This window comes from Paraburkholderia phytofirmans (genome assembly GCF_046028095.1).
GTDB lineage: Bacteria > Pseudomonadota > Gammaproteobacteria > Burkholderiales > Burkholderiaceae > Paraburkholderia > Paraburkholderia phytofirmans_A.
Map to the genome: position 1 here is coordinate 230,686 of NZ_JAQQDJ010000004.1, position 57,671 is coordinate 288,356.

General features: G+C 56.4%; 49 protein-coding genes and 2 pseudogenes (2 of these 51 only partly in view). 25 read left to right on the plus strand and 26 right to left on the minus strand.

Annotated elements, in window-relative coordinates:
* A protein-coding gene (locus PQR54_RS13685; RefSeq protein ID WP_408246430.1) for a hypothetical protein crosses the window boundary here: on the minus strand, positions 1–161 show its 5' portion. Its footprint begins 208 nt before the window's first position; the window shows 161 of its 369 coding nt (coding positions 1–161); the start codon lies at positions 159–161; its stop codon lies beyond the left edge, outside the window.
* Positions 162–213: 52 nt separating this feature from the next.
* Positions 214–462 carry a hypothetical protein gene (locus tag PQR54_RS13690; RefSeq protein ID WP_408246432.1) on the minus strand — a complete coding sequence of 83 codons (249 nt, stop codon included), beginning with the start codon at positions 460–462 and terminating at the stop codon, positions 214–216.
* Between the two features lie 305 nt (positions 463–767).
* Here PQR54_RS13690 and PQR54_RS13695 point away from each other — a divergent pair, with 305 nt between their 5' ends.
* The 5 genes from PQR54_RS13695 (at position 768) to PQR54_RS13715 (ending at position 5,512) form a co-directional block, all read left to right on the plus strand.
* The gene (locus PQR54_RS13695; protein WP_408246434.1) at positions 768–1,493 is read left to right on the plus strand and encodes a BAR domain-containing protein; all 726 of its coding nucleotides are present in this window, start codon (positions 768–770) and stop codon (positions 1,491–1,493) included.
* A gap of 140 nt (positions 1,494–1,633) precedes the next feature.
* The gene (locus PQR54_RS13700) at positions 1,634–2,086 is read left to right on the plus strand and encodes a helix-turn-helix domain-containing protein (protein ID WP_408246436.1); all 453 of its coding nucleotides are present in this window, start codon (positions 1,634–1,636) and stop codon (positions 2,084–2,086) included.
* Positions 2,087–2,404: 318 nt separating this feature from the next.
* Positions 2,405–2,752 carry an ATP-dependent nuclease gene (locus PQR54_RS13705; RefSeq protein WP_408246438.1) on the plus strand — a complete coding sequence of 116 codons (348 nt, stop codon included), beginning with the start codon at positions 2,405–2,407 and terminating at the stop codon, positions 2,750–2,752.
* Between the two features lie 35 nt (positions 2,753–2,787).
* Positions 2,788–4,110: an ATP-dependent nuclease gene (locus PQR54_RS13710; protein WP_408246440.1), complete on the plus strand. Its 1,323-nt coding sequence runs from the start codon at positions 2,788–2,790 to the stop codon at positions 4,108–4,110.
* The gene (locus PQR54_RS13715; RefSeq protein WP_408246442.1) at positions 4,103–5,512 is read left to right on the plus strand and encodes a UvrD-helicase domain-containing protein; all 1,410 of its coding nucleotides are present in this window, start codon (positions 4,103–4,105) and stop codon (positions 5,510–5,512) included. The genes PQR54_RS13710 and PQR54_RS13715 overlap by 8 nt, the downstream gene beginning before the upstream one ends.
* Positions 5,513–6,459: 947 nt before the next feature.
* Here PQR54_RS13715 and PQR54_RS13720 read toward each other — a convergent pair.
* Positions 6,460–6,564: pseudogene (locus PQR54_RS13720) on the minus strand (DNA/RNA non-specific endonuclease); the annotation flags it as partial.
* Positions 6,565–7,404: 840 nt separating this feature from the next.
* Positions 7,405–9,609, minus strand: a complete 2,205-nt coding sequence (locus PQR54_RS13725) for an OsmC domain/YcaO domain-containing protein (RefSeq protein WP_408247152.1) — start codon at positions 9,607–9,609, stop codon at positions 7,405–7,407.
* Between the two features lie 1,228 nt (positions 9,610–10,837).
* Between PQR54_RS13725 and PQR54_RS13730 the strand changes: the two genes are divergently transcribed.
* A complete protein-coding gene (locus tag PQR54_RS13730; RefSeq protein WP_408246443.1) occupies positions 10,838–11,380 on the plus strand; it encodes a winged helix-turn-helix domain-containing protein in 543 nt (180 codons plus the stop codon).
* A 400-nt stretch (positions 11,381–11,780) separates the two neighbouring features.
* Complete coding sequence (locus PQR54_RS13735) at positions 11,781–13,226, plus strand: IS1182 family transposase (RefSeq protein WP_408246445.1); 1,446 nt, start codon at positions 11,781–11,783, stop codon at positions 13,224–13,226.
* A 393-nt stretch (positions 13,227–13,619) separates the two neighbouring features.
* Here the strand turns inward: PQR54_RS13735 and PQR54_RS13740 are convergent, their stop codons facing one another.
* Positions 13,620–14,828 carry a hypothetical protein gene (locus PQR54_RS13740; protein WP_408246448.1) on the minus strand — a complete coding sequence of 403 codons (1,209 nt, stop codon included), beginning with the start codon at positions 14,826–14,828 and terminating at the stop codon, positions 13,620–13,622.
* Between the two features lie 171 nt (positions 14,829–14,999).
* A complete protein-coding gene (locus PQR54_RS13745) occupies positions 15,000–15,956 on the minus strand; it encodes an eCIS core domain-containing protein (protein WP_408246450.1) in 957 nt (318 codons plus the stop codon).
* A gap of 557 nt (positions 15,957–16,513) precedes the next feature.
* Between PQR54_RS13745 and PQR54_RS13750 the strand changes: the two genes are divergently transcribed.
* Positions 16,514–18,310, plus strand: a complete 1,797-nt coding sequence (locus tag PQR54_RS13750; RefSeq protein WP_408246452.1) for an alkaline phosphatase D family protein — start codon at positions 16,514–16,516, stop codon at positions 18,308–18,310.
* A gap of 1,063 nt (positions 18,311–19,373) precedes the next feature.
* Here the strand turns inward: PQR54_RS13750 and PQR54_RS13755 are convergent.
* Positions 19,374–19,706 carry a hypothetical protein gene (locus PQR54_RS13755; RefSeq protein ID WP_408246454.1) on the minus strand — a complete coding sequence of 111 codons (333 nt, stop codon included), beginning with the start codon at positions 19,704–19,706 and terminating at the stop codon, positions 19,374–19,376.
* Between the two features lie 23 nt (positions 19,707–19,729).
* The gene (locus tag PQR54_RS13760) at positions 19,730–20,185 is read right to left on the minus strand and encodes a hypothetical protein (RefSeq protein ID WP_408246456.1); all 456 of its coding nucleotides are present in this window, start codon (positions 20,183–20,185) and stop codon (positions 19,730–19,732) included.
* A gap of 600 nt (positions 20,186–20,785) precedes the next feature.
* On the opposite strand from PQR54_RS13760, the gene PQR54_RS13765 reads away from it, so the two are divergent.
* From PQR54_RS13765 to PQR54_RS13785, 5 genes are all read left to right on the plus strand, one after another.
* Positions 20,786–21,310, plus strand: coding sequence for a hypothetical protein (locus tag PQR54_RS13765; protein ID WP_408246458.1), 525 nt, complete (start codon positions 20,786–20,788; stop codon positions 21,308–21,310).
* 394 nt (positions 21,311–21,704) lie between these two features.
* Positions 21,705–22,184: an ASCH domain-containing protein gene (locus tag PQR54_RS13770; protein WP_408246460.1), complete on the plus strand. Its 480-nt coding sequence runs from the start codon at positions 21,705–21,707 to the stop codon at positions 22,182–22,184.
* 365 nt (positions 22,185–22,549) lie between these two features.
* Positions 22,550–24,727 (plus strand): hypothetical protein, encoded by a 2,178-nt coding sequence (locus PQR54_RS13775; protein WP_408246462.1) that lies wholly within the window; start codon positions 22,550–22,552, stop codon positions 24,725–24,727.
* A gap of 284 nt (positions 24,728–25,011) precedes the next feature.
* Positions 25,012–25,815 carry a hypothetical protein gene (locus PQR54_RS13780; protein WP_408246464.1) on the plus strand — a complete coding sequence of 268 codons (804 nt, stop codon included), beginning with the start codon at positions 25,012–25,014 and terminating at the stop codon, positions 25,813–25,815.
* An 853-nt stretch (positions 25,816–26,668) separates the two neighbouring features.
* On the plus strand, positions 26,669–27,469 hold the full coding sequence (locus PQR54_RS13785; RefSeq protein WP_408246466.1) for a hypothetical protein: 801 nt from the start codon (positions 26,669–26,671) through the stop codon (positions 27,467–27,469).
* A 214-nt stretch (positions 27,470–27,683) separates the two neighbouring features.
* Here the strand turns inward: PQR54_RS13785 and istB are convergent, their stop codons facing one another.
* The 15 genes and pseudogenes from istB to PQR54_RS13860 form a co-directional block, all read right to left on the minus strand.
* Positions 27,684–28,472 carry an IS21-like element helper ATPase IstB gene (gene istB, locus PQR54_RS13790; RefSeq protein WP_408246468.1) on the minus strand — a complete coding sequence of 263 codons (789 nt, stop codon included), beginning with the start codon at positions 28,470–28,472 and terminating at the stop codon, positions 27,684–27,686.
* Positions 28,473–28,474: 2 nt separating this feature from the next.
* On the minus strand, positions 28,475–30,001 hold the full coding sequence (gene istA, locus PQR54_RS13795; RefSeq protein ID WP_408247154.1) for an IS21 family transposase: 1,527 nt from the start codon (positions 29,999–30,001) through the stop codon (positions 28,475–28,477).
* A gap of 232 nt (positions 30,002–30,233) precedes the next feature.
* Entirely contained in the window at positions 30,234–31,223 is a 990-nt protein-coding gene (locus PQR54_RS13800) for a hypothetical protein (protein ID WP_408246470.1), read from the minus strand.
* A 5-nt stretch (positions 31,224–31,228) separates the two neighbouring features.
* Positions 31,229–33,247 (minus strand): ORC-CDC6 family AAA ATPase, encoded by a 2,019-nt coding sequence (locus PQR54_RS13805; RefSeq protein WP_408246472.1) that lies wholly within the window; start codon positions 33,245–33,247, stop codon positions 31,229–31,231.
* On the minus strand, positions 33,247–34,227 hold the full coding sequence (locus tag PQR54_RS13810) for a phosphoribosyltransferase-like protein (RefSeq protein ID WP_408246473.1): 981 nt from the start codon (positions 34,225–34,227) through the stop codon (positions 33,247–33,249). Before PQR54_RS13810 ends, PQR54_RS13805 begins: the two co-directional genes overlap by 1 nt.
* A gap of 34 nt (positions 34,228–34,261) precedes the next feature.
* Positions 34,262–35,452 (minus strand): DNA cytosine methyltransferase, encoded by a 1,191-nt coding sequence (locus tag PQR54_RS13815; RefSeq protein ID WP_408246475.1) that lies wholly within the window; start codon positions 35,450–35,452, stop codon positions 34,262–34,264.
* A gap of 721 nt (positions 35,453–36,173) precedes the next feature.
* A complete protein-coding gene (locus PQR54_RS13820) occupies positions 36,174–36,671 on the minus strand; it encodes a hypothetical protein (RefSeq protein ID WP_408246477.1) in 498 nt (165 codons plus the stop codon).
* Positions 36,672–36,760: 89 nt separating this feature from the next.
* Positions 36,761–37,033 carry a DUF3800 domain-containing protein gene (locus PQR54_RS13825; RefSeq protein WP_408247156.1) on the minus strand — a complete coding sequence of 91 codons (273 nt, stop codon included), beginning with the start codon at positions 37,031–37,033 and terminating at the stop codon, positions 36,761–36,763.
* Entirely contained in the window at positions 36,976–37,890 is a 915-nt protein-coding gene (locus PQR54_RS13830) for a DUF3800 domain-containing protein (protein WP_408246479.1), read from the minus strand. The genes PQR54_RS13825 and PQR54_RS13830 overlap by 58 nt, the downstream gene beginning before the upstream one ends.
* 464 nt (positions 37,891–38,354) lie before the next feature.
* Positions 38,355–39,062: a gamma-mobile-trio protein GmtX gene (gmtX, locus tag PQR54_RS13835; protein ID WP_408246481.1), complete on the minus strand. Its 708-nt coding sequence runs from the start codon at positions 39,060–39,062 to the stop codon at positions 38,355–38,357.
* A 460-nt stretch (positions 39,063–39,522) separates the two neighbouring features.
* Entirely contained in the window at positions 39,523–42,120 is a 2,598-nt protein-coding gene (gmtZ, locus tag PQR54_RS13840) for a gamma-mobile-trio integrase GmtZ (RefSeq protein WP_408246483.1), read from the minus strand.
* Complete coding sequence (gene gmtY / locus PQR54_RS13845; RefSeq protein WP_408246485.1) at positions 42,117–43,499, minus strand: gamma-mobile-trio recombinase GmtY; 1,383 nt, start codon at positions 43,497–43,499, stop codon at positions 42,117–42,119. The genes gmtZ and gmtY overlap by 4 nt, the downstream gene beginning before the upstream one ends.
* Before the next feature lie 22 nt (positions 43,500–43,521).
* Positions 43,522–44,397, minus strand: a complete 876-nt coding sequence (locus PQR54_RS13850; protein ID WP_408246487.1) for a DNA/RNA non-specific endonuclease — start codon at positions 44,395–44,397, stop codon at positions 43,522–43,524.
* Positions 44,398–44,503: 106 nt separating this feature from the next.
* Positions 44,504–44,842: pseudogene (locus PQR54_RS13855) on the minus strand (DNA/RNA non-specific endonuclease); the annotation flags it as partial.
* 380 nt (positions 44,843–45,222) lie between these two features.
* Positions 45,223–45,582, minus strand: a complete 360-nt coding sequence (locus PQR54_RS13860) for a DUF3564 domain-containing protein (RefSeq protein ID WP_408246489.1) — start codon at positions 45,580–45,582, stop codon at positions 45,223–45,225.
* Positions 45,583–45,742: 160 nt separating this feature from the next.
* Between PQR54_RS13860 and PQR54_RS13865 the strand changes: the two genes are divergently transcribed.
* On the plus strand, positions 45,743–46,429 hold the full coding sequence (locus PQR54_RS13865; RefSeq protein WP_408246491.1) for a DUF4410 domain-containing protein: 687 nt from the start codon (positions 45,743–45,745) through the stop codon (positions 46,427–46,429).
* Between the two features lie 72 nt (positions 46,430–46,501).
* Here the strand turns inward: PQR54_RS13865 and PQR54_RS13870 are convergent, their stop codons facing one another.
* A complete protein-coding gene (locus PQR54_RS13870) occupies positions 46,502–48,205 on the minus strand; it encodes an acid phosphatase (RefSeq protein WP_408246493.1) in 1,704 nt (567 codons plus the stop codon).
* A gap of 98 nt (positions 48,206–48,303) precedes the next feature.
* Entirely contained in the window at positions 48,304–48,591 is a 288-nt protein-coding gene (locus tag PQR54_RS13875; RefSeq protein ID WP_408246495.1) for a hypothetical protein, read from the minus strand.
* On the opposite strand from PQR54_RS13875, the gene PQR54_RS13880 reads away from it, so the two are divergent.
* Both PQR54_RS13880 and PQR54_RS13885 read left to right on the plus strand, forming a co-directional pair.
* Positions 48,590–48,805: a hypothetical protein gene (locus tag PQR54_RS13880; protein WP_408246497.1), complete on the plus strand. Its 216-nt coding sequence runs from the start codon at positions 48,590–48,592 to the stop codon at positions 48,803–48,805. The genes PQR54_RS13875 and PQR54_RS13880 overlap by 2 nt on opposite strands.
* A 64-nt stretch (positions 48,806–48,869) precedes the next feature.
* Positions 48,870–49,844, plus strand: a complete 975-nt coding sequence (locus tag PQR54_RS13885; RefSeq protein ID WP_408246499.1) for an IclR family transcriptional regulator — start codon at positions 48,870–48,872, stop codon at positions 49,842–49,844.
* 90 nt (positions 49,845–49,934) lie between these two features.
* Here the strand turns inward: PQR54_RS13885 and PQR54_RS13890 are convergent, their stop codons facing one another.
* The gene (locus PQR54_RS13890) at positions 49,935–51,008 is read right to left on the minus strand and encodes a porin (protein WP_408246501.1); all 1,074 of its coding nucleotides are present in this window, start codon (positions 51,006–51,008) and stop codon (positions 49,935–49,937) included.
* 441 nt (positions 51,009–51,449) lie between these two features.
* Between PQR54_RS13890 and PQR54_RS13895 the strand changes: the two genes are divergently transcribed.
* The 9 genes in view from PQR54_RS13895 to PQR54_RS13935 are tightly spaced (at most 48 nt apart) and all read left to right on the plus strand, a layout consistent with a single transcriptional unit that may run on beyond the window.
* Positions 51,450–51,764: a non-heme iron oxygenase ferredoxin subunit gene (locus PQR54_RS13895; protein WP_012428841.1), complete on the plus strand. Its 315-nt coding sequence runs from the start codon at positions 51,450–51,452 to the stop codon at positions 51,762–51,764.
* Position 51,765: 1 nt separating this feature from the next.
* Positions 51,766–52,077 (plus strand): recombinase-like helix-turn-helix domain-containing protein, encoded by a 312-nt coding sequence (locus PQR54_RS13900; RefSeq protein WP_408246503.1) that lies wholly within the window; start codon positions 51,766–51,768, stop codon positions 52,075–52,077.
* A 48-nt stretch (positions 52,078–52,125) separates the two neighbouring features.
* The gene (locus PQR54_RS13905) at positions 52,126–53,220 is read left to right on the plus strand and encodes an aromatic ring-hydroxylating dioxygenase subunit alpha (protein ID WP_408246505.1); all 1,095 of its coding nucleotides are present in this window, start codon (positions 52,126–52,128) and stop codon (positions 53,218–53,220) included.
* A complete protein-coding gene (locus PQR54_RS13910; RefSeq protein WP_408246507.1) occupies positions 53,213–53,980 on the plus strand; it encodes an SDR family oxidoreductase in 768 nt (255 codons plus the stop codon). Before PQR54_RS13905 ends, PQR54_RS13910 begins: the two co-directional genes overlap by 8 nt.
* A 26-nt stretch (positions 53,981–54,006) precedes the next feature.
* The gene (locus PQR54_RS13915; RefSeq protein WP_408177558.1) at positions 54,007–54,534 is read left to right on the plus strand and encodes a cupin domain-containing protein; all 528 of its coding nucleotides are present in this window, start codon (positions 54,007–54,009) and stop codon (positions 54,532–54,534) included.
* Positions 54,535–54,579: 45 nt separating this feature from the next.
* A complete protein-coding gene (locus PQR54_RS13920; RefSeq protein WP_408246511.1) occupies positions 54,580–55,470 on the plus strand; it encodes an alpha/beta fold hydrolase in 891 nt (296 codons plus the stop codon).
* Positions 55,471–56,355: an IclR family transcriptional regulator gene (locus PQR54_RS13925; protein WP_408246513.1), complete on the plus strand. Its 885-nt coding sequence runs from the start codon at positions 55,471–55,473 to the stop codon at positions 56,353–56,355.
* Positions 56,355–57,152: an SDR family oxidoreductase gene (locus tag PQR54_RS13930; RefSeq protein ID WP_408246515.1), complete on the plus strand. Its 798-nt coding sequence runs from the start codon at positions 56,355–56,357 to the stop codon at positions 57,150–57,152. Before PQR54_RS13925 ends, PQR54_RS13930 begins: the two co-directional genes overlap by 1 nt.
* Positions 57,145–57,671, plus strand: partial view of a thiamine pyrophosphate-binding protein gene (locus PQR54_RS13935; RefSeq protein WP_408246517.1) — the beginning only. The gene runs 1,132 nt beyond the window's last position; the window shows 527 of its 1,659 coding nt (coding positions 1–527); the start codon lies at positions 57,145–57,147; its stop codon lies beyond the right edge, outside the window. Before PQR54_RS13930 ends, PQR54_RS13935 begins: the two co-directional genes overlap by 8 nt.

Here is a 57,671-nt window from a genome sequence, read left to right on the forward strand (position 1 = left end):
AGGCGCTCACGCATCTCTCCTCGCAGGCCGAGTTCTCGCGAGACGACCTCGACGTCGTTCGCGGCGTCTGATAGCAGAAGGTCGAGCAGGTGCCTTCGGCGTAGCGCCCGGGCTGAGCTGGGCGGGTGCCCGGCATTGTCGTCGTAAGGTAGCGAGTCCATCCGCTATGTAGCCGACCGCTTTATCCGGCCGAACGAAGGCGGGATGGCGCGGCTATCTGTCTTCGGGCGGCTCGTGGCCGCCTGCTGGGGCGCCATCAGTCGACCAGTATTCCTCCGTCTGGCCTGCGAGAAAGGTCTTGTCCGCAGCCTGCTGCATTGCCTTGTATGCACGCACATCGGACTCTTTAAGCATTCCATCCGTCGCTGCCAGTGTCCGATTCTCAACAAGCTTTTCGATATGCGCGCGGGCGACTGTTAGCAGGTGGGCAGCCTCTCCAAAAGTGATGAATTGTTCCGGCATGGTGGCCAGTTCCGACGTGAAAGTGGTTCGACGAACCTGCCACAGAGTGTAGCCCCCGCCGCGACATGACGTTTCAACTGCAGCAATGAGATGCCTCAACGCCCAGCCGCGTCGGCGGCCGAGATTTAATTGACGATTTTTGAGCGCATTTTTATACTTACGAACAAATTAAAGGATGTAGACGATTTGCCGTTATGCAGACGTGTAATCCGAACGCGATTTGAGACCATTCTGCTGCACGACAGGCAATCAAGGCCCGAAAGGGGCCCCGGGGCTTTGATGCAAAGCAGATAAATACATTGAAAATGAAAAAACTGCTCTTTCCTCTTGTTTTTGCCTTTCTCGCACCTAGCGTATTCGCAGCAGGGTCGCTGGCGACTATTATCGCGGACACTCCGACGCTGATATTTATTTGCGTCAATATCGGATTGACCGTTTTTTTTGCGTTTATTCGATTCAACCGGTTTTCCGTCGTGCACGGCCCTGAGATTCTCACCACCGTGGGGATTTTTGGATGCTTTCTCGGAATCGCCACTGCGCTGCTTCATTTTGATGCTTCCAATGTGTCCGACAGCGTGCCTCATCTCCTGGAGGGTGTGAAAACTGCCTTCTGGGCCTCTGTGAGTGGCGTTGGCGGGTCGCTCGTGCTGAGGGCGCGCCACTACTTTCAGAAAGCTCCGATTCCACAAACAGAGGGTGCGCCCAAATCGGCGACGCTTGACGACGTGGTCGCAGCAACGCAAGCGCTGCAGCGCAGTCTTTCAGGTAGCGAAGAAGGCAGTCTCCTCACGCAACTGAAGTTGATGCGGCAGGAGCAGGTCGACGAACTCAAGCAGATGCGGAACTCGTTTGACACATTCGCGCAGCGCATGTCTCAGGATGGTTCCAAGGCACTCATAGAGGCGTTGAAAGAGGTCATCAAGGACTTCAATGCGCAAATTAATGAACAGTTCGGCGACAATTTCAAGCAGTTGAACTCCGCCGTTGAGAAGTTGGTGCGCCTTTTCTGCCGCTCAAATCGTCCCGTATGAACGCAAGTGTAGGCGTTTGCATTGTATATGTAAACGCCTACAAGCCAAGCGCCTACAACGCTTCTGTCTACAATGCACCCGCTGTAGACATCGGACTTGTAGACAGGAAAATAGAATTTTTATTTTTTAGGGACGGACTGATGTCGCTTCAAGAGCGCTTCGTCCAAAATTTGAGGCGCTACCGGTTGAGCCTTGGGTGTTCTCAAGAGGAGCTGGGAAATCGGCTGGGCTCGGATAGAACTGTAATCAGCCGTCTAGAGCGCACTTCGTCACGAATGACCTTGGAGCGTGCCGACGCTCTCGCGCGAGCGTTAGATATTGATGTCCGCGTCCTCTTCGACACTCCGATTGGCAACGAAATCATCCGTGTGCAGCCCGGCAAGCCCGTCTCAAGCGAGACGGTCGGCGAGAAAGTGCAGCAACTTCGCAAGGCTGAAGGGATAACTCAAAAGGACCTCGGCGACCGTACGGGCCTGGACCGCAACCGCATCTCGCAAATCGAGGCATCGAGCGGCAAAGTTGCGGCGCTACAATTATCGACGCTCGAAAAACTCGCCATAGCGTTTGGTATCAAACCGACTGAGCTGTTCTAATTCGTCGAGGTGGGGCTCTCCAAAATCCACCTAGCGACGACATCCTGTCGCCAACGGAGAAGCTCCCGGTCTCGTAGTTCGGCACGGGGTGGTAGTAGCCAGGGGCGGCGTTTAGCTCGCACGGTGATTGTGCGCGGGGAGAGGCCGAGGATGTCGGCAAGGTCGGTGGCGTCGAGATAGACTGCCGGTTGCAGGTCGGGAGCATTCATGCAACGTGTAGCGCAACGGTTTTAGCCGCTGCAGAAAACGCAAACCATCGAGCTGGCCGCGAGTCGAGCATATGAGCGCGCGAGCCCAGCTATACGCTAAGGGCAAGCCGTGCACATCGTCGCGCTACGGGTCAACAATTTCCGGGGAATACGCGAGCTATCGTGGTTTCCGAATCGAGGCGTCAACTGTTTAATTGGTCCGGGCGACAGCTGCAAAACGACGATTCTCGATGCTATCGACCTGCTGCTTGCAGAACGGCAGAACGTCACGTTTGACGACCTTGACTTCTACGACGCGAATCCGTCCAACGCAATCAGAATCGTTGCATGCATCGCCGAGTTTCCGAGAGACTACCTGCGAGAGGACCGATACGGACTGTATCTCTCCGGCTGGAATTCCGTCACGCGTTCGTGGAACTCTGAGCCCTCGGAGAAGCAAGGAATTGCCCCGTACTGACGCTCGAACTTGTAGTCGATGAAACACTCGAGCCCGTGTGGTCAATCTATGTAGGCAACGCACCCGAGAACAAATCCAAGCGAATTCGCTTCGCTGACCGCAAGGAGACGGCACCAGCGCGCCTCGTAGCCTATGCGGATAGGCACCTGTCTTGGGGGCGCGGCTCGGCTTTGCAACGCGTCGAAACGCATCCGGAGAAGCTTCCTTCGCAGCTGAACGAGCTCTTGCGCTCGGCTCGCGACACTTTTGCAATCAATAGCGCCTCGACCTTCAGTGAAGTCATTGAGGCAGTTGCGCCGGATATCACAGGGTTGGGCGTCCAGGTTCGTGACAAGCTAACCGCGAATCTTGACCACACGAGCTTCTCGATGAACGCAAGCGGGGTCGCCCTCCATGACGGCAACGTACCCTTTCGCAGCATGGGAACCGGGTCGGCGCGCCTCGCAGTTGCAGCCCTCCAGAGTGCAGAATCAGCGCAGCGCCACTTCCTGCTCATGGACGAGATTGAATACGGCCTCGAGCCCCATCGAATCTCCTTGCTCGTCAGCCATCTTCGCAAACGTGTCGAAGCGAGCGGCCAAGTGTTCTTAACCACGCACTCGACAAGCGTCTTGCGCGAAGTACGGTTCGGGGAAATCTTTGTTTGTCGACGTGACGCAACAGGGAAAGTTGAAGTTAAGCATTCGGCCGCAACTGCGACCGCGCTGCTAGATGCGAAGCGCTATGTTCGCGACCTGGGCGAGGCGTTGCTCGCAAAGACTATCCTCGTTTGCGAAGGCCAGACAGAGGTCGCCCTTCTCAAGGGATACGCTGAAGGCGCACAAAGGCAGTTCCAGAGGTTTGGTGCGACCGTCATAGATGGCGGAGGGGCCTCTGCACCAGCCATCGCAATACACTTTGCGTCACTGGGATATCGCACTGCCCTGCTCACCGACAGCGATGCCCCAATCCCACCCACCTTCTCTGCATCGCTCAAAGCCGGGAAGATTCCCCACTTCGAGTGGGGCGACGGGCGATGCACTGAAGAAGAGCTTTTTATGGGGACTCCGCAGGACTTGCGCCCAAAGATACTAGAGTTGATTGCTGACGAAATTGGAGAGCCGCGCACTCTGGGAGAACTGTCCAGCGTTGTTCACCAGAAGCTCGAAACTCTGCAGCAAGCATCCGCGTATCTATCGGACCAGGAATGGCTCCGTCGCATTGGTAGACTCGCGCATAAATCGAAGTGGATTAAGAAAGACTACGACCTGTGCTTCAGTATTGGTTCAAACCTCTTGGGAGCGCCGGGAGCGCCCAGCATCGCCCATCTGCCGTGGCAGCTCGACCAGATTTTTAGTTGGCTCTGCAGCGATGCTTGAACTGACCGTCCAGCAGATGCTCCGCGCTCGCGCCGGTGCTATTGAAGCGCCAGCAGGTACCGGCAAAACGGAGCAGATTACCCTTGTCGCCGGCAACGCTCCGGGGCGCTGGCTGATTCTCACCCACACAGTCGCGGGTGTCGACGCGATTCGACGGCGCTTGGTCAAACACCAAATTTCGGCAGAGAAAGCGCAAGTCGAGACGCTGTCGGCATGGGCGCACCGGTGGGCACGTGCGTTACCAAAGGGGTCAGGGTTGGCTTCGACCTGGTCGGCTAAAGACCGGGACTGGGATACGGTGATGGTAGCGGCCGCGAAGCTGATTGAAAGCGGTGCCGTCGAGAGCATTCTCCGCGCGTCGTATGAAGGAGTTCTCGTAGACGAGTATCAGGATTGCACCGTCGCTCATCATGGGCTTGTAAGGGCGCTTTCGCTGCATCTGCCTTGCTATGTGTTCGGCGACCCGTTGCAGGCAATTTTTGGCTGTCGCCCAGGCATGCTCGCTAACTGGCACGCGGACACCGTGGCCGCCTTCCCACAGGCAGGCGTGCTGGCTACGCCTCAAAGATGGATTCATGCAGGCAATCCTGCGCTGGGCGCGTGGCTCATCAGCCAGCGAGCAAACTTCAGCGCCGGCATTTTCGATTTCCGGGGCGCCCCGACATGCTTAACATGGCAAGCTTGCGCGCCTCGGCTCGCAGCCCAGCAGCTCGCCGGCTCCTGCTCGGTCCAGCTTCGTGATGGAGCGACCCTCGCGGTGATTCATTCTAGCGTCGACGAAGTGCGACGCGCAGACCTGGCAAAGGCCATCCACGCGACTACGGTCGAACCTACCGGCGGCAGGACCGAGCGCAACTTTTTTGAGAGCCTCAGAACGCAAACCGGGGTTGACCGGGTGAACGCTGTGCTCAACCTCATGGGAACCGCGTATCTGGGCGTAGGGGCTGCGGACAAGAGGAAGCGCGTTGAATCGTTGCTAGCAAATCCGACGCGCATCCAAACACCGGCTACGCCAGCAGAGGTCGCGTTGACCGGCATCGTGAGGAGCGATTCGCTCGCGAATGTCTTGGACGCAATTCGGTGCATTGGGAATGAAACCGGCGTAACCATCGTGCGCCCAGAACTGGTGTATTGCATCAAATCCGCGTTGCAGCTATGCGCAGAGAATCCCGCGCTACAACTGGACGACGCCGCATTTCAAGTTGCGAACGCACGTCGAGAGAGAGGACGAGTCCTGCGGAATCGCGCAGTTGGCAGCACGCTATTGATGAAAGGCCTTGAATTCGACCATGTCGTGATTACGCCGGACGCGTGTGAAAACCGCCATCACTGGTACGTGGCTCTGACGCGCGGCACGCAGTCGGTTCGGGTCTTGGCGCCAAGTGTGAGCTTCAGCGTATAGCGATACAAGATTGCAGTTGAGGCAGAGAACCTCAGCTTGCGAGAATGGATTCCCATTCAGGAAATCAGTCCGCGCGCTCCCTGTCCTGCAGCGCACTTGCGGCGTTTCGAGCAAGGTAGCAGCGTTCATACGGTCAGGACCGTGTGTCGAGCCTTCTCTCGAAGACATCTTGCCGCCAACGCAGTAACTGTCGGTCATACACGACCGCGTGGTGGCAACAGCCAAGGCCGACGCCTGAGTCGTTTGAAGACCTCTTGAACGGATATGCCAAGCAGCTCTGCAAGCTCCAAAGCATCAAGCTAAGAATCGCGCGGGGTCGATATCAGAGAGTTCATGCCTCGTGTAGCGCAACGCCTTATACGTTTCTACACGACAGCAATCCTCAACCCTCAATCACCAACTTCCAGCCTCCCTGAGCTCAGAGACTTCGTCACTGGCGAGGGCGCAACTACTCTTCTACGCGTTCTTGCCGCCAGCCCAAGAGTTGCAGGTCGTAGCTTAGAGGCGAGGTGGAGGCAGCCACGGACCATGTTCTGCTCGCAAAAGGTGGCGCACTAGTTAGACCCAAAGCCCCGGCGAGTTCATGTATGAGAAGGTGGGCCTGGCTCTAGGATGTTTCGATTGCTGTCATCCGTTGCCTTGCGCAAATCATTTCGATATTCATTGAGCGTCGACTTCACGCCCCTCCCCAGACCCGTCCCTATGTCGGTCCACACAGACAGTGCCTGTTCCCCGTGTGCACAACTCTGCTGTCCACACCACAAGGGTGTGGACAGCCGCCCGTTGGGCGGTACCAGAGTTGCACACACTCGAAGGACTGACGCGCCGGCTGCGCCGGCTTGCCCAATTGAGAAATATTCCCAGTCTAAAACTGAGACTGTGCGGTCCCGAAGGCTCGGATGAGGGGGGGCTTCATGCCACCAATGAGTATGTTCTAGGGGGGAGTTCCACAGACGCTGGTTGTTCTCGCGGTTCTGCGGCACGACGTTGGCCAGCGAGAACGATTGTGCCATCGCCTCCTGATTCCAGCGATTGCCCGCCGGGCTCATATGAAATACCCGGTACGGATTCATACTTATACGGAGGTAAGCTATTGGCGGAACGCGCATGGCGAGTAGCCAGCGCGCGACCACTGTGTCGGGCGTCACCATTAACAAAAGATGCCTCGTTGAATTCGAGGCGGTTTTTTCACAAAGAGTGACATCGCGCGACCAGCAAGTGCCAAGGAAAGTGGAATATCCGTCGCGCACTGCCGAAGTCAGTGAAAAAAACGGTCGATCGGCGACGGGCAAGGACCGGCCACAAGCAGTCAGTCGATGCCGCGCCACGGATCGTGGACAATCCGCCTTCAATCCGACCTTCGCTCTGCCTGTCAGGTGACCACCCGTCAGGGAAACCTTGGGGGTACGTACACGCGTCAGGATGGCAAATATCGGCGACGCGTTCGCGCGCATCGCCGTATGAGTTCTACGAAACGATTCAACAGGCACAAGTCCCGATCTGCTCAACATCAGTGGACACGGTGCAAAGATTTGGAACGTGTGAACCTGACCGGCAGAACTACCGACCACGAACATATCCGTTCGGGTCGTGACACGGTGGGCGGCGCCTGACATCTCATCAGCGGGGCGGCTGCGATAGAGGGCTATGGTCGGTCACACCGCCCGCCGGAAATAGTGACATTACATCGTTGCCCGAAACGGAAAGGTCTGCCTCTGACCGCCTTTAGAAACGGGGCATTAGCTACGCCCTTCGATCTGCTTGTATCTGACCATCAACGTTGGCGGCATCAACATTGATGCACGCCGGCACAGATGATCGCTCAAGTATCGAACCGGAGTTTTTTGAGCGGAGGATGACGGTATCATCGCGCCCAGCCATGACTCGCAACCCTACTTCGCTATAGCTGCCGCATTGGTCCGCGCAATATGCAATTTTTTGTAGCTGTCGATCAGGCGGTGGTGCCTATCGAGACCCTCCAGTTTCATACTCGTTGGCGTTAAGCCATAGAAGCGCACGCTGCCGTCCACTGATCCCATTACCGCGTCCATCCGGGCGTTGCCAAACATCCGACGGAAGTTGACCGCGTAGTCGTCCAGTTCCAGGTCGTCATCGAGCAGCACCTCCAGCACCACATTCAAGGCCTGGTAAAACAATCCGCGCTCGACCGTGTTGTCGTTGTACTGCAGGAAGGCTTCCACCAGTTCCTGCGCGGCCTCAAATTGCCGCAAGGCGAGATGAATCAGCAGCCTCAGCTCGAGAACTGTTAGCTGCCCCCAGCCCGTATTCTCGTCAAATTCGATGCCGATCAAAGTGGCAATATCGGAGTGCTCGTCTAGTTCATTGTCTTCCAATCGTTCAAGCATTGCTACAAGGCCGGCATCGTCCAGGCGATGCAAGTTCAAAATATCGGCGCGGAACAACAGCGCCTTGTTTGTGTTATCCCAGATCAAATCCTCTACCGGGTAAACTTCCGAATAACCGGGCACTAAAATCCGGCAGGCTACGGCGCCCAGTTGGTCATACACCGCCGTGTAAACCTCTTTGCCCATGTCTTCGAGAATTCCGAACAACGTTGCGGCTTCATCGGCATTGGAGTTTTCGCCCTGGCCAGAAAAATCCCACTCAACAAACTCGAAATTCGCTTTGGCGCTGAAAAAGCGCCACGACACCACACCGCTAGAATCAATGAAGTGCTCAACAAAGTTATTCGGTTCAGTCACCGCGTTACTGACAAAGGTGGGCCGAGGCAAATCGTTCAGGCCTTCAAAACTGCGCCCCTGTAGCAATTCCGTCAGGCTCCGTTCCAGCGCCACCTCGAAGCTTGGGTGTACGCCAAACGAGGCGAAGACACCGCCTGTCCGCGGGTTCATCAATGTGACGCACATCACCGGGTAGGTCCCACCCAGCGACGCATCCTTGACCAGCACCGGAAAGCCCTGCTCTTCCAACCCCCGAATCCCGGCCAGAATGCGAGGGTATTTCGCTAGCATCTCCGGCGGCACATCAGGCAATGCGATTTCATCTTCCAGAATTTCACGCTTTACCGCCCGTTCGAAAATTTCGGACAGACATTGCACCTGCGCTTCGGCCAGCGTATTACCGGCACTCATGCCATTGCTAACGAACAGGTTCTCGATCAGGTTGGACGGAAAGTACACCACTTCGCCGTCCGATTGCCGCACATACGGCAGCGAACAGATACCACGCGCCACATTTCCGGAGTTGGTGTCATACAGATGCGAGCCATACAACTCGCCATCGGGATTATAAATTTGCAGGCAATACTCATCCAGAATTTCAGCCGGCAGCGCATCCTCAGGGCCTGGCTTAAACCAGCGTTCGTTCGGGTAATGTACAAACGCCGCATTGGCGATGTCTTCGCCCCAAAACGAACCACCATAAAAATGATTGCAGTTCAGGCGTTCAATAAACTCTCCCAACGCCGACGCCAACGCGCTTTCTTTGGTCGTTCCCTTGCCATTGGTAAAACACATCGGCGAGTGCGCATCGCGGATATGCAGCGACCACACGTTTGGAACGATATTACGCCACGAAGCAACTTCAATCTTCATGCCCAAGCCCACCAAAATGGCCGACATATTAGCGATGGTTTGCTCCAACGGCAGATCCTTACCCGCAATATAAGTGCTGGCGTCAGAAGCTGGCTTCAACGTCAGCAACGACTGAGCGTCGGCATCCAGGTTTTCTACCTCTTCAATGACAAACTCAGGTGCAGCTTGCACCACCTTTTTCACCGTACAGCGGTCGATGAAGCGCAAAATACCTCGGCGGTCTACTTCAGAGATATCCGGCGGCAACTCAACCTGAATCTTAAAAATCTGTTGGTACCGGTTTTCCGGATCGACGATATTATTCTGCGACAGGCGGATATTCTCGGTAGGAATATTGCGATTTACGCAGTACAACTTCACAAAGTAAGCTGCACACAAGGCCGATGAGGCCAGAAAATAATCGAAGGGACCCGGCGCCGATCCATCGCCTTTATAACGGATAGGCTGGTCAGCCACTACCGTGAAGTCATCGAACTTGGCTTCAAGACGTAGCTTGTCGAGAAAGTTAACTTTAATTTCCATGGGATAATCCTGAAATGGTGCTCGAAATGATGTGGCCGCTATTATCCGCCACCAGGTGCAGTTGCTGTTGCAGATCGCCAATGCGCTGGCGGTGTGCATGGATGCGCTGATGCTGTCTATCAATTCCCTGGCGTCGCTTTGCCCCGGAGCACGAACCCACTGTCCGGAACGACTGACAAAACGCAGCGCGCTAACCCGCTCACCGCCATCTATACGAACAGTGGTGGAGGCCGCCCGAGAAATATCCAAAGTCCCAAAGTGCCTGGCGTTTTTGGTCTGCGCGCTGAGATGTCCGCGGTCCGAGATCAAAAAATGACCTCCGATATTTGCGCTTGCTGCCGCCTCAGGCCAATGCGCAAATTTGCGCGCCTTTACAGCCGCACCAGCCAGATTCGAGGACACGCCGAACGCTAGCAAAATCGGCGGACATCCTGCCGCTCGTTCCTAGCTGCAACGCAACGGGCGACAGACATCGCAATCTGGCCTCCTGGGCCTTACCTCGCACGGGACACCCTCTCGCCAACAAAGCGGTGAACAACAACAACTTGCGGCGATGATATCCAACGTCCGGACTCGCTAGCAGTCACGGCAGGACCCGCGGATCGGGGGCCGATCCAGATCGTTGGTCCCGGTTCGAACGGCTGCTTTGGAGAAACCGGGTGGACTGCAGTTGGTCGACATCTGCCGAATCGCGAAGGATGACCAACGTGCTACATCGTCCGTCCAGCATCGGACTGCGTTCGGCCATGAAGAGACAAACAAACCGTCTCTGCGAACGACCGCTGTCTGCTCAAAGCTGGTCGCCTCAACCTGGTCTGCCTAACCGTCGTAGACTATGGGCTGAGCACCTCCGGGTAACTGCCAGACGATGCTAGCCAGTTCAAGCAACTTTGACGACGAAGCCCACGCGGAGCTCCTTTGCTATCTCGTGGTGGGACAACTGGTTGCGCGTGTACGCACCGGTGGTTGGCTTCGAACCGACGATGCCGTTGAGTTAATGAGCCCAGCGAGCGACCGATAGCCCGACGAATCGCTCACGGTTTCGAAGGTGAAATGTCGATGCCCGAGGCCAGACATTGAAAACCCCGCGTCCAGTTGGCGTCCGGCATGGCTGTCCCTCGGATTTCTGTTGCGCTGCGCGCAACCACAGATTGCGCAGGCGCGCTATTTTGCGAACGCCCGTCGCCCTCACCTGTAAAAAATATTTCAGACAGGGCTTCGCAAAATCATGAAAATTGGCCGATTTCACATAGATATCGAGAAACGCCGTCTGATGCTTGAAAGCGAAGATATGAATCTAGGCGCCCGAGCATTCGACATCCTTATCCTTATCGTCGCTGCCGGCGGCCGGCTTGTTACGCGGGATGAATTATTGACCGCTGTATGGAAAGGAGTGGTCGTTGAAGAAAGCAATCTCGACGTTCATCTCTGTGTTATCCGTAAGAAGCTGGGCTCCGACCGCAACCTCATTATGACAGTGCCGCGTCGAGGCTACCGTTTTGCAACGGCTGAAAATCGGGCTGAGCCAGTCGGCACCACGGCGAGGAAAAGTGAACGACATGCAGGAGCACAGGAGTCTCCTGCTCGATGGGAAGTGGCGATTGACTTGTTGCGCGAAATCATGGACAGGCCAGTTCTGAAATCGCGCAATTCGATGCGCAATGGTCGTGCACGCGCTAGAGTCGCGCGAGCAGTCTCTGCCACTGCCTCGGCGGCCAGCCGTCTTCGTTGCGCACGTTCAAACCCGAATCGTTGGTTGCATCGGTTTTAATACCAAGCCTGGTTGGATGACTGCAAAGCTGACCAGCGAATGGCCTCCGCTGCCAGACGGCCATGCTCGCGACAATGCCGAGGACGAACTCGCTTAACGGTATCTCTGCGACGACGGTTGGGCGTCACAGCAAGCCATGTGCCCCCAACCTCCGCGGTAGCTGCGGGAGGGGCGCTATGCGATCGACGCTTAGCTGGCCCGGAATCAGGCCGATCTGGAATCGTCATGCGCGATGAACGCTTACGCATGGCCGAGACGGATAACTCTCAGATTGTACGGCCGCAATCGGCTGCGAAGCCGTCGTTCACCATCACTAATCGAGGGTCGGCAATGGGTCGAGCCTGTGTGAAAACACCATGATCGCCTAAACTGGATTAACTCATTCAGCCTGGGTGACCGGATGAAGCGATTCATAGAAGGTGAAGATCGCAAGCAGGTGACGCTGCTTCCAGAGTGCCTCGATGACTTTGTCGCCGAGGACAATCCGGTCAGAATCATCGAGGCGTTTGTTGAAGAGCTTGACCTTGAATCACTGGGCTTCGATGGAGCGATGCCGTCGACTACAGGTCGCCCGTCCTATCATCCAGGCGTGCTGCTGAAGATCTATATCTACGGCTACCTGAACCGGATCCAGTCGAGCCGCCTCCTAGAACGTGAATGCCAACGCAATGTTGAATTGATGTGGCTCACGGGCCGTTTGGCGCCGGACTTCAAGACCATAGCTGACTTCCGCCGTGACAACGGCACCGGCATCCGCAACGTATGTCGCCGCTTCGTCGTCTTATGCCGCGAACTGAAGCTGTTCTCGCAGGCGCTCGTTGCCATCGACGGTAGCAAGTTCAAGGCAGTCAACACCCGCGATCGCAACTTCACAGAGGGTAAGGTCGACAAGCGCCAGAAGCAGATCGAGGAGAGCATCCAGCGGTATCTGAACGCGCTGGAGACTGCCGATCGTACGCAACCCGCTGAGCTGGAAGCGAAGACGACCCGGTTGCAGGACAAGATCGCACGCTTGCGCGAACAGATGCGAAACCTCGATCAGATCAAGGAGCAACTCAGGACGCAGCCTGATGGCCAACTCTCGATGACTGATCCCGACGCGCGCTCCATGGCGACGAGCGGCAAAGGCTCGGGAATGGTCGGCTACAACGTACAGGTGGCAGTAGACGCCAAACACCACCTCATCGTTGCTCACGAGGTCACAAACTCTGGCAGCGACCGGGCGCAACTCAGCCCCATAGCGAAAGCTGCACGCGATGCGATGGGCAAGAGCAGACTGCGGGCAGTCGCCGATCGTGGCTACTATAGCGGGCCTCAGATCAAAGAGTGTGTGGATGCCGGGATCGCGGTAATGCTGCCGAAACCCACGACATCAAGCGCGAAATGCCATGGTCGATTTGATAGGGCTGACTTCATCTACATTGCGCGGGACGACGAATACCAGTGTCCAGCCGGTGAACGGGCAATCTACCATTTCACCGGGGAGGAACACGGTATGCAATTGCGCCGTTACTGGAGCAGCGCCTGTCCTCAGTGCCCAATGAAATCACAATGCACGCCAAGTCCGTATCGGCGAATCACCCGATGGGAGCACGAGTCCGTGTTGGAAGGTGTTCAACGTCAACTCGACAAAACGCCAGAGGCAATGACGATACGCAGACGCACCGTCGAACATGTCTTCGGGACGTTCAAGCACTGGATGGGTTACACGCACTTCCTGACACGCCGGCTGCCCAACGTGGGGACCGAGATGAGTCTGAACGTGCTTGCCTACAACCTCATGAGAGTGCTGAGAATCCTGGGATTCAAAAGGACAATGAAAGCGATGCGGCTGGTGGGTGCCTGAGCACCCATCGACCTTAAAAACAAGCTCACAATCGCCAGTTAAAGGGCGCTAGACCCCTTCAGCAGTTCGTCATCGCCGAATGAACTGTCAACATGCAACCCGCCACACGTGCGATGCGAGGTTGGAACCGCGTGCATTGAAACTCTCTTGGCGTTTCCACACGGCCTGGGTCGGTTTATGCCTCTCGCATACTTGCTGCGATCAGCGATCGATCGCGGCCTGCGTCGGACCGGGCTCGGCCATCATCGGACCGGGCTCGGCCAGTTTCGGTCACTGAGACAAATGTTCGCATGGACATTGGAGCGACGGCTCCGACCCGCACAACGGCCGTCTGCGAGTCGGTCACTTCAGTCCTGTCGTCGATCGCAGGAAGATAGCTTGCAAACGCTTTCGTTATTTTGCGCAGCTTGTAATGTCCGGCGCTGTAGACTGTCCGAAGGAGGAATCGGCTTCGAGGATATGGAAATCGTCGGCGCTGCCTGTCACACCACATTTTGAATCGATATGGTGGTTAAGCGATCGCATAAACCGGCACTCTCCCTCGTTCATCAATTTGAAGTGGGAGCCACTCAAGCTGAGATCCTGTCCTACTTTGCCGACCACAGTGAACTCTGCGCTGGGAAATCCATCGCAAATATCGTGGTCTGTGCAAATTAGCGCGATGCTAAGCGCTCTTTCGTCCAGCCTTTCGCACCTCGTGGAATTATGACTCTCCGTCTTCTTTGCCGGTACTTCGGAAACAATGGCAAGCATTGGAAAGTCACCATCAAATGCTTCGATGTATGTAGGCAGCTGCTCCGCCGATGGCCACGCGAAAGCTTGCCGTTGATCTGCATCAAAATTCGCGCGAGTACCCGTTCCTTTCTCTGGTAGATACAACCTTGTGTTGGTCGGAAAATCCATCAGGAGAAATCTTTTTAGCTCGGATGCTCGAACGAAGTTGTACGCGGAGGAAGGTTTCAGTATCCCGTTACGAAGCTCAGGAGGAAACCAGCTCGCGCGCTCGATTTTCAATTTTCCTGAGGGAATTTTTCGATAGATGATCATCAGAGGGCGGTGGGCGATTGTTACGCTCAACCAATAGTTGTTCTCAAGAAATGACGGATTGCTCTTGTTATTGGATATGACCTCCCTGAGACCTCTATTCCCGTTTGATGACATGGCCAGCCAGCCCGTACGTCGCGGATCTCCAACGCGTTTGCCATAATCGAACATTGAAAAGACCTGCTTTAGTGCTTCCGAAGATCCTTGGTCGGTTACTGACACGTCCTCCGACAACGACGCGGGGAAATTCTCTTGAAGATAAGCGTAAACGTTGGTGCTGCCGCTCAGTTGAAGCGGGTATCGCGCCCAAACATAGTCATGGAAAAAAAGACCGGTGAATAGCCCTGTCGTGGCCGTTGAAATCAAAGCTGTTGCAAACACGACGGAAGTTCGATTTGGCGTCCCTTTATCGCTTGGGTTGGTTTTCGAGGAACCGGTAATCCGAAAGATGCTCAGTTTTTTAAGTGCGGCAAGTAGCGCCACTACCCCAGCGATCAAGGCGGTTAAGCTTGTCACCAAACCTTGCGCAGACTTTAAGAACTGAATTATTTCGTCCATGGTTTCCTCGATCCACAAACTATGTGATAACCGCTACCAGCGTTCGGTTCTGGATCAAAGGCAACTTGCTGAAAGCGCGCCAGCCGCGTGCTTTTATTGCTGGCACATTGGACCGCAGGTTCGCGACAACCAATGCGGTTCTTTGGCACTATAAAAGGCCGGGCCCGATTTCTATTGGCATAGCCATGCATACGGCGCTCCTCCGCCATTGCATATACCTGCACAGGCCACCACAGTGACACCACCGCTAGCACATCTCTGGTCTGGGTTGAACCCGGTTGTGGGTCCCCAACAGCCACACCCCTGTGTCGCAAATCCACGCGGCCACCTGCCACCACCCTGCATTGAGGTCTGGCCTACGAGGGTCGGGCCAGGTTGAGGCGGAGCGGGCTGATTCTGTTGCGCCCATGCCAGGAAGCCGTCTTGTTTCGCATAAGCTGGGTTCTCGACGCTATTGGCATTGCGTGCATACTGAACTGCAAAACTGTGGACGCCCCAATCCCCGTACTGATCCACATGCGTGAGTTCATGAGCCCAAAGCGCCGGATCCTCAGCTTCACTTGGACCGCGAAAGATAACAACGTCAATCAAAGTCACAGCTGATGCTGCCCCACCTTGTTCGAGAAGGCGCGCCAGATTGACAAAGCCGTTATCTCCGATCTTATATCTCACCCGGTTCATTGAGTCCTCACTCGCGTAGCCTGACAACTGTTGCCTGATCCGAGGAGGCATTGGCATTGCGCCATTAATCGCTGTATTGTGCGAGGAGATAATAGCTTGTTCAAGAACGGGCCCCGTCAGGGTGCTCGCTTGGAGTTCGTTGAGAGCGTTGGCCACGTCCTGTCCAGCCTTGACCACGGCGTTTGCTGCGTCTTGACCGGCTTTTTGAGTCTGCCGTGCGATATTGTCCGGGCTCATTCCGCCATGGGATAGGTTGCACTCCGCATCCAGTACACCCCCACACGCAAAAGCGCTCGACGCTATCGTCAAAACGCTTAGTGAAATCCCTGCACTCCTAAGCCATATGACTAGCGTTCTGTTGCTGCGCCGATTAATATTCGGCCCGCTCATCGTTGGACGTCTGCCAACGCTATCCTGGTCTGCTGTCTCCTCCGTATGATTTCGCATTCGCGCACCATCCAGTTCCGATATGCGAGTCGAGGATCATTCGATCCATCGCGTCGACTTTTTTCAGCTTTCGCCCAGTGGCGGCAGCCGCACGCATAAAGTCCCATCTACAACGTCGACCAGCTAACAACAAGCATAGAGGGGAAATGCATCGACCAAGGGTGAGAAAATGATAGAAGTCTTCATTGTTGGTTGCTGGTAAATATCACAATGAATGTTCGGTTGCGCACACTTTTTGGCTGTGTCAACACGGGCCAGTGAATATCGCAGTTGGCCCCGGCATCCTTGTCAGATACAAATGACCGTTCGACCGTCGATAGCAGTCGCACAGGCGACCAGATTCGAATGGCAGAAGTGGGTCGAATATCGTCCCCTGCGCTTGGTGCAGACTGAGTCTGACGGAAAGGCATTTGTCAGGGTTCGACCTGATGCGTGCATCGTCGCGCGCTGCACTAACCTTCATCGGCTAACCGCGCCACGAGGCGCGGGTCCATCCCGCCGTCCGACCGACCCAATCACGAGCGCGACCCGGCGACGGCAACACGACGAGGTGAAGAATGGCCACCGCAAAGAAAAAGGCACCTGCGCTGGACGATCTGCTGATGGGCCCGGTGCTCGGTCTTCGGGCCGCGACGGCCGATGCGCCGGCTGTGTGGCGCGTCACGGCGCTGATCGTCATTCGCTCGGACGCCGAGCCGCCGAAGCTCACCGTCAACGGCAAGGCCGATCCGACCGCGCCGCGCACGCTGCGGAAAACGAACGACGTGCAGGTGCTGCGCTACGCGATCCCGGTCAAGCAACTGGCTAAAGATCAGGTCGTCGCGTATTCGTTCGGTGGCACGGCAACGTGGCGCTTTCCTGTTCCCGCAGTCGACCAGGCGCCGCGCTTCAATTACGTGTCGTGCAACGGGTTTTCGTCGGCGAACGCGATCAAGGATCTGCAACACGACGCGCAGAATGTCTGGTCCGATCTGATCACGAATCACGACGGTGCGCTGCTGAGGGTCCACGAGCGCGACTGGGACGAGCATCAGGCATGGGTCAATTCCGAACTGTTCGACAAGGGCATCCCGCTGCGCTTTCACGCGATGCTGATGGGCGGCGACCAGATCTACATGGATTCGATCTGGGACGACATCGACGCGCTCAACAACTGGAGCAATTTGCCGGTCGCGGACCAGTCCGGCTTTGCGGTGGACGCGAAACTGGCCGACGATATCGAGAGCTACTACTTCGAGCTGTACATCAACCGATGGCGTTATGCGCGCGGCAAGGCGCCGTGGCCTGCGAATGCGTATGACGGCACACTCGATGTCGCGTGCGCGCTCGCGACGATCCCCACGCTGATCATGTGGGACGACCACGATATTTTTGACGGCTGGGGTTCCTACAGTCCGGAACTGCAGGCGAGCCCCGTGTTTCGCGCACTGTTCGCCGCAGCGCGCCGGAACTTCTGGGTATACCAGTTGCAGATGCCCGATGAACTGCTGCCGCCGCTGGCGCTCCCCGATCATCCGACGCGACTTCCACGCTTCGATCCGATCGACTGGAACAAGGTGGCGAAGAAAGATCCGTACGTTCCGCCGTTTTTGCCGCAGCAGCCCGGGTTTTCGCATGCGGGCGTGTTCGGATCGCTCGCCATCCTCGTGCCGGATCTGCGCACTGAACGCTCGCAACTGCAGGTGATCGGTGGCGCGACGTGGGACGCGATGACGCAATGGCTCACGACGCTACCCGATACGGTCGAGCATCTGCTGTTCATCAGCAGCGTGCCGGTTGCGCATCCGAAGATCCGCCTCGCCGAAGCGACCTTCAGCTTCGGCATTGCGCGCGAAAGTGTCACAAAAGGTTTGTCCGACGACGTCCACGATCACTGGTCCAACGACGATCACGAAGGCCAGCGCAAACGTCTCGTTCGAAACTTGATCGCGTTTGCGGACGGCCCGCGCAAGCGTCGCGTGACGATGGTGTCAGGCGACGTGCACTTGGCCGCGTGGGGCGTGATCGAAGCGAACGATGCGACCACGAACAACGCGCGGAGACTCAACCAGCTCACGAGCTCGGCGGTCGTTCATCCGGCGCCTTCGGGCGTCGCGGATTTCTTCTTTCTGTCCTACATGGAACACAGAGCGAAAGCCGGCGAGGTGATCGACTCCGAGCATCGGCTGAAAATGATGGAACTGCCCGGCGCGGGCACGCGTCTCGCGCCGCGCCGGAACTGGCTCGCGATCGAACTCGACGAACCGACGAAACGTCTGTGGGCGACCTGGCGGCTCGAGCAGGACAAAGGGTTTTCGAGCCATATGCTGGCGGTCCATCCCGCGAGCTCCGCTGCGGCCGACGGCGGTGGATGAAATTGCGCTCTCTTGGGTCAACGGCGCCTGACTATATGGGTCACCGGATGACGGCACTCGGCCAATACTGTTGAAAAAGTCGCTGACCGTCTCTCTCGCAAGGTTTCTAGGGGTTTTCTCACCCTTGACCGACGCTCGCGAGCGGCTTGTGGGCTCATCTGACAGGTCGATTTCTTCGCCTGCCGAGTGCAAAAGCCGTGCAGCGACTTTTTCAACCGTATTGGCCAAGAGCGGACGTCCGCGAGTTTACCGATATGCAACTACGAGTGACGGCTCAGTGCCGGTAACGGCCGCCTGCTGTGCTAAACACATCATTTCATACGAAACGGCTTACTTGACCTCCGGACGGCAGTTTGCTGCGGCGGCGCAACTCGGTCGCCTTCAAACCGACCTCGTAATCGCGAACTCGCGATAATGCACCAGACATTGATTCGCAGCCGCGTATGTGCGGACGACCAGCCGCAGGGCTCCCAGAATATGTACTAAGCTGTCAGGTGCAAGCCTGTCACCGAGGAGACCTTCCTTCGGGAGGCTGGATCTAAGGCAGAATTCCAGACGGAGAGTGAGGTCGCGAAAATTAACCAAGAAGCGATCCAGCCGTTGCGCAAACAAATTTCGGCCTGGAAAAATTGCAACGTCGTCGTGAAAAATCCGAGCGAACTGCTGCAACCCTTGGAGAATAAAGTCTTTCTAGAGCGCACATCGCAGATTGCAGAAGCAACATGGTTTTGAACGTCCCGTCGATGACTAGGACAGCCTCCCTCTTCGATCGCATTGGCGATTGAGCGCCTCTCCTTTTGCACTACCGTCGAGCAGCCGTTGAGCCAGGGCACAAAGCGAGGCTGAGTATCTTTTGAACTTTTGAAAACGCTCGCCCCGAATGCCTTCGATTGAAGGCGTTTCGGGGAGATACATTTGCGTCTACGACGATAGTTATCGCGATGCAAACGACCTGTTGGGCGCAGCTGCCGAACGATGAGCGCTATCGCGGTGTAGCATCGCTGGGCCGAACAAGCGGGTGTGCTCGCACCTCCGCTCGGTCACGCCAACGGTTGAAGCTCGGTTATGCCAGCTTCACTGCACCCAGAACGCCTTCGTAGAAGTTCTTCATGAACGAGTTCAAAACTGCTTGCACGATCGCCTCATTCTGAAACTTAATTGACTCTAATTGCAGTCGATAGGTATCCGCCTCTTGATCCAGTTTTTCCTTCAAGCGAGTTTGGTTAAGGTTTCCCTTTTCGTACAAATCCGCTAAGAGCTTCAAACGATCACCGTGTTCCTCCTCAACAGCCGCGATATATTTAGCAGCGATTCCTGCTTTTGTCCCGGCTGCCTGCAACGCGGCGTTTACCGCTGACTTAAGTAAGTCATCCCATTTTATTTCTGCAAGGCCCATGGTTAATCTCCGATAATTTTTGATCACTTGCCGGAATCGGACGCCATCTTCTTAGCTTCTTCGTTTTGAAATAGCGACTTGAATATGGCTTGAAAGTCGTTTCTATCTGCGATCAGCTCTCCATCTGGATATTTTCCAGACTCCTTATGATACTTTTGATGCTTTTCCCACCGGTCCAACAGGCCTTTAGTCAAGTCGATAGATGACTGATTCTTCGAGACGGAAGACTGCTTTATATAGAACACTCGCATCTCCGTTTCAATGTCACCATACGCCTTTTGGCTAGCTAAATACGGCCGATTGGTCGGTGGCTTTTCGAGCAGTGTCTGATAGAAGCCTAGGACGTCGGATGATAATTTTGTGAGTTCGCCTTGTGTCTCCGAGTTGTAGGAGGCTACTAGATGAACGCACCCGCTCATTAAAACGAACGTAAGGTAAATTGCTAAAGTTCTAACAAATCCCGTGTTAAGTGATCGCATGATTTTTCCTTTTTTATTTCTCAGACGATAAGTCGAGGTGTCTGCTATTTCTCACGCCGGCGCGCGTCACAAGTTTCTAATTTTAAAGTAGAGTAGGCGAAACGCAATAACATTCCAAGGAGAATTAAATCGTGAGCCAAATCATGCGAACGCTTTAATCATCCTACAAGTGAGACGGGGGTGGGCAACTGCGCTTGCGGTCCACATCGTGTCGGGACGAGCCGTGGACATCCGAGACTTACGCTGAGATGGTCCGCGGCGGGCATTGCGCAGCGCATGGCCACCGCCGCGTAAAATCGGCCCTCGCAGCCGCGCAGGATACATGGCCCAAGTTGCTTGGGGAGCTTCCGACTACGACAGCGATGAAAGCTGTCGTACTGGAACGATCGACACTCTGCCTTTGGCTCGGTAGAGGCGACGGATAATTCGACGAGCCGAGTCCAAGATGAACTCGAATCTCAGTGCTAGATAAATTACGCTTCCTCTTCTATCCTAATTCTAGTTTCGGATCTGGGCACCCACCGAAGCTAGTCGCAGGAGCGATCTAGCGAGACGCGGGAACGCGCGTCGTTTCGTGTACGCTGCATAAAGGGGTTAAAAATGAGTCCAATTCTGGCGATCGTATGGATTGCGGTGATTGTCTTTGCGTGCACGGCAATACTGACAATTGCCTATATTTCTGGATATGCCTCGAAAATCCCAGAAAAATATGGAAACCGTCTATTCTATATTCTGATTGTGCAAATAGTTGGAGCGTGTGTGTCCGCAGCTTCGTACTTCTTGGCCCCGAGCCATTTTGACAAGCCGAAAGAAAACCAAATTCCCATCAAAGACTTGATGGTTGCTGAGAAGAGCGATTCGCCAAAAATTGTCCATGACAATAATAAAACCATTTATATACGCTCTCCAGATGTTAGTCGAGCGAGGAGAGTTGCTGAACTGGATTTCTCAACCGATCCCAATTTTTTCAAGAAGGTTAATGTCACATTATCTGCTGGAATTTCTCAAGTCATAAAGCTAGAGGAAGAAAATTATCGTGTCGGTTTCTCCCAGGTCGGAATCATTAATGGAGAGAAAGATACGAACTACGACGTCATTTTTCTCACGGTCTCGCGCGAAAAGTGAAGTAGCTTGAGAATCCGATCGTTTGCAACTTAATAAGTAACGAGTCCGAAAATGGGCTCGTACACGAAGGCAATCATTCAACGATAGAAAAGGAACCTACAATTGCCTCACGGAGGACGAAGTTCCAACGTTGGCAATGGCCGATGGCGCGCCCGCGTCCCGCGAGCGATTGGCCGTTGCACTTCATCAAGAGACGTCCGAGTTACTGCGTGTCGAACGGCGCTTATGGGTCGCGTGGCGTCGATCGAGATCCACGGAGGGCGAGCCGTCGATGCGTTTTGCATGAGTCGGTGCGCGGCCATTTTGAGACATTCGACACGCCCCTACCAATAGTCGACAATCAACGCCCGTGAGGTTTCGATACAACTGGATGTAATCGAAAGGGCGTCGACATATGGGCAAAACTGTAGGAGAGTTAGTCGCCGAATTGGCCGAGAAAGGTATGCATCTGCCCGAAGGGTATGTCCGAATTGGTGGATTTGGGGATTCGGAAGCTCTTTCTGCGTCGCTTATTGCACTGATTCTTACTGGCGTGAAGCGTGGTACATGCAGTCTGGTTTGGTCTTGGGATTTTGACGGTGAGCCGATTCCAAAGGTCGGTGACATGGAAATCGTGCTCGACTGGGATGGTAGCCCCGCGTTCGTTCTACTAGTCACCGAAGTGCAAATCGTCCCATTTGACCGCGTCGGTGCTGAATTCGCCGCTAGCGAAGGCGAAGGGGATCTTTCGCTGGCGTATTGGCGAACGGAGCATTGGCGCTTCTTCGCGGATGAGTGCAGCCGAATTGGTCGCGTTGTTGACCATTCAATGCCTCTCGTATGCGAAAGTTTTAAGGTTCTTTACACGCTTACGTCCGTCCTGCCGAACGAATGACTGTTCTCAGACGGCACGGAACGTCTCTTCCGGGTGGATTATCCCCGCTGTATAAAGCGCGAGTCCGGCCTGAAACGTCGACCAGATCGTTGGACCGTGCGCGGCCATCAGCGGCCGTTCGACGCTATCGCGAGAATCTTCGACAATCGGATATCCTCGTACCTGGATGAAACCGCAAAGTCTTCGTAACTGCGCGCCGACGCCGGCAGTTGGGCTGTGTGTTTTCTATAGCGGTCGCTCGACCTTCGTAAGATTCAATTGGGTTTGCTATGCTGGCTGCGGTGTGGGACAAATGTTGATAGCCTACCGCGAAACCAACTCGCCGCTATAACGCGGTCTGCCAAGAAGAAAATTTTCAACAAAAAATGGGCTTCCAAGACCTGCTTTCCCAACTTTTCCGCGCGCCTCAGCCGCTTGACAGCTTCGCGAAACTCAAAGATGAAACTGGCCGATCCAAACCGAAAAAAGCCGATCTTGACGAGGCATTAAGCGAGCTTTCTGAGGCCATTGTTCGCAACAAGAAGGGCAAGGCGCTATCTGTGGCCCGAGCCCTGCTCCTGCTCCTTGGTCCCGACAGCTCAATTAAGCGAATCCGGCGGGAGGGCATATTTCGAGCATCTCGCCAAGCTTTTAGCAACTCCGTCGTTCAGGTCTTGATAACTGACTGGACCGAAAATGCTGTGATCTACGGTTTCAACAAAGCCGATATCAACTATCTTCGCTCGGCAGGTGCACTATGGACCTTGGCGCCTGCACTAAACAAGATACGGCGCTCGCTCGTAGCGCGGCTAAAATCGAAACGCGCTATGGCAATCAAAACCTTGCTAGCTAACGTTGATGCTGCATTCACTTTTGGCATGCCGGGCAACAGAGAGCTTCCCACCGACTCCCCGCAGGCCTACTCAAGTGAAAGCATGGCCGAGGCTTTCTCCTATCTCTTACGTCTTTTTCATCAAGAAGTCGGAGTTGAGAAATCGCAGTTCCGTATGGTTGACGACTCGTCTGTATTCGACACCTTCTATCAGGATCTGCTGTTAGACGCAGCAAGGGTCTGTGAGTACCTTGAAGCCGAAGTTTTGATCGACGCATTTCCTTACTCCGCCAGAGCAAAAGACTCTAGCGTTACTGTGAGCGCTGACGATCCCACGCTAGAAAAATCAATCAGGCTGGGCTATGTCCAATCGGACATGCAGAAAATGATTCGGCTACGAGGCTTGATCGACCATGAGGCCGGGAACAACAAAGAGATTCTGTCCGTCGCAAGCTTTGCCAAGACGTTCTACGAGAAGCTTGGGGAAGTGGTTGTCACCTTCGTTTCTGAGCCGGTACCACGATACACGATGACGCTGCCATTGATGGACGAACTTCACCAAATGTTCGCTGGAAACGGACTTTTCGTTGAAGACTTGTCGAGTATCGAGATGCTGGGAACCGAGGATTATGTTGGTCCCTCGAAGATTGTCGATTCTCCAGTAGTAGGTAATGTAACTGTAATCGATATCCTCAAGGTCCAGCGATTCTTTTACTTCATGCAGTTTGGATTGAAAGCGGCTATTGACCGCCACTTGCCCGTCGTTGAGCGGCCACGAATCTATTTGAATTCGTGCTTGCCGGTTTTTGAGCGCAAGAAGCTTATTGAGATTCTGCAGCAGCTAATCGGCGATGAGATAGCAGAGGAGATGCTACGGCTGTTGACGTGCGATCTCTCGTCTGAGTACGTGGACCTTCAATACACACCAGTTATCGTTTCTGGTGAGTGGTGCATCCTTTCCTTGGCGGTGCTTTCGGCGTCAAACCTCGTTCGAAATATTCTATGTCACTCCGCGAAGCGGCTGACAATGCGGAACAAGGAGGACGGCGACCCGATGCAAATTGCCCTTAAGGACGCGTTGCATCAAGCCGGCTTTCTTGTCGAGGACGAGGTCGACACGGGGACGAAGAACAACAAGCTTGAAGTTGATGTTTTGGCATATCGCGACGGGCATCTCTTTCTTTTCGAGTGTAAGAACTCGTTCCACCCGTGCAACGTCTATGAGATGCGTACGAGCTATGATCACATTGTGCATGCGGCTGATCAATTGACTAAGCGAAAAGCGTGGCTACTGGATCATGCAAACCAACGACGTGTGTTCGATAGACTTGCGTGGAAGGCAAGCGCGACTGACCGCGTGCACACATGCATCGCTATCGGAAATCGCGTGTTTAATGGCTACGATTGCGAGGGGCACCCAGTCAGACAAGTGCACGAACTCCTGAACGTTCTTCTCAGAGGCTATATCGTCATCGAAGATGTGACTCGTCGCTTGTGGAAGAGCGAAAGGCTTTCCGTTGCCGATGTCTGCTCTTATCTAGACGGCGAGACAACAGTTGCGGACTTCATGGAAAGCATGCGGACGTTGGACAGGACACTTTCATTCGGTGCTGCTGCGTTGACGTTCTCGAGCTACGTCCTCGATGCACATAAGCTGACAGGTCTTTCGGAATCCAAATACCCATCTGTCGGGTCCGCTTTGGAGTCAACCGATTCTTCGACCGGAAGTTGAAGCCTTGAACAAGCTGGTTGCAAAACCAGCTTCACAAACGTCCCCTATTGGAAAAATCCACCGGCCGCTCCGGGTCGCGTGCTGCCGATCCCGGCCGTGTGAGATTCAGGTGGTCCATACCATTTGCATGAGTCAGTGATCGGCCAGAAGGGGGCGCTCGCTGGACGGTGATAAATGGCTGAAACTCGGCTGCTACCGGTCATTCGACCAATTTGATTTCGGCTAGTATATTTGTCGCTTGATAACACAGAATCCCTTCATTTTTCTCGCCAATCAACAAGCGCATGAGCCAATTGGACTACGACATCACAAACTACGCCTGGCTTGATCACGAATCAGTTGGTTTTCCGGACAGCCACTTGCAGTCGCTTGAACTCTTCAGGGAAAAAGTTGTTCGACCCTCACTTCAAGCGCTTGATGCAGAGATCACCAGGCTTCATGCAAGCGACGAGCCGGCAGAAATCTTTATTACTGACGACTATGCTGAGCTCTTCCAAACGACCGTTGAGGGTTACCTAATCGCAGTGCAGTCGATGTGGGAACGTGGGCTGCGAGCGATGTTGATTCAGCGAGAGAGGAAGCTAACCAACACGCCTAACGCCCACGCTTTGGAGCGGGCAACTTGGGAAGGAAAGCCGCACAGCCTGCAAGATCACTTCGTTCGGCTGATGGGTGTTCCACTTCATGCGTTCGACATCTTTCCGGACCTCGACATCCTACAAAATCTGGCGAACGCTATCAGGCACGGCGACGGTGCTTCCGCACGGAAGGTGCATGAGCTTTGCCCGAAACTCTGGTTCCACTGGATAGAGCCAGGAGAAGTGTTAGTAGCAGGTCCCTACCGTATCGTTGGACCGCACGATGGCCCCAAGCATCCGCCCTTCGAAGCCATTACTCTGCCCGAACGCCTCTTGGAACAAATGATCCAATCAGCGATGTGGTTTTGGGAAGACATCGAGCACATGCGCTGTAATTCTTTCAAGCGAAAAAGCCCGATTGTGGTCGCCAAAATATCAACGTGGCAAGCCTGCCGCTTGCGCCGGTGCAGTGCGCGGGTCTGGCACCGTGCTGACGGCGCGTTTCCGTGAGATGCGGCCTAACTTAATCGTTGATCTGTTGAAAACATCATGGAGGGTTGCACACATCCTGCCGCTACTGGGCGTGCGCGTCGCGTAGATTCATCCTAGAGCGCCATCGCCGCAAGGCCATATGGGACGATGGCCGATGAGCTGTAGGTCACCAGCAGTTTCGGGTCGTCATCGAATCCGTCATTTTCGACATGCGCCGTGGCAGCCAGACAATAGCTCAGGTCAGCAGCGGCCGTCTATCTGGCCTTTGCGCTGTCATGAGGCGCCCTCACCGGGTTACGAACGCCGACCGGATATGCTCCTACGGCGGCGTTGCCGACAACTGCAGCAAAATATTTCCGGATGCGCCTCGCCCTACCGTATCAAGATTCCCCGATCTCGAGCCGTTAATCTTGGTCTGACACTGGGACAATCTACCTGCTGCCTTCGGGGCACGTCGGCGGTTGTACAAAAGGCGTTAGCAAGGCGGCACTCCTCGCGTAGAGCAAGCTGCGTCGTCGTCGGCTTGGAGAGGTCATGAATCAAGCTGTACGATTACACTCAAAAAAACATCGTTATGCATCCGAGATACTGGATTGAACTACTCGTATTGAGCTTCCGGCGGCCTGTCGTCCGTCTGGCCGTAGTGTTCGTAGGTTTAGTGGCAGCAACCAAGCTAGCCACTACCGGAAGTGGCTCGAAGTACCTTGCTTCTGCACTTTTGATATGGATGCTCACGCAGATATTCCACGAATGGCTAAAGTGTTGGTCGCTCTTCCGGTACAGGATTGGAAGGCGCTTCATGCGAGTAATGAAGGCCTTAAGGCCACTTAGGGAGGTTCCTCCCGACGTACCGATAATTTACGGCGGACTCATGATGTATTCGCTCGGGTCCCTTGCACTGGTGATGCTAGGACGGCGTTCGAATTTTCTCTCTACGTCCGCCGAGATTACAACGGTTGCAACCGCCGCAGCGTTTGGCGCGTGCAGGCACGGATATGCCACATTTAAAACTATAGCGAGATGGTGGTGGAGTAAGGCGCTGGGGAAAATTCTGTATCTTTCGGCAACAGCATTTTGCGTATGGCTTGGTCACGCTGACGCAACGCGAATCACTAGAAGCCTCGCACACGCTGACGCGAAGTACTTTCCAAGCTTTGTCGGCTTGCTGTCATCTTGCTGCTTTTGCTTGCGTTTTATGCAATGCGTGGCAGCGTTAGTGTTTCTTTGTGCACTTGCGCAGTTTTCGCTCAATTTTCCGAGACTAGTTTTGCGCAATACGGGCAATAGTTTCTCATGGTGGCGTGCTGGAGGACCGGGCAAGCTGCACCGCTGGTGGAGACGCATTCGTGACGGCAGCAACGTGGTCAGTAATCGCAATATTATCGCCGGGCCGCGGCTACGAGAATTGAGTGAGCTATTCACTCCGATTGCCCTCCTCATTGTGTCCGTCACCTTAGTAGTGGCGCCGCAGGAACTTATGAATGGGCCGGTTGCTCACGATTCTTTAATGCGGATACTTGCCGCTATGGAATATACGGCAGATGGAAGTTGTACTGATATTCCGGACGATATTCCTACCGTTCATGTTGACGAAGGCTATGTGTCAGTGGTCAAGCAGGTCAACGGCGAGCCTAGCTTTACACGACAGGTTTGTCGCCCGCGCGTAACGTGACAGGTCGAGTTGCCGACAGCATCACCGCCATAGCGCGCTGACATTTAGCTTCGCGAGAGAGCTTGACGCCGTGCTTAAGCATTAAGTTGACGGTTCGGAGCGTCTCTGAATACAGAGACGCTTCAGTTGTTGTTGCCTTTCGCCGTAAAGGAGCCGGGTGTTTCCGGCGTAATGGCGCCAGCGAAAGGCGCCTGATTCGGGGCTCGAACGGGGATCAAGAATCCTTGTTTTTATCTCCTTTCGCAAGTGCTGATTTGTTGCCCTCGGGCATCGGGCGTGGAACACGGTAGCTCTCGCCGTCGAGCACGACGCGGTACGCCGCGTGTCGCAGGCGATCAAGCGTTGCGGCGCCGAGCATCTTGTTGGTCGCGAACGCATCACCCCATTCCGTAAAATCAAGATTGCTGGTCAGGACGGTCGATGTACGTTCGTACCGTTCGGCGATCAGATCGTGGAAGTCTTCATCTTCGGGCGTGCGCATGGGTTTCAGTCCGAAATCGTCAATGATGAGCAGTGGCACCTTGGCAAGCGCCTGGAAGCGCCGTTCGTAGGAGCCGACAGCCTGTGCGTTGCGCAGCGCGCCGAGAAGCCGGGTCTCGGTCATGAACAGGACATCGTGACCTTGCCGGGCGGCCGCATGGCCCAGTGCCTGCGCCAGATGGCTTTTGCCCGTTCCGCATGGACCGGCGATCAGCACGCTGACCTTCTCGTCGATGAAGCGGCAGGTCGCGAGATCATGGACGACGGCGCGATTAAGATTGGGTAGCCGGTCGAAGTCGAAACCTTCCAGTGTCTTCTGGCCACGGAAGTTCGCGCGGCGCATGCGGGCGTCGAGCTTTCGATGATCGCGCCGTGCGATCTCGTCCTGGATGAGCAACGTCAGGAAGTCGGTATAGGCGAGCTTACGGTCGATGGCTTCACGGTTGCGTGCTTCGAGCGTGTCGAGGATGCCGGACAGTCGCAATTGCTTGAGGGAGGACGTGAGTTCGGGAATTGGATTCATGTTCAATGGATCAGAAGAGTCTGGGTATCGCGGCAGAAGCGGCCGCCGTGGGTATAGGTGGTCGCGCCCGATTCAACGGGTTCGGTCGACAGCCAGGTCTGATCGAGGCCTTTCTGCAGGATCAGCTTGACGGCTTTGTAGCTTGGCGTGCCAAAGTGATTCGCGCGACGGTAGGCCGCCTCCAGGCGCGACGCGCCGAACTGCTGGGCGAAGCGCAGCACGCCCTGTACGGCGCGCAGCTTGATGAGAACCTGATCGCCGAAGAGCGCGTGAACAAGCGCGTGGCAGGACGGCCCGATACGCTGCGCTTCTCTCAGGCACCATTGGGTGTCGTGCAGTTGCCAGGCCTGTGCTGCTGGCGGCATGTGATCGGCCACCGTGCTACGCGTTCCTGGCGCAGTCTGGCGGACATGCGATGCTGACAGTTCGTGCTCGTAGTAAAGCTGCACCATGGTGGCGGTTGCCTTGAGCCACAGATCTCTACCGGCAAGCCGGAACGGCACGGAATAGTAGGCACGCTGGAACTGCACATGGGCGTCGCGATGGACCTTCACACGCGCCCACGTTGCCAGCTCGGGCGGCACATCGGGAAGTGGCCGCAACAGTGTCTGTTCGACGTCGTCGAAACGCTTGGGCGGCACCTCGCGCGTCGTGCCATGCATCCGGGTGCTGGCCTCGTGCATCACCCAGGCTTGCGCTTGCCGGTTGGCGTCGTCAAGATCATGGAATTCGCGAAGAGGAAGGAAGCTCGACTTCACGTATTTGACGCCCGATTCGACAATTCCTTTTTTAGCCGGATCCCTCGGCGGACACGGATCGACCTTGAACGAATACCCTTCGGCGCATTGCGCATAGGCCCGCTGGACTTCGGGTTCGTAGATACAGGCCTTGACGATGGCACACTTGGGGTTATCTATGATGACGCGTCCCACTACGCCATTGAACCATTCGAAGGCGTGACGATGACATAGCAACCATGTGTCAACGCTCTGATCGCGGACAAACTCAACGTATTGATGCCGCGACCAGCACAAGGTCATCACAAAGAACCACGTCTTGTGGATCTCGCCGGTGTGCGCATCCGTGATGGTCGGACCTGCGCCGAAATCAACCTGTGCGGCTTCTGCAGGTTTGAACTCCAGCCGCATCGGTACATCCGGCGTGAGCTCCGCCTTCAACTGCTGAAGCAGCCTGTATACGGACGAGTAGCTTCCTTCGTAGCCGTGGTTGCGCACCAGCGCGCTGTGAATCGTCGTGCCGGGCACGCCCGCGTCGTGCCACTGGGCAATCTGTTCGCGCCACGGTTCGGCCGACGAGATACAGCTCGCGGGCAGGAACTCCCTGCGGCTGAACGCTGTCGCAAGCTGCGCGTCATCCGGCAGAGCGTTGCCCGGAGAAAGCCACCCGCGCTCGGATGCGATCTCCCGCACGGCCGCCAGCTTCTTACGGCCCATGATCTTCGACCGGTCGATATCCCGGTCAGAGTCACCCTGGCGCATTCGCACCAGAACCTGTCGATATTGGTACATCTCGAACTTCCTCTTCAAGCCACCCTCCGGAGCAAATGCGTGCCGGCAGGGTAGCGGTTGGCGAAGTTCGAGCGCCCGACTCAGACGCCAGTGGCGCCATCACGGCGAAAATCTACTGGCGCCTATACGCCGAAAAACTTGTGGCGCCTAAACGCCGAAAAGTCCCTGGCGCCTTTATGCCGAAAACGGTTTGGCTCCTTAACGGCGAAAGTTCACAGTTGTTGTGTGCATCTCAAAAGAGTACTTTTCCACGGTGTTTCAGGCAATACGCGTATATCTTTGGTCTACCAGTCTCATCTAGCGCTATCCCTTGCGAGTAGTTGACGTGATAAGACTGAGGTTGCGCGTAGATTAGCTCTGCCGTCCCCTCGAGCCGCATGGATGCCATTGCCATACCGAGAGCGTGTGGCTTTGGGCCAAGCGGGACGAGGTCTAGGTCGCGAAATTGTCCCCACGCATAAAGGCGTTCAAAAACTTCGAAAGCATCCATCCCATGAACGCGGTGAATCTCCGTACCGAACGGCTTGTCTGCTGGCATCAGCTTCGACAATAGGTACCAGTTTCTGCGAAAGGCAGGCGAAGCAGGCGGAAACGGAAACAGGAAGTCCAGTTTTGAGTTCCCCGCTTTTTCGAGAAGTCCTTCGATGCTAAGTGCCGTATATCCGACTCCCACAAACATACGCGGCGAGTTTCGTAGCCGTTGAACGCGGCCGAAGCCTTGGAGCGCAGCCGGAGGCAGAGCGTTTTCGCAAAGCGCAGCTTCTGGATACTGCTTAGCAGCGGCGTACGTCACGACAAGGTTCTGAACCTTGGCGCTATTTACTAGTTGTTTCAATGCAAATAGGAAGAAACGCTTGGGCAGCGTCGTGATATCAAGAACCACGGACTCAGAACCATCGGGGTTAAGTTGGTCCAACGAAAGTACTGACCCTAGTTGAGAAAGGAGATCCGCCTCGATGATCGCGGTGCTCTGCGCGCTCAAGGAGGCGCTGAGGGAGTCGAAGTTGGCCTTAACGACGGGAGCTGCTTCTGTCCATGATTCCGACGGAGGATTTGAGATCTTGTACAACGTGGATGATTTGATTCGAGGACCGTTCGAATTCATCAGATCGACGAGTGCGATGCACCGATCCTCAAACGAGGCAGAGGTTATAACATGCCATGCTTCGATGCCGATCTTGGGAAGCAGCCAGCCAATGGAGCCCCAGGGTCTCAGATTCATAGTTGTTAGATCCCCGGCAATCCAAGTTGCGTGTCGTCCTTAAATGAGCTTGATTCGCGGAAGGACTTGCTTTGCCGCTTTTGATTTGCATACAAAAGCTGAATTTCCTGCGGTGACGAATAGATAGGCTCCTTGGTTCTGATGTGGGGTATTCTGAATAATGGGCAAAGAAGGGGATGCAAGTACCACTTAAGCCGAGGCGCTTGGTCTCGATGCTTCGTGGTATGAGCTGACTCCAATAGATCACCGTGATCTCGACAGGATTTTATTATGGACACAATAAAATCTTCAGCGGAGATATCCGATTGCAGTAGGCTGAAGCCTGAGTGTCCAGGGTACGATAGCGCCTGGTCCTCAAGCATCCTACGCCTGAACCAACCTCCTAGCACAGTGACTAGACGGGTGCGTTGATCGGCTTCCAACCCCACCTGAATCTTTTTGAACCAAATCTGGCTAGCCTCGGTGATGCCGATAACTTGGTCATCTACGGAAAAGCGCGGAAGTGCTGATCTTTTATCAGCGTCTCCTGGATTGCGGCGCTGCCACGTTGCCCAAACAGTTTTGCAAATTGTCATAAAGGCCAAAATATTATGACCTGCGAGATCGATAATTTGCCTTTCGCCGCTCCAAACTAACGCCTGTTGCCGCTCGCCGGCTAGCTGCATAAGAGCAATCTCATTTCGTTCCTTCACCCACCATGGGCTCTTTCTCCACGGCAAACCAGTAGCTTGCATGCCATTCTGCGCGATCCGCCGGCGCTTCTGTATCGCTTGCCGCAACCACGCCTCACCGAAGCGAGCTTCCAACGGGTCACCGCCGTTCCAAAGGCTATCAAGATAGGATTTCCATTCGGGAGCCCATGATGACTCGGCTCGCACCAGACTTTTCGATCCGCCTATATAACGTCGGGCCCGATCAGCAGGTTCCATCGAGCGTCCAAACAACACCTCCATGTCGTTGCCATCTACTTTAAATCCCGCACCTTCCAATCGTTTTCGCAACACATCCTTCGCCAGCGTGGGGAATTTCCACTTCTTTGTGTGCTCTCCGCGACGCAAGATCGCGTCGAGATCGACTACGCTGTAATCGCGAAGTTCTTCCAGCGGAGCACCACTTCCCCAAGCAGTCAGATCCGCCTTCCAAGCATAGTGTCTCGTACCAATCCGATATGCGACCCGAGGGTCACGGCGGGCCAACGCCGAATTTATCACCTGCCTAAAAACATGCCCGAGCCCCGTGTGCCTCTCCAATTCGAAAAGTTCCTCGTGCTGATCTATCCGCAGGAGCACTAGTGTTTCGATCGGAAGAATCCCAGACTCGCGTAGAGCAGATGCCAATTCGGCCATGGGGACGCCAGCGGTGGAGCGGCTAGTCTCGATCTCGTCCGGCAACTTATCAATATTAAGGTTGAAGTAATTTTTGTGAGCGCGCAGCCGGTCTTCGAGACACTCGATCGCCCGATCGATCGTCGCGCATTTCTCATCGACGAATCCTGACCAACCTTCCCCTTTAAATAACGCTGCGAAGAGTGAGAGCTGACACTCGCCAGTTAGATTAACCGGCACCTCTTCCAAAATTTTGTGGTCTTTCGCTTGCTCTTGGGCTAAGTATGAAACATTTTTCAAAAGATCTAAGCAGAGAAGCGAATTTAAATAGTCAGAAAAATTGGCCGCAACAATATTTGCTCGCTGGTTCTCCGGCAATTCCGCTGAACGTGCAGCGACCAACGACGAATTTTCTCTTGATAGCTGCACGCCGGCCGAAATAAATTGCCGTTGTTTCAACGGTACAGGATACTTCGTTTGGCTATGCGCGTACGCTACTCTCGTAGATGTCTCCAAGAGATTCAGGAGCATGCTTTTTCCACTACCTTGTCTGCCTTTAAGCACAACATGGCCTCGAGAAAATAGCTCCTCCGTATCACTTACCAGAATCGGACTAAACATACGAACATAAGCCCATGGGTCCAATATCTCAGTTACCCACAGGTCATGAAATGGGTTATCGAATCTGAGCGTAGCCATTAGACTCTCCTCTTTCGGGGAAACAGTGGGAAAGGCCAAGTCTCGCTTTGTGCATGAAAAATTGGCGGAGTATTATTTGGGCAGTTGCTGTACGAGCTTGCTAAGCTACCGACCTTGTCGTATCCATAGGCCCCGCCATTTAAATTGAATCCGCCTTTTTTGTATCCATAATCCATAGCCTTTCTGAAACCGTCAAAAGATTTAGGTTCATTTTCGGATACCATCTCGCCAATCAGACATTCGGAATTAAGAACAACGACGGGTGAGTAGGTTAGCCGACCACCTGAGTCCAAAGCCAGTTGCCGCAGGATCTCATCGCCCGGATGACAAACAATGAGAGGGACCAAAAGGATAGGGCCGGGAAATGCCTGCAAGGCGAATTTCGCTGCTCTTTCACATTGCTGGCCGGATCCAACAAAGTCTTCGAAGAGTACTAGATATTTGATATTTTTCTTTGAGACGTATTTTTCAATTTTGTCCCGATCTCCGAGTTGTTTCAGGCTCAACCAGTCCGGCCTCAAAGATTGGCTATCGATGCCGGTTCGATGCAAGAGACTATTTATTCGCAAGCTGTCCGTGACCGGGCAAGGCCAGCAAAAGTTCGCCTCCGCTTGAAGAGCGGTCGGGAAGTCTTCGGCAAATATATCTAACCCAGCGTGATCGGACAGCCACCGAAGGAAGATGTGCTGGACGGCGCAGCGATATAGTTCGTCTGTCTCATGCTGCCCGACGAAGAAGAAATAGCGCAAGCCATGGAATGCACTCCACCTGTGCTCGGGTTGGTCAAATCCTGCCACCCACCGATCCAAGCGTAGGATAAAATCCATGCCGTCGTCTGCGGGGACGGCTTTAGTCGGCTCATACTGATTGAACAAAAACTCGGCCTGAAGCTCGTAGAGTTGCTTCAGGCGTACTGTTTTTTGACTGTATTCCACCGAGTACTGGATCCAACTGTCGATTGGACTTTCCGGATAATTCATCAATTTTCCCAAGACGGCAGAGATAACTAACCCATCATTTGAATAACGGTTTTATAGTGTCCGCTATGAATTTAGCCATGGGTGGCGGAACAGCATTTCCAATCATCCGATAACTATCGACCGGACGTCCGTCAAAAATAAAGCTATCGGGAAATCCTTGAATCCGAGCAGCCTCGCGCACCGTGAAACTCCGGTGTTCGGAGGGATGAAGAAAATATCGAGGATCTCCAAAACGAGTGTCGACTGTCAAGGACATCGAGTTCCAATCTAGCCTTCTATACTTGCCATTGAATGTATTGGCAAGATCGTAGGCGTCATCTATTTTTCGCATATAACCGCGACGAACTAATCCTTTAACAAGGTTCGTTGCACCCGCGCCAATTTCCCTTTTCAGAGAGGTAATCGAAACAGGGTCGGCGTCGCCTGTATCACGTATCCGTTCACGCCGCCTCAGTTTCATTGTCACGTGCAGCAGGGCGCGCTCATCGAGCGTCGTGCTACCGAACACCTCAGGGATATCCCATGTATGTATGGACGCTTTCCCGCCGCGAACATTGCAAAGTTTCTGACCTCGTCCTATACGTTTTGCGATTAGATAGTGAGACGAATCGCGGGCAAGTCGTCTCGGGTCATGTTGGGGAAGTCCTTGCATGTTGCTAAGTACATCCCCCAAAGTTTGAGCGTCGGATTCCGGCTCTTTAAAGTCCGGATCAGTTGACCCTGTCCATGCCACCATTATTACGCGCGAACGGAGCTGAGCTAAACCAAGATTGGAAGCATTGAGCTTTAACGTTTTGGTGTGGTAGCCTGCATGCCTAAGCATTTGCTCTAGCTGAAGCCAATACGCCTTATGCTCGCCAGATAGTGCTCCAGCGACGTTCTCTGCAATGAAAACGCGTGGCTTGACCGAGATTGCGAGCCGGCCGGCATGCAAAAGCAAAGAGTTGCGTGGATCATGAAGATCTCGCTTTCCCGCTGTCGAGAAACCTTGACAAGGTGATCCAGCGACAACTATCGCGGGTTTGCCATATTTCAGAAGCTGTTCTTTCGTTATATCGCGCAAATCTGCGACGACTCCAGCATCTCCCAGATTTCTTGTATGTACATCAATAACTTTTTTATCAATGTCGAAAGCTTGTACGCAGTTAAATCCGGATTCTATAAACCCAGAATCTAGGCCGCCACACCCCGAAAATAAGCTAATAAATTTTGGTTTTAGGCTCATCGCGCAATAGAAACTTTGAATTCTGGGTATTGTATTTTCCTATAGAATCTGGAATCTACCAAGCCATTAAAGCTATTGGCATACACTTAGGTCTTGAGTGTTGGGCCCCCGCGACACTTTGACCTGTCGGGAGCCCGGCCAAAGTGCTGCTGCGCTGCAAAGCTGATGTGGGCGAGCATTGCAATTCCTTACGGTGGGGACCAGATTGGGACAGAGACGCGGGGCGAAGCCAGCATAGCGTGACCATCGCGCAATGGCGTCCGACAGATCGGTTGGCTACGGATGCTACTGTATCTGCTTCGACGCGGTGGCGGGTGGCAACTGGGCTCCAGCGGTGCGAGGGACGCAGGTGCTGCTGTTGGAACGACCGTTGCTGGCGCAAAGCGCATCTTCTTGGAAAACGAATTCCTACTTGAGGTTATTTGGTCGCGCCCAGTGGGACCCTCGTAAGTCCGGCATCGAGCGCGTATGCTTCGGATAAGACTAAACAGATGTGGGGAAGCTATGCCGCCTGACAAATTGGGACGCTTCATGCGCAGCCAAGAGTTCCTGAATCGCGCAAACGAAGCTATCGCGCGCGCCGTACGTGATTTGCATTTGAAAGGGATTCGAACATCCTATCTGGATCGCGAGACCGGTCGAGTCGTCGATGTCGCTCCCGACCGGCCAAAGACAGCAGATTCCTAAGTTTTTCGATCTGCTGGGAATCCGTTTCAGTTGGCTAGAGGCGAAACAGGCGTGCGAGCCGTCCTTTTTTCGGCTGCAGCGCGCGCGTCTCCGATACGATCGGGGTCGTATCTGATTCTGCAGTCATGGCGCGCAGAGGGCGTTCACCAGACACCACGAGTTGGAGTGTTTCGGCGGAGTAGTCGAATTTCTTGCCACCTGCGACCCACATGTCGATGGGAGGCCACGCGCCAGTCACAAAGTAGTATGCGAGTTTGCGCGGATCGTACCAATGGTCGCTCGCGAATTTGACCAACTCCCAGTAACGCGTGCTCTCGTAGGGGGTACCAACGTTGTCAGTTCTGCGGCAACGCCACACAGCATCCTCTCCGGCGTTACCTGCGTCGCAGTCAATACGGTACGTGAACGAGCCTGTCCCTGGATCGTATGCGATACGCTCTTTGATGTCCGCGAGGGGGCGAATGTTGCGCCGGTCCTTTACCCCTTTGATCTTCGCCGTCGCAGTGACGGTGAACAGTTTCTCTCGCATCATGTTGTACTTAACCTATTCGAAGTGCTGCGATTCTAGGTTGTTCGGCTCATTCCGACTCACAAGTTACTGACGAATCTGCCTGAGGCGGATCAAATCTTGAAAAGCACCGCCGAATCTATTTCCGCTGCGACGCCTTCCTCCAATTGCAGGCCCAAAACATCCATTATGCGGTCAGCGATATCATCCTTAAAGTTTCGATCGCCTCGAAAATTGAGCCGTCGATTCGCGGCTCCTGCTATTACGTCGGCAAGCTGTATAAGAGCGCTTTCTTTTGACGACACCGCGTTGAAGCGCTCGTCAAGTGTTACTCCATCGAGATGGGCACGTTCGACCCTTCTGCTACCGTATTCCGAATCTCTGATAAGACGATTCGGTCAATCGATTGTTCCTCGTCCACTGTCACGCCAACGTGGCGCGGCACCCCAACCCGCCCGCTCTCGATCTCGTGACGCAGACCACGCACCAGCATCATCTCGTGCAGCCGCCGCACGATTTCTTCAATGGAGCGCCGGGTGTTGCGCTTGGGCATCGCCATCAATTTGAAGCTCAAATACTCCCGGTTCGCAGCCACAATATTCAGGTACTCATCCACAGCGTGCAAATCTCCACGGCCAAACGCGGAAAAGTGCATTTCACGCTTCGCAAATTTCGAACCAGTCTGCCAATCTTTGATGGCCTTAGTCACGTCATAGACGGCACGCCCATTCAATACCCAAACTGAACCGATGATCACGTGCTCCTCGTTCTTGCCAGTCTCGTCCGAGAAGACTTGCAGCGTTTGCCTTGGCGCGTCATCACCCAGTACCGCCTCACGCATGTCGTCTTCGCGGCTCTTGCGACGCCGTCGTATCTGGTCTTCGGCTTGAAACAACTCATATTCGTTCTGAATCTTCGCCCGCGCCCGAACAAGAAACGGAACCCGATCGAGTTTAAAAAAATCTGCTGGTTTGATTCCTTCTGGGTTGTACAGTTCAGGCTGGAATGTCTCCCAGTATTTCAGAGATAGCGTGACGTCACTATTGCGCGCAGCGGGATGCAAATTAAGGATATGCGCGACTCGCGTTTGCTGATTTGAAAAATCACCTCCGGCAAGTGATGCAATCAAACTCTCTTTCGCTTTAAGCCGAGCGGCGGCTCGTTTGACTTCGAGATCGACGGCGGCTTCTCCCTCGGGCGCGCCGGCAGGTCGATGTGCGTTTTCTGCGTTTTGGTCTTCCATTGATGGCCTCTCGTCTTTGTTTATACAACGCTATGCATTGCCCGCCTTTGCGTCACTCCGAGAGGTACCCTCTCGTCGCTTTTATATTGATTGTGCGCTCACTTTCGCGACTTCAGTGGTAGTCTGATGCGTATTGCATGATGCAAAATGTGCGACAAAACTACGGTGCAGGAGTGATATGCCGCACGGCCGGCACCGTTACCAGCGGCGGCCACTGGCGGCCGCACGCTGCCTCTCACAACCGGCGCAACGCGGGCCGCTCTCACACTCCGGCAAATCAAACGAATCGCGTCACAAGTCCGCCGCGTCTAGTTCATTCGGTTCCACGTTCTTCTGGCGCGTGATCGAACTCGTTGGCAAGTTCTTGATTTATGAGGACACCAAGTCCAACGAATTCCGTTCCCCTGCAGAATGCCCTAGATGCGCTCCGAGCGTATCCCGTTTGCAATTTGCATCTTAATGCATTACCGAGGTCGGCTCGAGGCGGAGACGCCATGATTGTCTAGAATCGCCTGAATCGCGGTAGCGAAAGAAGGGGGGAATAGCTTGTCGCCATGATCGTTCTGAACGCTGCCGTCTACGGCTACCTGCAAGCCTTGCTGTGCAAGGCGAGTTTCATCGAGGCCTTTTCGCAGAGCAGTGAGCAGGCGCGGAGATAGCGCTGTGGGGGCGTTTTCATGAGTCAGGTTTGGTCGTTGGGTCTCCGCCTTGGGTAATGCGGTTCCCACCTGAAATGTCTTGAAGGCGGCGTGTAAGTTGTCATTGACTACCTTCAGTCGCTTAGCTTCATCGAGTGCCACCCGGAGGATCGATCGAATACTGGGATCGGTAATCAGTGCTAGGGCCTGCTCCACGTTAGATTTGGTTTTGGCCACGTATCGAGTCGCACCACTGACCGCGTTCGCATACGCGGTGATAATTTCCCGATAGTGAGCGCCTTGGGTATTTCGAAGACTCTGCGTCTTTGGTCCGTCGAGCTTTTCTAGGCGTCGCCCCACTTCAGCAAGAGAGTAGTCTCTGCCGCCCTCGTCCTGAATCATCTTGAGCACCTCCCATAACTTATCGAGGTTCTCAACTTTGGACGATTTGGTTGTCATGTTTCTGTGCATCTGATAAAGCTGTCGGGCATCTCGCAAAATGTCGAGGGTCGTTGAGGCATATTGCTTGGTCATGATTGTTCCAATACATGCGGAGATCTGGCCGAAGCCAAGGTCTTGGGCTCTAGGCGCTCTAGTTCGCCCATAAAGGCTTTGTCCAGCCCGAGCGCTTGCAGCGTGGTACGGCCGTCGACTAGTGCGTGTACTGTGCTTAGGTCCAAACGGGCATATAGAAATCTGGCCATGGCGTTGGCCACATGAAGGGTGGCTTCGTCATCGAGCAAAGAGAGGCGCGGTTCATGCCCGGAATTGCGAAGCATTCGGTCAAACAGTCTCGCTCGTTCAAGATTCGGGCGCTGCCAGTTGATATGCAAGCCGTCGAATAGCGTTGCACTTGTGCAGATGCGATTGAGCTGATCGAATTCGTGGCTTTCAGACAGGACGGCTTCCAGCTGTCCGGTGCCGCCCGCCGCAACGAGCGAGAGACCATCGCCAAGGTACCTGGAAGCGATGTGAAGACATTGTTCGGTGAGGGCTACGCTGACTGAAGGCTCAAAGCAATACCGTCCACCTCTGCTGTCGCTGATTCGAAAGCAGTTTCAGCAAGTTCCAAATCTCGCTGCTGATGGAAAGGCCTCTTCTCCCCCAGAACAGCTGCGTGGGCGTCGACTAATGTGTCGAAATTCACTTGAGCTTTCTCGAACGTGAAGGAGGCTTTCTTTAGCCGATATGCCAAATCATTTACATGCGCCTCCAACCCAAAGAGGAAGGCTGGACCGGTCATAAAAAACCGGCAACGTGTGCAATTCGTAGCGCCGCCTGGTACAGCTTGATAGCGAGTGACGCCGACGGCGGGGTCTGTGACCGCCAAGCCTTCATGACAGCGTTTGGCCGCGACAGGACAGATTCCGTGGTCCATGACCAGCATCCCCACACCAGTTCCGCTTGCTGTCGCGTCCAGTGCGGAGGGATGCCGAAAGGCAACAGCGTGCTCCAGTTCCTGCCGACTGGCTCGCTTAATGAAGCCAGCCATTTCCGTCTGTGACTTACGTTGACGTTCCAGTAACGCCTTGTCCATACGCAAGCTCAAAGTCTCCGCATTGATCTTTGTGTAGTAGAGCGTCATCAGAACAGTGGCGTGGCCGACGATCTTCATTAAGTATTCCGGCGGAACGCCTTCTTCGTACATGGCGGTAATGATGGAGACCCGCCGGCTATGCAGATCGAAGGTCGCGGATGTGGGTTGCCCCGTATGGTCCCGGGCCAGAATCAACTTAATAGCGTCGCCATTGCTGAGATTTTCGCCGCCCTCCGCTAGGCGATGCTCCATTTCGTCCATTAGCTTCAGCCACAGATTGCGCACACGCGTATCGGTTATAGGCAGGTCCGGACGAGTCTTGTTGGCTGGGTCACGAAACAGGAAGAAGTTGGACCCCATCTTGGCAAGATCGTCGGCATGCTTGATCTTCTTTAATTCAACGATGTCAGACCACGCGGTAGGTCCTTTTACCGGATTGTACTTCTCCTGCCAGTTGCGCAGGTCCTTCAGGAGTTTTAACGCGTCCTTCTTCTCCCAAGGCATGAGATAGCCCTTCACAACGCTCTCAATGTCCGCGGTCTTATTGGTATTGAAATAGAACACTGCGCCGTCAGTGCCATCCCTGCGCTTATACTTTCGGAACACGCCACGTTCAATTGGTTTTCCGGCAACCGGTGGTCGATGAACGCCTTGGTTAATTTCCCACAGATCGTCGCATTCGTAGCGAAAGGTATCTCCTTCTCCACTATCGAGCATGCGTACCTGGTAGGTTCGGGCGGGCAACAGGAGTTTGATCAGGATGGCGTACGCCCTCACTGGGCTCCACACCGTGTCGAATTCGCCGGTTTCCGGATTTAGCCATCGGAAAGCATCGTTGATACGCCCAGCTTCTTTGGCCCAAGCGAAGTCGTTCTCCGTCAGAATGTGAGCTGCAAGGCAAATCATTCGAGTCGGCATGGCCTCCCTATGGGTTTCGCCTTTATTCACGTTCTTGTAGCTTGGCTTCGGAAGTGGATTTACAAAACCCGGCATCAAGATGGGAACTTCATTGTCGTTCGGCTGGGCGCAGACCTTGAAGAGCACTTCGTTCAGGAATTCGTGGATAACTGCCATGACTCGACGGCCCTTGTTCCCAGGCGTGACGAACAGCGCCTCCGGCCGTCGCCGGACGTCAAAATACTCGGCCGGATTGCGCGGCAATTCCGGATGATCAAGGTAATGCTTTAGAAAGTTGTTGAGAGAAGACTTCCGTTTTCGGAAGTTTGTTGGATTGGTTTCTAGATGCTCAATGGCTAACCGCGCCCAGCTAGCCATTGCGGGGTCATTCGAGACCAGCCAGGCGAAATTCTCGTCTCGCGCTAGATGACCCATCTTGGACTTGAAAAAGCCGAAGTCTTCGGGAGCCCAGCTAATGGCTTGCTGATGGTGTTCTTCTCGCAAGACATTCAACACACCTTGAATTCCAGTGGAACGCAGTTTGCCGCGCCGAGTACGGTCCTCTATAAGATAAAACGTTTTCGGGGTAATGTCGCCAATTTCCATGATGCCGGCCCGCGACAAGATGTGGTCCAAGATGAATCGGAAGTTGGCTGCGTCGTCTGTGCCGCCTCTGTTCAGATACGAGCGAATCCGCGTCAGATAGGACAAGGGTTGTTCGGTGAATCCTGGGTTGGCCAGCATTAGCGCAGGATTGGAAAACGGAACTTGTTCTTTCGCGGGCCAGGCGATAGCGCCACAAGACCAAAGTTGCAGGAGCAGCACGACCAGCAGTTGCTGGAAAATATGCACTGAACTGGTAGTCAACCGATCGCGATACTGGATAACAAGGACGGCGTGCAACGCCTCGGCTACGTCCTCACGAGACCGGCATTCAGCCAATACCGCCACCGCCGCACGCAGTCGTGGCGGAGGACGCCTTTCGGGAGGAGCCGCCTCGATCTTTCTCAGCCAGCCAGTCGCAATCGTTGCCACGTCTGCAAAACTGATGACGGGCGATACGAGATACTGGTCAAGCGCATCGTTTATATATATGGTTCGGCCGGTCAGTTCGCTGGTCGCGACGGAATACTGGTCGAGCTGGCAAATCAGAGTCATTCGGCTTCCTTAAATTCAGGCAACGTCGAAATTGACACCTTGTCAATTGCGTCAACCACCCTCGCGAGACCTAGCTGGCGATAGACCTCTTGGCTTTTGGAGTTAAGGTGGTGCATCGCGACTTGCCCTTCCTTGTCGCCTAAGCCAAGTTCATTAAGCCACTGACCGTAACGGTGTCGGAGTCCGTGGCTTGACGTACCAGCCCATTTGGCAGGTGTTAGCCCAATACGACGTACGGCGGACCTGAACGAATCGTCAAAGCCCTCTACGCCCAAGGGCTGGCCGTGCTTGGTGACGAATGCCCAAGGAACGTGCGGAGTGACGGGCCGAACATACTGAATATAAAACCGCCATAGTGTCAGGAAAATCCGTCCGGCATTCCTATCAACCCAGATGACCTGGAAAGCTTTGCGTTCTCGGTGTGTCAGCAGACATCCTTTCCATCCAGCATGCCGACGGCCAGTTTCCCGAGTCAACGGTTTTCGGCCTCCGCAAAAGCGTTGCAAAAAGTCGGCGCGGACGATTTTTCGGCGGTTTCCGGTGAATGGGTCAGTGTATTCGGCCATGCCATCGCTAGGGTCGTGGATCAAAACAAGCGCCATGTCTGGATGGTCCGGATCTACGAATACATCGTCAGCCCACAGGTGGAGGGGCTCCGAGGCGCGGCAACCACCGTAGGCACACAGCAGCGTAATGAGGATGTCTCGCAAGTTGTATTTCACCCATGGTCGTGGGTCGCCTTCGTTACCGGGATTGGCAAATCCATTCCATAGCAAATCATTCAGACGGTCGGCTGGAAAAGCCTTGGCTTCTTCCAGCATCCCATTCCGCGTCCTAGGCAAGCCAGCCTGGCGCACTGCGAAAACACTTTCGGCAACTCGGCGATGACTCTTCGTGTGCGCCAAGAGAGAACCGCTCTTCTGTTTATTCCATTTGCGCCAGAAAATAAGTTGGTCGGCGGCCGATGCTTGATGATGAATTGGGTTCAGCATCGTGGCGCTATGACGGCGGCTTAACCAGTCGCTCAACTCCAAAAGTGCGTTTATTAGCCGTTTAAGATTTTGATGACTGGTCGGCGTCCAGTTCAGCCCGTGGACGTCCAGGCAATTTTGGTATGTGCCAAAGCGTAAGTCATGGACAAATGCCGTGTAGAGCAGGCTACGTTTCGATGTCTCCTCGAACTCATCCGCCCGCACCGAGAGCCATTCGATGAACCGCCCCGCTGCTTGGGCGTAGCTGCGCTCGGAGGAAAGAGAAACGCACTTTTCTCGGAAAAATTCGAGAAGTGGTTCAAACGGCACCGAGCCAACGAGAAGCAAGATGGTCGGTGTGCCTGCACGGATATTGTCCCGGACGAGAACAGATTCCGTATAAATCATTGGGATGATGAACCCTCGATCTTCAGGAGCGGCCGACCGAACCGACCACCGGCAGATCGTCCAAAAAGTGCAGGCCGGTGGCGCTCACGAACGTTGCGTAGTCCAAAGGCCGTTCGATCCCAGTTTGAGCATTGGGAAGAACATAAGCCCACGCGCGCCGTGAAGACTCGTCATACACCAGCTTAAACAATCGGGTGGGCACCCACACCTGGTTTTTTCCAATTGTCGAGTAGCCCTGATCAAAGAGCGGGCCGGTAAAAACGAAGACGTTTCCTTTCGCTCGTCGGGCAAACTTCCGGACGTCGCCTTCGATTTTGTTCCAGACCTTTCTGTTATTTGTTGGGTCTTGGGGCACCATGTTCGAAAGCGCGAATGACTGAGCCATTGCCTTCTGATTTGGTGCGTCTGCGGCTGGCGCCTGATGCCCTCGGTCCAATGACGGGTGCTGGCCCCGGTAGTCACTCAGTTCCGCGCGACCGCCTTGGGGAATGCGCGGGTCAGGATAGAACTGATTGGTCCTTTCTTCACCCTTGGCATCCTGAAGCTGGGCCGCTGTCAGCCGCTCGACAACCACCAGCGGCGTTTTGCTGGTTTTCGAGTACACCACCGCAAAGTTGTCCGAACACAGCGCCAATGGTTTCATATATGCCGCGACCTGACCAATGTCTAGTGGCTTTCGCGCCGGGAATTGTTCGATACAAGCTTCGAATGAAAGCTGCTTCTGCGGCGACGAATATAGAGCCAGCGCTTCATTCCGCCCGAGGGGATTAGCGGGGTGCTCTTGCCTTTCATGCGGCATAGCGAGCTTTACGAAGTCTCGTAGGCCGCGACTGTCAGTGACCCCGATCGAGAGCAGCAAGAAGGCTGTCAGGCACGCCGCTATTTTTCGTACGGTCATAGCTTCCCAATTTGGATTATTGGCGACCGAGTATAGGGTGTCGAGTATAAATACTCAAATGCAAACTTTGCTATGCCGCGTTAAGTATATTTTTCACCGGGTATAACATGTGACCGCGATCGAATCCGCTGCGTTTGTAGTCCGCGAGCGTGGCGCCTTCGCCGTCCGGCAGGCGCGCGTCTTCGAAGAACTTGTTGGTGCGCACCATGTCTTTGGCGGCCTCGATATGATCGCGCGTCAGATGTTCGGCGGACCACAGCGGACCGTGCGTAATGCCCGAATGCAAAACCGCGAAATCGCTATAACAAAGCATGCGCGTTTTCGGCGCCATCTTCTGATTGCTCAGAACCGGCCATTGCGAATTCGGTGTGAATTGAGTGCAGGAAGGCGCTGCGCTGGCGTGAGCGGCAACGGCGAACAACAGACAGGCAAACCACTTCTTCATGTGTCAGTCAGTCGAGGGATGGGGGCGCAAGTATAGCGTTGCGAGCCCATCTCGCGCGACGTGAAATGCAGGGGAAACACCGGAGGAGAAAACGGATTCGCGCGTGGAGCGCTCTCATGAACAAGATGCCGCGTGGCGCGCACGGAGACGTCTACATCTCGCCGCGCCAAAAAAAACGGGCCGCCTTGCAGCGACCCTAATGCGTGGATTTCCAACTCTACTCACGCAAACTTAAGGCGACCTTAAATGCGCGAGCGACAAAATGGCAATCAGAGAATCAAAAAAGCGGCGTACGAACGCACGTACGAAATGACGCATGCGAGAGCGGACCGCCCGCTCGCGCATGCGTCATTTCGACCGATAAAAATAAGTGCTGAAACCTAATTGCCGAACACGCTGTGTTCGGCGCGGACCTGTTGGCGGTCCACTGCTTGCAGACGCCAGAAACCGCTGGTCGGTGCGCGCGTCGGCAGGGCGGTCCATGCCGCGGCGCCTTGCGCGGCGCTCACGCGCTGCTTGCGGTCCACGTGCAATCCGCGCAGCGTGCACAGCGGCGCATCCGTGCTAGGCGCACAGAGAGTCGTCACGCCGTTATCGTCGCGTAGTTCGCCCCAGGGGGGCAGATCGATCCCTTGATGTGCTTCTCTCGACCACCGGTGTTCGTCGGTGTCGAGCCATAACACAGCGTAGTCGTGGCTGACGGTGGGATCAGAACCGTTGATCAGGATGGTCAGTCGCATGGCGGGTTCCGTACAAAATGCGAAGTTGTGCTTTAACAGTCTATGCTGCAACGGGCGTTATGCAAGACAAACCGTATGACGATCGGGCACGAAAAAACGGACGCATGCTGCGCGCGGTTGTACGATAGCCGCGTCCTGTTGACGTTCGCGAAGGCACGCCATGTTGCATCGATTTCTGCAATGCACGGTGATGGTGGGATGCCTGAGCGCGGTGGCCTCCGTCAACGCTGAAGCGGACAGTGCGCCGTTCGCGGCGCCCGCCCCGGTCGTCTATGTCGCCGACTTCGATCTGGACGTCGCGAACGTGACGCCGGACAGCGGACCGGGCCAACGGGTGCGCCGCCTGCGCGGCTTGCTGCCGAGCGGACCGGGACCGATGGGCCAGGACAAGAATCCGCAGGACCACGCCAAACATATCGTGGACGAAATGGCGGACGCGCTAACGGACGATCTGAAAAAGGCGGGCGTCGATGCGCACCGCAGTGTGCCGGGTCAGCCGCTGCCGACTGTCGGTTGGCAAGTGCGCGGCGTGTTTTTGAGTGTCGACGAAGGCAATCGCCTCAGGCGTGCGATGGTCGGTTTCGGCGCCGGCCAGAACGACATTCAGGTGGCGGTGTCGTGCGACAGCCTCGGCGCGCCTGATTTGCCGCCGCTATATCAGGCCGTCGACGAAGCCGACAGCAAGGGCATGCCGGGCGCCGCCATCAAACTGAATCCGTACGTGATCGCCGCCAAGTTCGTGATGGCGAGCGGCGACGAGAAGAAGACGATCAAGAAAACGGCCCAGCAGATTGCAGATGCGGTGGTTGCAAAACTGCACGGCGCTGCGCAGTCGAAGCCGCAGTAATTCGAGTTGAAATGCCTGGGGCCGCGCGCGCCGCAGGCATTCCAAGTCACGAACGTTCCAGCGTTCAAGCGCTCAAGCCAGATCCAACGTGCCTGTCAAATCCCCCAGCGGCGCGAGTCCGTTGCTCGCGAATGCCCGATCGCGCGCCACCACGCCGTCGAGCGGTGCGAGGCCATGCACGCGGCTGATCAGTCGCAAAATCGAATTGGTGTCGTACACCGTGTGGTCGACGTAACCCTTCTTCGCCAGCGGCGAAATCACCAGCGCGGGAATCCGCGAACCCGGACCCCAGCGATCGCCCTTCGGCGGCGACACGTGGTCCCACCAGCCGCCGTTCTCGTCGACGGTGACGACCACGACCGTGTTCGCCCACTGCGGCCCGCGTTGAATATGCTCGATCACCGTCGCGATGTGACGGTCGCCCGATGCGACATCCGCGTAACCCGCGTGCATGTTCAGATCGCCTTGCGGCTTGTAGAAAGTGACCGACGGTAAGCGTCCTGCATCGATATCGGCGATCAGGTGGTTGGTCGATGCGTCGTTGCCGAGACCGCCGTCGCGCAGATACTTGCGCCGCGCCGAAGTGCCCGGCGCGTAATTCGTGAAGTAGTTGAACGGCTGATGGTGATACTGGAAGTCGGGCACGGCGCCGGTGTCCTGATGCTCCAACGCGTACTGCCACGCGCCGCTGTACCATGCCCAGTCGACACCCTTGTCGGTCAGCCGGTCGCCGATCGTCGCGTAATTCTGCGGCGGCAGCACGCGCGGATTCGACAGGTCCGCGAAGGCCGGATTGCCGCCTTCAGCGGGCCGCACATTGCTTGGCTGATACGGCGGGGCCATGGTGTTGACGGCGTAGCCGTCGGCGGTGAATGCGCCGTCGTTGACGAATTTCGGCGGGCCGTCGAGCGCGGAAGCGGGCGACTCTTCCGACTGCTTCAGCCGCGCGCCGGTCGGATCGTCGCCTTCCACCACGGACACCATCTTCTTCGCCGGGCTGTTCTGAATGTCGGGATAGAACGGCGCCTGCGCCGAGATCAGAAAGATGTGGTTCAGCCACGAGCCGCCGAAAGCCGCCATGAAGAAGTTGTCGCACAGCGTGTACTGCTGCGCGAGATTCCACAGACGCAGCGTGTCGGCGGAATTACGGTAATGCCCCATCACCAGGCCGCCGGAATCGCCCCATGCGGCGAACTGGTTGTTGCGGCCGGCGTTGATCTGCATCTGGTTCTGATAGAAGCGATGCACGAGGTCGCGCGTGATCACACCGGTCGGCAGTGGCGCGCCCTGCGCGTCGGCGATATGGAACGGGCGGTTGTGCAGGTTGACGATATCCTTCTGGCCGATCATGTAGCGCTTGCCGTCGACTTCCTGCGCTTGCGGCACGAGGCCGCCCCAGATGGCCGGCAAGCGCGGCAGCGGCGTCTTGCCGTCGCGGTCGAGTTGCAGATAACGCTCTGCGTTCACGGCATCGAGCGGATGCTGGACGCCGGGGAAATTGCCGTACAGGTTCGCGAAGCTGCGATTCTCCGCGTAGATCACGACGATGTGCTTCACCTGATCGTGAAGTGCGGCGTCGAGGCGCAGGTCGGCGGCGCTGCGCGGCGCGCCGGTGCTCGACACGCTTTGGTCGGTTTTGCAGCCCGTCAGCGCCAGTCCGATACCGACCGCTGCCAGGCCGGTAAGGACTCGGCGGCGTTCGGGGTCGTCGGGGGCGTTATCAGCGTTATTGGCGTTGTCGGCGTTCGGCGGCAGGGTGGAGTCGTGATCGGTCATCAGTGGGTTCCGAAGTGGCTGTGCCGGACACTAGGGCGCCGCTCGGAGCGGCGTGCGCGCGGCACCGGTTGCGGATTCGAAGCAGCTATAGATGCAGGTTAAGGCAGCCGGCGCTTCACGCGCCAGCTGTTATGCGTGGCGTCGACGGCAAGCAGAAGCCAATGCCGCGTGTCGACTGGGTGACGCTTTTGCGTGGCATAGCGGTCGACCATCAATTCGAGTTCGTCGAGCGCCCGGCGATGGCAGGTGGCATTGGCGCCGGAACCATCCGCGAATTCGACAACGGCGGATGCCCCTCGGGCCGGCTCGGGCAAGTGCGCGATGCGCACCGCACAGCCCGGATAAAGGTGCGAGTCGGCAACCTGAATCTGAATGGAATCGGACATGAGCATGGCCTCCGGACGCCTGAGCGGAGCGAAAGCGCGGCAGCGAGGCCTCGCGCAATGGACCGCTTCAAAGCATAGCACCGCGTTAAATGGTGGCGGTGCAGCAATTGACATGGTTAACCACGATGCGGCGTTCGACGCGCGCTTGGTGGCGATCGACGAGCGCGCGGCTCGTGGCCACTGCATCACGCGGAAGAAATGGCGAAGGCGGTGAGGGCGGCGCGCCACGCGCTATCATGCTGATCTGACCTTGATGAACAGCAGAAACGGCAGCCAAGATGGCAAAAGAAGAGCAGACAGGAGCGGGACGCAAGCACGCGAAGCCACGCGGTGCGGCAGCGTCGATTTCGCAGGAAGACGCGTTGCCGCCGGCCCAGGCAAATGACGCCGAGTCCCAGGATTCCACCGACGAAGAGAGCGCCGGCGGATCGACTTATCTCGTGCCGGGCCTCGAACGCGGCCTGCGCATTCTGGCGGAATTCAGTGCGCGTGAGCCGGTACTCGGCGCGCCCGAATTGTCGAAGCGCATCGGCATTCCGCGCACCACCACGTTCCGGTTATTGCAGACGCTTGAAGCGCTCGGCTTTCTCGAGCGCGTCAACGGCGACCGTTATTTCCGCTTGAGCGTCGCGGTGTTGAGGCTCGGCTTCGAATATCTGAGTTCGCTCGAATTGACCGATGTGGGCACGCCGATTCTCGAACGCCTGCGCGACGCCACGGGACTGAGCACGCATCTGCTGATCCGCGATCAGCGCGACGTGGTGTTCGTCGCCAAGGCGCAAACCCATGCGCCGATGTTCAGCTCGGTGAAGGTGCATGTCGGCACGCGTTTGCCCGCGCATGCGACGGTGCACGGCCAGGTGTTGATGGGCGATCTGACTTTCGAGGAATTGCGGCAGCTGTATCCCGAGCCGCAACTCGAACGTTTCACCGAGCGCACGCCGGCCACCGTCGAAGAACTGTATGAAAGAGTGCGTGAAAGCGCGGCGCTCGGTTATGCGCTGAGCGAGGCGTCGTTCGAGCGCGGCATTTCGGTAGTGAGCGCGCCGGTGCGCGATCAGAGCGGCAAAATCGCGGCGGCGTTGACCGTCACGATTCCGCGTTCGGATATAGGCGAAGCCGAAGAGCGCGAGCCGCTCATCATCGCAGTTTGCCAGGCGGCGCTCGAACTGTCCGAGCGGCTCAGCTACCGGCCGCGTCCGGACGATCCAACGGCGGTTCAGGCGCGCCGCAAGTCGGTGGCGGCGGGCTGATTCCGCTTCTATTTCAGCATTCACTTCAGCGCTAGTCCGGCTGCGTTCGTTGCCGGACTAGCCGCTTCGGATCACAGTCTCATCAGCGCATCAGAACGAGTGATGGATGCCGGTCAGAATGATCGTCTGGTTACGTCCACTCGACACACCCGCCGTAAAGAACGCCGCATCCGTGTTTGAACCTGCGCGCTCATACAGCGCGTTCACGTACAACTGCGTCGACTTCGACAGCGCGTAGATGTCGCCGATTTCGAACTGCGTCCAGCGATGCCCCGCCAATGTCGTCGTCGCGGCGCCACCGGCCAGGGTGTTAAACGGCGTGAACTGGTAATTCGCGCCGACGTCGTAACTCTGATAGGTATTCGAGTGGGAACCCGACTCGAGTTTCACGCGCGTGTACAAACCGTGCACCAGCAGCTTGCCGAACTGATATGAGGCGCCCGCACCCATGTTCTCGACCTTGTCGGCGGTATAGGTCGCAGCGGCCACGCCCTGGAAGTTGGTGATGCCCGTCGTGACGATCGACGGCGTGCGGTCGTGCTCGTTTGCGTACGTCGCACCGGCCTTGAACGGACCGTTCGCATAGCTAAGCGCAAAGCTCAGTGTCTTGCCGGTCGAGAAGTTGGTTGTGTTGCCGAGACCCATCATCGCGCCGACCTGGAAGCCGCTGAAACTCGCCGAGCGGAACTTCACCGAATTGTCGAACGGCACCACGCCCGTGTCGGCGAGTTCGTCGATGTTGCCCGGGTGAAACGCGTACCAGCTCGCCGCCAGATAAGCCGTGCTCAGCGGACCCAACACGTCGAAGCTGAACGGCGTCTGATGACCGAGGGTCACCGTTCCTATCGAGTCTGAACTCAGACCGACAAACGCCTGGCGATTGAACAGCACGCCGGCTTTAGCAAATGCACCGGTGTTCGTATAGAAGCCGTTTTCCAACTGGAAGATCGTCTTCAGGCCGCCGCCCAGATCTTCCACGCCCTTCAGGCCCCAGCGGTCAGGCTGCATGTTGCCTTGTTCTTCCATCCACTTCGAATGGCCGCCTACATTGCTGATATACGCGACACCGGCATCCAGGCTGCCGTATAGCGTCACACTGCTTTGCGCCCATGCGCCTGTCGTTGCGCAGATTGCCGTCAAGCCGGCCGCAATGATGTGCTTCACCGTTGGTTCTCCTGATCACGCGACGGGTAGCTCTCGCCAGATTCGTCGACCCTGATCCTTGCTTTGGGTTGAATGCAGCTCTGGGGTTTATGCGCCAAAACTGCTACGCTTTATGTTCCACCTATGGGCGTCTGTATCGCCTATGGAAAAGTATAGTGACTCTGTGAGTGGTCAAAATAAATTTTCGGACCCCGTACAAACCCGCATAAGGGCTGGCGGATTCGTCTGAAAATATGGCCGAAACCGTTGCCTGATAAGGCTTTGCGAAGACCGGAGCCTTTGGCGCGCGTTCCCATGACGTTGTCTTGCAAGCGCCACACTCGGTGTTTTCCCCTACCAGTCGAGATTTTTATTTTCTCTGGCCAAAGCCGCTCCTATAATTATCCATACACGAACTGATGTTCCTTGTATGGAACATAGGGCTTCAGGAGAAGGCGAGAAATGACTGAACAATGGCGCTGCGCCGGCCATGCCGGCGACCTGTCCGATGACGCGCCGCTCGAGTTCAAGCTCGACGGCACCGAGATCGGCATCTACAAGGTGGGCGATGCGCTGTACGCGCTGGAAAACGTCTGCCCCCATGCGTACGCGTTGCTGACGCAGGGCTTTGTCGACGGCGACACCGTCGAATGCCCGTTGCACGAAGCCGTGTTCCATATCCCGACCGGCAAATGCTTGAAAGAGCCCGGTGGCCGCGACCTGAAGGTGTACTCGGTGCGCCTCGCCGGTGAAGAAATCCAGATCAAGGTGGAATGACATGCGAGAGCAAATCGTGAACTTCAATCCTTTCCTGAAGCCGTGGCTCGCGCCGCAGCCGAACAATGTCGCGGGCAAGGGCGTGATCGAAAAGCCGGGCGAGACCGAGAACTTCATCTGGCAAACGCGCAAGGCCGAGCCGACGCAATACGAGAACGATTTCGGCGACGCGCTCGAAAAAGTCTTCGAAGCGGGTGCGGTGGAGTTGCAGGAAGTGGTCGACGGTTTGAACCGCGTCGGCTTCCGCACCCCGGAAGGCAGCACGTGGAACGCCGAGCGCCTCGCCGCCGAATTCCGCCTGCTCGCCGAATAAGCGCGCTATCCCGAACACGTTCATCGCATTCGTATCCGGAGTCTCTTCATGACGTCCCCCAATACAACTCAAGCCGCGGCAGATCCGATCCAGTCCTATCTGGACAAGGGCTTGCGTAACTACTGGTATCCCGTTGCACCGAGCTGGCAAGTCGGCGACGCGCCGGTCGGCATCACGCGTCTCGGCGATCAGATCGTGCTGTGGCGCGACAAGGAAGGCCAGGTCCGCGCGCTCGAAGATCGCTGCCCGCACCGCGGCGCGCGTCTGTCGCTCGGCTGGAATCTCGGCGGCAGCGTCGCGTGCTGGTATCACGGCATTGAAGTCGATGGCAGCGGTGAAGTCGTCAAAGTGCCGGCCGTCTCGAACTGTCCGCTGGAAGGCCAGAAGTGCGTGAAGTCGTATCCGGTCGAAGAGCATGCAGGCGCGATCTTCCTGTGGTTCGGCGACGAAGCGCACAAGGAACCCACGCCGCTCGTGCTGCCGGAAGAACTGGTTGGTGAGGAATACGCGAGCTTCCTGTGCATGTCGCACTGGAAGTGCAATTACCAGTACGCGATCGACAATGTGATGGACCCGATGCACGGCGCCTATCTGCATGCGACGTCGCACTCGATGGCCGAAGGCGACAAGCAGGCCGACATGCGCGTGCGCAAGACCGAAACCGGACTGATGTTCGAAAAGGTCGGCCAGCGCGATGTGAATTTCGACTGGGTGGAACTCGGCGAAACCGGCACGCTGTGGATGCGTCTCGCGATTCCGTACAAGAAGAAGTTCGGCCCGGGCGGCAGCTTCGGGATCATCGGCTTTGCAACGCCGGTCGATGGCGACAACTGCCAGGTTTACTTCTGGCGCACTCGCAAAGTGTCGGGCTGGCAACGCGACGCATGGCGCTTCCTGTATCGCAATCGTCTGGAAGGTCTGCATTGGGCCGTGCTGGAGCAAGACCGCTATGTGCTGGAAAGCATGGCGCCGAACGCGCGCGCTCATGAATTCCTGTATCAGCACGACGTCGGCATGACGCGAGTGCGCCGCATGTTGCGTCAGCGCGCACAGCAGGACTTTGCCGCGCTGGAAGCGCATCGCGCTGAAGCGGCAAAAGCAGGCGCCGCGCAACCGGCGGAAGCAGGCCACAGCCATGCATAACGACGCGTCCGCAGCGCTCAACGGCCGGCGCGTCCTCGTAACGGGCGGCGCGCGTGGTCTCGGCGCGGCATTCGTCCGCTCGCTGGTGCAGGCCGGTGCGCAAGTCGTGTTCGGCGACGTGCTGCACGACGAAGGCCGCGCGCTCGCAGCATCGCTCGCCGAGCAAGGACATGCAGTCAGTTACGTGCCGCTCGATCTCGCCGACCCCGCCAGCATCAAGCAATTCGCCGAACAAGGCGCGGCGCAACTCGGCGGGCTCGACGCACTGATCAACAACGCGGCGATCACCAACTCCGGCGGCAAGTTCGCCGACGAGTTGTCTGTCGATACGTGGGACGCCGTGATGAACGTCAACGTGCGCGGCACCTGGTTGATGAGCACCGCCGCGCTGCCGTATCTGCGCGACTCGGGCCGCGGCAGCATCGTCAACATTGCCTCGGACACGGCGATGTGGGGTGCGCCGAAGCTGCTCGCTTATGTCGCCAGCAAAGGCGCGGTGATTTCGATGACCCGCTCGCTGGCGCGTGAATTCGGCGCGCATCAGGTGACGGTCAACGCGATCGCGCCGGGACTGACCGAAGTCGAGGCGACCGCCTACGTGCCCGCCGAGCGTCACGAGTATTACCTGCAAGGCCGCGCGCTTACGCGCGCACAAGTGCCCGACGACGTCACCGGGCCCGTACTGTTCCTGTTATCCGATGCCGCTCGCTTCGTGACCGGCCAACTGCTGCCGGTCAACGGCGGCTTCGTGATGAATTGATCTTGTCGAATCGAAAGGAGAAAGAGATGGCGGACGCCGATATCGAACGCAAATCGTGGGACCAACCCGCGGACGCGAGTTTTGCCCAATGGCTGGACACGCGCGTCGCGCGCCTGGAAACGCGTCGCTACGACTGGGACGCGCTGAAGTTTCAGGCCGACTACGACCCGAAGTATCGCCGCGCGCAAATGCGCTATGTCGGCACGGGCGGCACGGGCGTCGCGAAAGACATGAACACGGTGCCCGCCGGCGGCTTTACGTTTTCGACGATGGTGATTCCGGCGGGCAACATCGGCCCGAGCCATATTCATATGGATGTCGAAGAAATTTTCTTCGTGCTGCGCGGCAAGATGAAGGTGATCTGCGAGAAAGACGGCGAAACATGGGAAGCGGTGCTCGGCGAACGCGATCTGATCTCGGTGCCGCCGGGCGTTTATCGCACGGAAATCAACGTCGGTGAAGAAGACGCGTTGATGTGCGTGATGCTCGGTTCGCCGAAGCCCATTACGCCGACGTATCCGCCGGATTCGCCGCTGGCCAAGCTCAAGCGCTAAGCCTTCAAACGCTTCCGCAGTTTTAAAACACCCGCGAAGGAAATCATGTCCGCAGTCCCGTCCGTTACAGCTGACCAACACGCTACGCTCGAAGCCCGCCTTGCGCGCTTTCCGGCGCAGCAGATCTGGCTGGCCTCGCAACGCGCAGTGAGCTATCGCGAAGTGGATAGCGCCGACAGCAGCGCGTTGCCGCTCGTGCTGTTGCACGGTATCGGGTCGGGCGCGGCGTCGTGGGTGCAGCAGTTCGAAGGACTCGGCGCGACGCGCCGCGTGCTGGCGTGGGATGCGCCGGGTTATGGCGCATCCACGCCGGTCGCGGCGGAATCGCCCGCCGCAGCCGATTACGCGGGTGTGTTGAAAGAGTGGCTGGACGCGCTCGGCATCGAGCGCTGCGTGCTGCTCGGTCATTCGCTCGGCGCGATCATCGCCGGCGCGTTTGCCTTGGCGCACTCGCAGCGTGTGGCCGGTTTGCTGCTGTTGTCGCCGGCTGGTGGGTACGGCGCAGCTTCTGCGGAAGTGCGTAACACGAAGCGCGATCAGCGCCTCGCCATGCTGAACGAACTCGGCCCGCAAGGCCTCGCTGAAAAACGCAGCACGAACATGCTGTCCGCTCACGCGAGCGACGAAGCGCGCGCATGGGTGCGCTGGAACATGTCGCGCGTGATCCCGCACGGCTATGCGCAGGCCACGCATCTGCTCGCCAACGCCGACCTAGCCAGCGACCTCGCGCGCTTTAACGGCCGCATCAACGTGGCCGTCGGCGCCGACGACACCATTACGACGCCCGAAGCCTGCGAGCGACTCGCACTGGCCGCGGGCACCAAACTGCAGGTCGTGCCTCGCGCGGGTCACGCCGGCTATATCGAAGCACCCGCCGCGTACACCGCGATCATCGACACGTTCTGTCGCACGAGCGACGGACAACGGAGCCAATGAATGACGCCCGACACCGTTAACGCCGAGCGCGACGCGGACGAAGACCGCAACGACACCACCGGCGACACCGCTTACCGGGTGCCCGGTCTCGAACGCGGTCTGAAGATTCTCACGGAGTTCTCGCCGCGCGAGCCGGTTCTCGGCGCACCGGAATTATCCAAGCGCCTGAAGATTCCCCGCACGACGGTGTTCCGTCTGTTGCAAACGCTCGAATCGCTCGGCTTTCTGGAGCGTGCCGACAAGGACCGCAACTATCGCCTCGGCGTCGCGGTGCTGCGGCTCGGTTTCGAATATCTGAGCTCGCTCGAATTGACCGACCTCGGTTTGCCGATCATCGAGGCGCTGCGTAACGAAACGGGCCTTACCAGCCACATCGTGATTCGCGATGGACGCGATGTCGTGTTCGTCGCCAAAGCGCAAAGCCACGCGCCGATTTTCAGTTCGGTGAAGGTGAACGTGGGCACGCGTCTGCCGGCTTACGCCACGACGCACGGCCAGGTGCTGATGGGCGACCTGACGCTCGACGAGTTGAAGAAGCTCTATCCCGAGCCGGAACTCGAGCGCTTCACGAAGCAGACGCCGATCACCATCGACGACCTGTACGAACGGATTCGCGACGACGCGCGGCGCGGTTTCGCGATCAGCGAGTCGTCGTTCGAACGCGGTATTTCGGTGGTGAGCGCACCGGTGCGCAACGACACAGGCCGCATCGTCGCCGTGATCACGACGACGATTCCGCGCCACGAGATCGACGCGTCGCTGCTCGACAGCGGCCTGATCGACAAGGTTCGCCGCGCCGCCGACGAACTTTCGCAGCGGCTTAACTATCGGCCGAAGGGTGGCGCGAAGTCGGGCAGCAATTACATGAAGGCATTGGGGCTCTGATGATCCAGATCGATTTGAACGGGCAGGTAGCGGTGGTAACGGGCGGATCGTCCGGCATCGGCCTCGCGACCGCCGAACTGTTTCTGCGAGCGGGCGCTTCGGTCGCGATCTGCGGCCGCGACACCGAACGTCTCGCGCAAGCGGAAACGAAGCTGAACGCGCAGTTCCCGCAAGCGCAACTGCTGGCGCGCCGTTGCGACGTGCTCGATGCCGACGACGTGAAAGCGTTCGCGGAAGCGGTGCAGACACGTTTCGGCCGCACGGACATGCTCGTGAACAACGCAGGCCAAGGCCGCGTCTCCACTTTCGCAGACACGACCGATGAGGCCTGGCGCGAAGAACTCGACCTGAAGTATTTCAGCGTGATTCGCCCGACCCGCGCATTTCTGCCGATGCTTCGCGACGCTGCGAACCCCGCTGTGGTTTGCGTCAACTCGCTGCTGGCGCTGCAACCCGAGCCGCACATGGTCGCGACTTCATCAGCGCGCGCCGGTGTGCAGAACCTGCTCAAGTCGCTCGCGGTGGAACTCGCGCCGCAGCGCATCCGCGTCAATTCGATTCTGATCGGCATCGTCGAATCGGGTCAATGGCGCCGCCGTTACGCGAAAGAAGCGCAGCCGGGCCAGAGCTGGGAAGACTGGACCGCCGAGCTGGCGCGCAAGAAAAACATTCCGCTAGGCCGCTTCGGTCGCCCCGAAGAAGCCGCTCAAGCGCTCTTTTATCTGGCTACGACGCTGTCGTCCTATACGACGGGCAGTCATATCGATGTTTCTGGAGGCGTTGCACGACATGTCTAACAAAACCACCGTTGGCGAACTGATCGCCGCCTTTCTCGAGCAATGCGGCGTTCAAACCGCATTCGGCGTGATCTCGATCCACAACATGCCGATCCTCGACGCGATCCACAATCGCGGCAAGATCCGCTACGTCGGCGCGCGCGGCGAAGCCGGCGCGGTGAACATGGCCGATGGCCTCGCGCGTGTCTCCGGCGGCCTCGGCGTTGCGTTCACCAGCACGGGCACCGCGGCGGGCAACGCAGCAGGCGCAATGGTCGAAGCGCTGACCGCTGGCACTGCGCTGCTGCATGTCACCGGTCAGATCGAAACCGAATACCTCGATCAGGACCTCGCGTATATCCACGAAGCGCCGGATCAACTGTCGATGCTGTCGTCGATTTCGAAAGCCGCGTTCCGCGTGCGTTCCGTTGAAACCGCACTGCCGACGATCCGCGAGGCCGTGCGCGTCGCGCTCACCGCGCCGAGCGGCCCGGTAAGCGTGGAGATTCCGATCGACATTCAGGCTGCTGAAGTGGAATG

Excerpts from the sequence above, each read along its gene's own strand:
- PQR54_RS13925 (WP_408246513.1), top strand. The coding sequence starts at position 55,471 with ATGACGCCCGACACCGTTAACGCCGAGCGCGACGCGGACGAAGACCGC.
- PQR54_RS13760 (WP_408246456.1), bottom strand. The coding sequence starts at position 20,185 with ATGCGATCACTTAACACGGGATTTGTTAGAACTTTAGCAATTTACCTT.
- PQR54_RS13695 (WP_408246434.1), top strand. The coding sequence starts at position 768 with ATGAAAAAACTGCTCTTTCCTCTTGTTTTTGCCTTTCTCGCACCTAGC.
- PQR54_RS13900 (WP_408246503.1), top strand. The coding sequence starts at position 51,766 with ATGCGAGAGCAAATCGTGAACTTCAATCCTTTCCTGAAGCCGTGGCTC.
- PQR54_RS13910 (WP_408246507.1), top strand. The coding sequence starts at position 53,213 with ATGCATAACGACGCGTCCGCAGCGCTCAACGGCCGGCGCGTCCTCGTA.
- PQR54_RS13810 (WP_408246473.1), bottom strand. The coding sequence starts at position 34,227 with ATGAATTATCCGGAAAGTCCAATCGACAGTTGGATCCAGTACTCGGTG.
- PQR54_RS13770 (WP_408246460.1), top strand. The coding sequence starts at position 21,705 with ATGGGCAAAACTGTAGGAGAGTTAGTCGCCGAATTGGCCGAGAAAGGT.
- PQR54_RS13735 (WP_408246445.1), top strand. The coding sequence starts at position 11,781 with ATGAAGCGATTCATAGAAGGTGAAGATCGCAAGCAGGTGACGCTGCTT.
- PQR54_RS13820 (WP_408246477.1), bottom strand. The coding sequence starts at position 36,671 with ATGATGCGAGAGAAACTGTTCACCGTCACTGCGACGGCGAAGATCAAA.
- PQR54_RS13745 (WP_408246450.1), bottom strand. The coding sequence starts at position 15,956 with ATGCGAAATCATACGGAGGAGACAGCAGACCAGGATAGCGTTGGCAGA.
- PQR54_RS13915 (WP_408177558.1), top strand. The coding sequence starts at position 54,007 with ATGGCGGACGCCGATATCGAACGCAAATCGTGGGACCAACCCGCGGAC.
- PQR54_RS13730 (WP_408246443.1), top strand. The coding sequence starts at position 10,838 with ATGAAAATTGGCCGATTTCACATAGATATCGAGAAACGCCGTCTGATG.
- PQR54_RS13750 (WP_408246452.1), top strand. The coding sequence starts at position 16,514 with ATGGCCACCGCAAAGAAAAAGGCACCTGCGCTGGACGATCTGCTGATG.
- PQR54_RS13755 (WP_408246454.1), bottom strand. The coding sequence starts at position 19,706 with ATGGGCCTTGCAGAAATAAAATGGGATGACTTACTTAAGTCAGCGGTA.
- PQR54_RS13920 (WP_408246511.1), top strand. The coding sequence starts at position 54,580 with ATGTCCGCAGTCCCGTCCGTTACAGCTGACCAACACGCTACGCTCGAA.
- gmtZ (WP_408246483.1), bottom strand. The coding sequence starts at position 42,120 with ATGACTCTGATTTGCCAGCTCGACCAGTATTCCGTCGCGACCAGCGAA.
- PQR54_RS13815 (WP_408246475.1), bottom strand. The coding sequence starts at position 35,452 with ATGAGCCTAAAACCAAAATTTATTAGCTTATTTTCGGGGTGTGGCGGC.
- PQR54_RS13765 (WP_408246458.1), top strand. The coding sequence starts at position 20,786 with ATGAGTCCAATTCTGGCGATCGTATGGATTGCGGTGATTGTCTTTGCG.
- istB (WP_408246468.1), bottom strand. The coding sequence starts at position 28,472 with ATGAATCCAATTCCCGAACTCACGTCCTCCCTCAAGCAATTGCGACTG.
- PQR54_RS13930 (WP_408246515.1), top strand. The coding sequence starts at position 56,355 with ATGATCCAGATCGATTTGAACGGGCAGGTAGCGGTGGTAACGGGCGGA.
- PQR54_RS13780 (WP_408246464.1), top strand. The coding sequence starts at position 25,012 with ATGAGCCAATTGGACTACGACATCACAAACTACGCCTGGCTTGATCAC.
- istA (WP_408247154.1), bottom strand. The coding sequence starts at position 30,001 with ATGTACCAATATCGACAGGTTCTGGTGCGAATGCGCCAGGGTGACTCT.
- gmtY (WP_408246485.1), bottom strand. The coding sequence starts at position 43,499 with ATGATTTATACGGAATCTGTTCTCGTCCGGGACAATATCCGTGCAGGC.
- PQR54_RS13740 (WP_408246448.1), bottom strand. The coding sequence starts at position 14,828 with ATGGACGAAATAATTCAGTTCTTAAAGTCTGCGCAAGGTTTGGTGACA.
- PQR54_RS13805 (WP_408246472.1), bottom strand. The coding sequence starts at position 33,247 with ATGGCTACGCTCAGATTCGATAACCCATTTCATGACCTGTGGGTAACT.
- PQR54_RS13870 (WP_408246493.1), bottom strand. The coding sequence starts at position 48,205 with ATGACCGATCACGACTCCACCCTGCCGCCGAACGCCGACAACGCCAAT.
- PQR54_RS13860 (WP_408246489.1), bottom strand. The coding sequence starts at position 45,582 with ATGCGACTGACCATCCTGATCAACGGTTCTGATCCCACCGTCAGCCAC.
- PQR54_RS13880 (WP_408246497.1), top strand. The coding sequence starts at position 48,590 with ATGAGCATGGCCTCCGGACGCCTGAGCGGAGCGAAAGCGCGGCAGCGA.
- PQR54_RS13830 (WP_408246479.1), bottom strand. The coding sequence starts at position 37,890 with ATGGAAGACCAAAACGCAGAAAACGCACATCGACCTGCCGGCGCGCCC.
- PQR54_RS13775 (WP_408246462.1), top strand. The coding sequence starts at position 22,550 with ATGGGCTTCCAAGACCTGCTTTCCCAACTTTTCCGCGCGCCTCAGCCG.
- PQR54_RS13875 (WP_408246495.1), bottom strand. The coding sequence starts at position 48,591 with ATGTCCGATTCCATTCAGATTCAGGTTGCCGACTCGCACCTTTATCCG.
- PQR54_RS13785 (WP_408246466.1), top strand. The coding sequence starts at position 26,669 with ATGATGTATTCGCTCGGGTCCCTTGCACTGGTGATGCTAGGACGGCGT.
- PQR54_RS13800 (WP_408246470.1), bottom strand. The coding sequence starts at position 31,223 with ATGAATCTGAGACCCTGGGGCTCCATTGGCTGGCTGCTTCCCAAGATC.
- PQR54_RS13850 (WP_408246487.1), bottom strand. The coding sequence starts at position 44,397 with ATGACCGTACGAAAAATAGCGGCGTGCCTGACAGCCTTCTTGCTGCTC.
- PQR54_RS13715 (WP_408246442.1), top strand. The coding sequence starts at position 4,103 with ATGCTTGAACTGACCGTCCAGCAGATGCTCCGCGCTCGCGCCGGTGCT.
- PQR54_RS13700 (WP_408246436.1), top strand. The coding sequence starts at position 1,634 with ATGTCGCTTCAAGAGCGCTTCGTCCAAAATTTGAGGCGCTACCGGTTG.
- PQR54_RS13725 (WP_408247152.1), bottom strand. The coding sequence starts at position 9,609 with ATGGAAATTAAAGTTAACTTTCTCGACAAGCTACGTCTTGAAGCCAAG.
- PQR54_RS13905 (WP_408246505.1), top strand. The coding sequence starts at position 52,126 with ATGACGTCCCCCAATACAACTCAAGCCGCGGCAGATCCGATCCAGTCC.
- PQR54_RS13690 (WP_408246432.1), bottom strand. The coding sequence starts at position 462 with ATGCCGGAACAATTCATCACTTTTGGAGAGGCTGCCCACCTGCTAACA.
- PQR54_RS13895 (WP_012428841.1), top strand. The coding sequence starts at position 51,450 with ATGACTGAACAATGGCGCTGCGCCGGCCATGCCGGCGACCTGTCCGAT.
- PQR54_RS13885 (WP_408246499.1), top strand. The coding sequence starts at position 48,870 with ATGGCAAAAGAAGAGCAGACAGGAGCGGGACGCAAGCACGCGAAGCCA.
- gmtX (WP_408246481.1), bottom strand. The coding sequence starts at position 39,062 with ATGACCAAGCAATATGCCTCAACGACCCTCGACATTTTGCGAGATGCC.
- PQR54_RS13865 (WP_408246491.1), top strand. The coding sequence starts at position 45,743 with ATGTTGCATCGATTTCTGCAATGCACGGTGATGGTGGGATGCCTGAGC.